This window comes from Hymenobacter gummosus, from assembly GCF_003970915.1.
Lineage (GTDB): Bacteria > Bacteroidota > Bacteroidia > Cytophagales > Hymenobacteraceae > Solirubrum > Solirubrum gummosum.
In genome coordinates, this window is record NZ_RXOF01000025.1 from 1 (window position 1) to 55,463 (window position 55,463).

General features: G+C 65.2%; 54 protein-coding genes. 34 read left to right on the forward strand and 20 right to left on the reverse strand.

Going from position 1 to position 55,463, the window contains the following annotated elements; genetic code table 11:
• The first annotated feature begins 184 nt into the window (after window positions 1-184).
• The 8 genes from EJV47_RS27300 (at window position 185) to EJV47_RS27335 (ending at window position 6,998) form a co-directional block, all read left to right on the forward strand.
• Window positions 185-1,159 carry a proline iminopeptidase-family hydrolase gene (locus EJV47_RS27300; RefSeq protein WP_126696392.1) on the forward strand — a complete coding sequence of 325 codons (975 nt, stop codon included), beginning with the start codon at window positions 185-187 and terminating at the stop codon, window positions 1,157-1,159.
• Window positions 1,160-1,189: 30 nt separating this feature from the next.
• Window positions 1,190-1,480, forward strand: a complete 291-nt coding sequence (locus EJV47_RS27305) for a putative quinol monooxygenase (RefSeq protein ID WP_126696393.1) — start codon at window positions 1,190-1,192, stop codon at window positions 1,478-1,480.
• A 117-nt stretch (window positions 1,481-1,597) separates the two neighbouring features.
• The gene (locus tag EJV47_RS27310) at window positions 1,598-1,888 is read left to right on the forward strand and encodes a GIY-YIG nuclease family protein (protein WP_126696394.1); all 291 of its coding nucleotides are present in this window, start codon (window positions 1,598-1,600) and stop codon (window positions 1,886-1,888) included.
• 206 nt (window positions 1,889-2,094) lie between these two features.
• Entirely contained in the window at window positions 2,095-3,906 is a 1,812-nt protein-coding gene (locus EJV47_RS27315) for an ABC transporter ATP-binding protein (RefSeq protein WP_126696395.1), read from the forward strand.
• Window positions 3,907-3,955: 49 nt separating this feature from the next.
• The gene (locus EJV47_RS27320; protein WP_126696396.1) at window positions 3,956-4,408 is read left to right on the forward strand and encodes a hypothetical protein; all 453 of its coding nucleotides are present in this window, start codon (window positions 3,956-3,958) and stop codon (window positions 4,406-4,408) included.
• Between the two features lie 428 nt (window positions 4,409-4,836).
• Window positions 4,837-5,523, forward strand: a complete 687-nt coding sequence (locus EJV47_RS27325) for a hypothetical protein (RefSeq protein ID WP_126696397.1) — start codon at window positions 4,837-4,839, stop codon at window positions 5,521-5,523.
• 451 nt (window positions 5,524-5,974) lie between these two features.
• Window positions 5,975-6,676: a peptidase associated/transthyretin-like domain-containing protein gene (locus EJV47_RS27330; protein ID WP_126696398.1), complete on the forward strand. Its 702-nt coding sequence runs from the start codon at window positions 5,975-5,977 to the stop codon at window positions 6,674-6,676.
• Between the two features lie 58 nt (window positions 6,677-6,734).
• Window positions 6,735-6,998 carry a barstar family protein gene (locus EJV47_RS27335; RefSeq protein ID WP_126696399.1) on the forward strand — a complete coding sequence of 88 codons (264 nt, stop codon included), beginning with the start codon at window positions 6,735-6,737 and terminating at the stop codon, window positions 6,996-6,998.
• Window positions 6,999-7,052: 54 nt separating this feature from the next.
• Here EJV47_RS27335 and EJV47_RS27340 read toward each other — a convergent pair whose 3' ends face one another.
• A complete protein-coding gene (locus EJV47_RS27340) occupies window positions 7,053-7,820 on the reverse strand; it encodes a creatininase family protein (RefSeq protein WP_126696400.1) in 768 nt (255 codons plus the stop codon).
• A gap of 290 nt (window positions 7,821-8,110) precedes the next feature.
• Between EJV47_RS27340 and EJV47_RS27345 the strand changes: the two genes are divergently transcribed.
• From EJV47_RS27345 to yiaA, 6 genes are all read left to right on the forward strand, one after another.
• Window positions 8,111-8,338: a hypothetical protein gene (locus EJV47_RS27345; RefSeq protein ID WP_126696401.1), complete on the forward strand. Its 228-nt coding sequence runs from the start codon at window positions 8,111-8,113 to the stop codon at window positions 8,336-8,338.
• Between the two features lie 158 nt (window positions 8,339-8,496).
• Window positions 8,497-9,513: a hypothetical protein gene (locus tag EJV47_RS27350; protein ID WP_126696402.1), complete on the forward strand. Its 1,017-nt coding sequence runs from the start codon at window positions 8,497-8,499 to the stop codon at window positions 9,511-9,513.
• A 15-nt stretch (window positions 9,514-9,528) separates the two neighbouring features.
• On the forward strand, window positions 9,529-10,143 hold the full coding sequence (locus tag EJV47_RS27355; protein WP_126696403.1) for a hypothetical protein: 615 nt from the start codon (window positions 9,529-9,531) through the stop codon (window positions 10,141-10,143).
• Between the two features lie 106 nt (window positions 10,144-10,249).
• Entirely contained in the window at window positions 10,250-11,059 is an 810-nt protein-coding gene (locus tag EJV47_RS27360) for an SDR family NAD(P)-dependent oxidoreductase (protein WP_126696404.1), read from the forward strand.
• A gap of 180 nt (window positions 11,060-11,239) precedes the next feature.
• Entirely contained in the window at window positions 11,240-11,641 is a 402-nt protein-coding gene (locus EJV47_RS27365) for a DUF1801 domain-containing protein (protein WP_126696405.1), read from the forward strand.
• A gap of 248 nt (window positions 11,642-11,889) precedes the next feature.
• Window positions 11,890-12,342 (forward strand): inner membrane protein YiaA, encoded by a 453-nt coding sequence (gene yiaA / locus EJV47_RS27370; RefSeq protein ID WP_126696406.1) that lies wholly within the window; start codon window positions 11,890-11,892, stop codon window positions 12,340-12,342.
• A gap of 74 nt (window positions 12,343-12,416) precedes the next feature.
• On the opposite strand, the gene EJV47_RS27375 is transcribed toward yiaA, so the two are convergent.
• The 3 genes from EJV47_RS27375 to EJV47_RS27385 form a co-directional block, all read right to left on the reverse strand.
• The gene (locus EJV47_RS27375; protein ID WP_126696407.1) at window positions 12,417-14,537 is read right to left on the reverse strand and encodes a carboxy terminal-processing peptidase; all 2,121 of its coding nucleotides are present in this window, start codon (window positions 14,535-14,537) and stop codon (window positions 12,417-12,419) included.
• Between the two features lie 369 nt (window positions 14,538-14,906).
• Window positions 14,907-15,833: an NAD(+)/NADH kinase gene (locus tag EJV47_RS27380; RefSeq protein ID WP_126696408.1), complete on the reverse strand. Its 927-nt coding sequence runs from the start codon at window positions 15,831-15,833 to the stop codon at window positions 14,907-14,909.
• Between the two features lie 307 nt (window positions 15,834-16,140).
• Window positions 16,141-17,277, reverse strand: coding sequence for an SPFH domain-containing protein (locus EJV47_RS27385; protein WP_243651335.1), 1,137 nt, complete (start codon window positions 17,275-17,277; stop codon window positions 16,141-16,143).
• Between the two features lie 38 nt (window positions 17,278-17,315).
• Here EJV47_RS27385 and EJV47_RS27390 point away from each other — a divergent pair, with 38 nt between their 5' ends.
• From EJV47_RS27390 to EJV47_RS27440, 11 genes are all read left to right on the forward strand, one after another.
• Window positions 17,316-17,990 (forward strand): hypothetical protein, encoded by a 675-nt coding sequence (locus EJV47_RS27390; protein WP_126696409.1) that lies wholly within the window; start codon window positions 17,316-17,318, stop codon window positions 17,988-17,990.
• A gap of 16 nt (window positions 17,991-18,006) precedes the next feature.
• On the forward strand, window positions 18,007-18,693 hold the full coding sequence (locus tag EJV47_RS27395; RefSeq protein ID WP_126696410.1) for a zinc-ribbon domain containing protein: 687 nt from the start codon (window positions 18,007-18,009) through the stop codon (window positions 18,691-18,693).
• 8 nt (window positions 18,694-18,701) lie between these two features.
• A complete protein-coding gene (locus EJV47_RS27400; protein ID WP_126696411.1) occupies window positions 18,702-19,385 on the forward strand; it encodes a metallophosphoesterase in 684 nt (227 codons plus the stop codon).
• 332 nt (window positions 19,386-19,717) lie between these two features.
• Window positions 19,718-20,071: an MmcQ/YjbR family DNA-binding protein gene (locus EJV47_RS27405; RefSeq protein WP_126696412.1), complete on the forward strand. Its 354-nt coding sequence runs from the start codon at window positions 19,718-19,720 to the stop codon at window positions 20,069-20,071.
• Window positions 20,072-20,150: 79 nt separating this feature from the next.
• Entirely contained in the window at window positions 20,151-20,438 is a 288-nt protein-coding gene (locus tag EJV47_RS27410) for a hypothetical protein (protein WP_126696413.1), read from the forward strand.
• Between the two features lie 41 nt (window positions 20,439-20,479).
• A complete protein-coding gene (locus EJV47_RS27415; RefSeq protein WP_126696414.1) occupies window positions 20,480-21,409 on the forward strand; it encodes a carboxypeptidase-like regulatory domain-containing protein in 930 nt (309 codons plus the stop codon).
• Window position 21,410: 1 nt separating this feature from the next.
• On the forward strand, window positions 21,411-21,629 hold the full coding sequence (locus tag EJV47_RS27420; protein ID WP_126696415.1) for a carboxypeptidase-like regulatory domain-containing protein: 219 nt from the start codon (window positions 21,411-21,413) through the stop codon (window positions 21,627-21,629).
• 99 nt (window positions 21,630-21,728) lie between these two features.
• Window positions 21,729-22,316 carry a hypothetical protein gene (locus EJV47_RS27425; protein ID WP_126696416.1) on the forward strand — a complete coding sequence of 196 codons (588 nt, stop codon included), beginning with the start codon at window positions 21,729-21,731 and terminating at the stop codon, window positions 22,314-22,316.
• A 65-nt stretch (window positions 22,317-22,381) separates the two neighbouring features.
• A complete protein-coding gene (locus EJV47_RS27430) occupies window positions 22,382-23,290 on the forward strand; it encodes a carboxypeptidase-like regulatory domain-containing protein (RefSeq protein ID WP_126696417.1) in 909 nt (302 codons plus the stop codon).
• Between the two features lie 38 nt (window positions 23,291-23,328).
• Entirely contained in the window at window positions 23,329-25,005 is a 1,677-nt protein-coding gene (locus tag EJV47_RS27435) for an FAD-binding dehydrogenase (RefSeq protein ID WP_126696418.1), read from the forward strand.
• A 620-nt stretch (window positions 25,006-25,625) separates the two neighbouring features.
• Window positions 25,626-30,179, forward strand: coding sequence for a fibronectin type III domain-containing protein (locus EJV47_RS27440; RefSeq protein ID WP_126696419.1), 4,554 nt, complete (start codon window positions 25,626-25,628; stop codon window positions 30,177-30,179).
• Between the two features lie 127 nt (window positions 30,180-30,306).
• Here the strand turns inward: EJV47_RS27440 and EJV47_RS27445 are convergent, their stop codons facing one another.
• The 3 genes from EJV47_RS27445 to EJV47_RS27455 all read right to left on the reverse strand — a co-directional run bounded on the left by EJV47_RS27445 (window position 30,307) and on the right by EJV47_RS27455 (window position 34,122).
• Window positions 30,307-30,792: a hypothetical protein gene (locus EJV47_RS27445; RefSeq protein WP_126696420.1), complete on the reverse strand. Its 486-nt coding sequence runs from the start codon at window positions 30,790-30,792 to the stop codon at window positions 30,307-30,309.
• Window positions 30,789-31,895, reverse strand: coding sequence for a radical SAM family protein (locus EJV47_RS27450; protein WP_126696421.1), 1,107 nt, complete (start codon window positions 31,893-31,895; stop codon window positions 30,789-30,791). Before EJV47_RS27450 ends, EJV47_RS27445 begins: the two co-directional genes overlap by 4 nt.
• A gap of 133 nt (window positions 31,896-32,028) precedes the next feature.
• Entirely contained in the window at window positions 32,029-34,122 is a 2,094-nt protein-coding gene (locus tag EJV47_RS27455; RefSeq protein ID WP_126696422.1) for an ATP-binding protein, read from the reverse strand.
• Between the two features lie 129 nt (window positions 34,123-34,251).
• On the opposite strand from EJV47_RS27455, the gene EJV47_RS27460 reads away from it, so the two are divergent.
• Together EJV47_RS27460 and EJV47_RS27465 are read left to right on the forward strand one after the other, a co-directional pair.
• Window positions 34,252-35,190: a D-2-hydroxyacid dehydrogenase gene (locus EJV47_RS27460; RefSeq protein ID WP_126696423.1), complete on the forward strand. Its 939-nt coding sequence runs from the start codon at window positions 34,252-34,254 to the stop codon at window positions 35,188-35,190.
• A 27-nt stretch (window positions 35,191-35,217) separates the two neighbouring features.
• The gene (locus EJV47_RS27465; protein WP_126696424.1) at window positions 35,218-35,712 is read left to right on the forward strand and encodes a hypothetical protein; all 495 of its coding nucleotides are present in this window, start codon (window positions 35,218-35,220) and stop codon (window positions 35,710-35,712) included.
• Between the two features lie 28 nt (window positions 35,713-35,740).
• Here EJV47_RS27465 and EJV47_RS27470 read toward each other — a convergent pair whose 3' ends face one another.
• Window positions 35,741-36,541: an arylamine N-acetyltransferase family protein gene (locus EJV47_RS27470; protein ID WP_126696425.1), complete on the reverse strand. Its 801-nt coding sequence runs from the start codon at window positions 36,539-36,541 to the stop codon at window positions 35,741-35,743.
• A gap of 205 nt (window positions 36,542-36,746) precedes the next feature.
• Between EJV47_RS27470 and EJV47_RS27475 the strand changes: the two genes are divergently transcribed.
• Window positions 36,747-37,010, forward strand: a complete 264-nt coding sequence (locus tag EJV47_RS27475) for a Kazal-type serine protease inhibitor family protein (RefSeq protein ID WP_243651336.1) — start codon at window positions 36,747-36,749, stop codon at window positions 37,008-37,010.
• Window positions 37,011-37,092: 82 nt separating this feature from the next.
• Here EJV47_RS27475 and EJV47_RS27480 read toward each other — a convergent pair whose 3' ends face one another.
• The 8 genes from EJV47_RS27480 to EJV47_RS27515 form a co-directional block, all read right to left on the reverse strand.
• Window positions 37,093-37,923 (reverse strand): enoyl-ACP reductase FabI, encoded by an 831-nt coding sequence (locus tag EJV47_RS27480; protein WP_126696426.1) that lies wholly within the window; start codon window positions 37,921-37,923, stop codon window positions 37,093-37,095.
• A gap of 165 nt (window positions 37,924-38,088) precedes the next feature.
• On the reverse strand, window positions 38,089-38,394 hold the full coding sequence (locus EJV47_RS27485) for a GIY-YIG nuclease family protein (protein ID WP_126696427.1): 306 nt from the start codon (window positions 38,392-38,394) through the stop codon (window positions 38,089-38,091).
• A gap of 127 nt (window positions 38,395-38,521) precedes the next feature.
• A complete protein-coding gene (recN, locus tag EJV47_RS27490; RefSeq protein WP_126696428.1) occupies window positions 38,522-40,201 on the reverse strand; it encodes a DNA repair protein RecN in 1,680 nt (559 codons plus the stop codon).
• 324 nt (window positions 40,202-40,525) lie between these two features.
• The gene (porD, locus tag EJV47_RS27495; protein WP_126696429.1) at window positions 40,526-41,458 is read right to left on the reverse strand and encodes a type IX secretion system protein PorD; all 933 of its coding nucleotides are present in this window, start codon (window positions 41,456-41,458) and stop codon (window positions 40,526-40,528) included.
• Window positions 41,448-42,107: a phosphopantothenoylcysteine decarboxylase domain-containing protein gene (locus EJV47_RS27500; protein ID WP_126696430.1), complete on the reverse strand. Its 660-nt coding sequence runs from the start codon at window positions 42,105-42,107 to the stop codon at window positions 41,448-41,450. Before EJV47_RS27500 ends, porD begins: the two co-directional genes overlap by 11 nt.
• Window positions 42,108-42,268: 161 nt before the next feature.
• Window positions 42,269-42,835 carry a flavoprotein gene (locus EJV47_RS27505; RefSeq protein WP_126696431.1) on the reverse strand — a complete coding sequence of 189 codons (567 nt, stop codon included), beginning with the start codon at window positions 42,833-42,835 and terminating at the stop codon, window positions 42,269-42,271.
• A 22-nt stretch (window positions 42,836-42,857) separates the two neighbouring features.
• A complete protein-coding gene (locus tag EJV47_RS27510; RefSeq protein WP_126696432.1) occupies window positions 42,858-43,199 on the reverse strand; it encodes a DNA-directed RNA polymerase subunit omega in 342 nt (113 codons plus the stop codon).
• A gap of 108 nt (window positions 43,200-43,307) precedes the next feature.
• On the reverse strand, window positions 43,308-44,162 hold the full coding sequence (locus EJV47_RS27515; protein WP_126696433.1) for an outer membrane protein assembly factor BamD: 855 nt from the start codon (window positions 44,160-44,162) through the stop codon (window positions 43,308-43,310).
• 380 nt (window positions 44,163-44,542) lie between these two features.
• Here EJV47_RS27515 and EJV47_RS27520 point away from each other — a divergent pair, with 380 nt between their 5' ends.
• Window positions 44,543-45,463 (forward strand): DUF5694 domain-containing protein, encoded by a 921-nt coding sequence (locus EJV47_RS27520; RefSeq protein WP_243651337.1) that lies wholly within the window; start codon window positions 44,543-44,545, stop codon window positions 45,461-45,463.
• A 31-nt stretch (window positions 45,464-45,494) separates the two neighbouring features.
• Here the strand turns inward: EJV47_RS27520 and EJV47_RS27525 are convergent, their stop codons facing one another.
• Complete coding sequence (locus EJV47_RS27525) at window positions 45,495-47,222, reverse strand: OstA-like protein (protein WP_126696434.1); 1,728 nt, start codon at window positions 47,220-47,222, stop codon at window positions 45,495-45,497.
• A gap of 28 nt (window positions 47,223-47,250) precedes the next feature.
• Complete coding sequence (locus tag EJV47_RS27530) at window positions 47,251-48,186, reverse strand: glycerophosphodiester phosphodiesterase (protein ID WP_126696435.1); 936 nt, start codon at window positions 48,184-48,186, stop codon at window positions 47,251-47,253.
• Between the two features lie 368 nt (window positions 48,187-48,554).
• Here EJV47_RS27530 and tilS point away from each other — a divergent pair, with 368 nt between their 5' ends.
• The 5 genes from tilS (at window position 48,555) to EJV47_RS27560 (ending at window position 53,487) form a co-directional block, all read left to right on the forward strand.
• Window positions 48,555-49,889, forward strand: coding sequence for a tRNA lysidine(34) synthetase TilS (tilS, locus tag EJV47_RS27535; protein WP_126696436.1), 1,335 nt, complete (start codon window positions 48,555-48,557; stop codon window positions 49,887-49,889).
• A 463-nt stretch (window positions 49,890-50,352) separates the two neighbouring features.
• Window positions 50,353-51,303 carry a malate dehydrogenase gene (mdh, locus tag EJV47_RS27545; protein WP_126696437.1) on the forward strand — a complete coding sequence of 317 codons (951 nt, stop codon included), beginning with the start codon at window positions 50,353-50,355 and terminating at the stop codon, window positions 51,301-51,303.
• Window positions 51,304-51,429: 126 nt separating this feature from the next.
• Window positions 51,430-52,029 (forward strand): Uma2 family endonuclease, encoded by a 600-nt coding sequence (locus EJV47_RS27550; protein WP_126696438.1) that lies wholly within the window; start codon window positions 51,430-51,432, stop codon window positions 52,027-52,029.
• Between the two features lie 109 nt (window positions 52,030-52,138).
• Window positions 52,139-52,771: a macro domain-containing protein gene (locus EJV47_RS27555; protein WP_126696439.1), complete on the forward strand. Its 633-nt coding sequence runs from the start codon at window positions 52,139-52,141 to the stop codon at window positions 52,769-52,771.
• 2 nt (window positions 52,772-52,773) lie between these two features.
• Window positions 52,774-53,487, forward strand: coding sequence for a DNA alkylation repair protein (locus tag EJV47_RS27560; protein ID WP_126696440.1), 714 nt, complete (start codon window positions 52,774-52,776; stop codon window positions 53,485-53,487).
• Between the two features lie 48 nt (window positions 53,488-53,535).
• On the opposite strand, the gene EJV47_RS27565 is transcribed toward EJV47_RS27560, so the two are convergent.
• Window positions 53,536-54,432: a rhomboid family intramembrane serine protease gene (locus EJV47_RS27565; protein WP_126696441.1), complete on the reverse strand. Its 897-nt coding sequence runs from the start codon at window positions 54,430-54,432 to the stop codon at window positions 53,536-53,538.
• Window positions 54,433-54,447: 15 nt separating this feature from the next.
• The gene (locus EJV47_RS27570; RefSeq protein WP_126696442.1) at window positions 54,448-55,254 is read right to left on the reverse strand and encodes a rhomboid family intramembrane serine protease; all 807 of its coding nucleotides are present in this window, start codon (window positions 55,252-55,254) and stop codon (window positions 54,448-54,450) included.
• Window positions 55,255-55,463: the final 209 nt, after the last annotated feature.

Here is a 55,463-nt window from a genome sequence, read left to right on the forward strand (position 1 = left end):
TACGGCCGGTGCCGCCCGCCGTACCCGCTTTGCCCAGCACATGCGGTTGAATCAGTTTCCACTCACGATCAGTAAGTTCATGACGACGCATCCGGCAAAGCTACGACTGACTGTCCACGGGCTCTAGCAGAATTTCCGCATCTTCAGGCCCTTCTTCGGTGTTCTGCTTCCGCTTATTCTTCCCGTGCTGTTTCGCTGGCTCCTCTCCGCTTCGCTGCTATTCGTTTCGCTCCTGGCCGCCGCTCAGTCGCCGGCGCCGGATAGCTCTTACCAGGCCAAGATGCGCGCCCCGGGCGTGCGCATGATTACCATCGACGGCAAGTACCGGGTGTGGACGCAGAAGGTGGGCGCGGGCAAAATCAAGCTGCTGGTGCTGCACGGCGGCCCCGGCAACACCCACGAGTACTTCGAGAACTTCCCCGCGCACCTGGCCCCGGAGGGCGTGGAGCTGTACTACTACGACCAGCTCAACTCCTACCACTCCGACAAAACCGACGACAAGAGCGTGTGGACCATTCCGCGCTTCGTAGAGGAAGTGGAGCAGGTACGCCAGGGCCTGGGCCTCGACCACTTTTACCTGCTGGGCCACTCCTGGGGCGGTATGCTGGCCCTGGAGTACGCCGCGAAGTACCCGCAGCACCTGAAAGGGCTGATTACTTCCAACATCGGCTACAAGGCCACCGTGTTCAACCAGCACCGCTACGCCCTGTACGCCGATATCATCCGCCGCCACCAGGCCAGGGAGGGCAAAACCGTGGCCGGCCTCGACACGATGGGGCTGCGGACCCTGTCGGCCTACATCACGCCGGCGGTGCAGACGGAGTTTCGGCAGCTGCACATGATGCGCCTGCAGCCGGAGCCGCCCGTGTTTACCCGCAGCCAGGCGCACATTACCCGCAAGTACGCGGCCGTGATACTGCCCACCATGATTGCCTGGGACTTCCAGGACCAGCTAGCCAGCATTCAGCCGCCCACGCTGGTCATCGGCTCGAAGTACGACTTCGTGCCCGTGGCCGACATCGGCTACATGCAGCGCCACATTCCGAACTGCCGGCAGTACATCTGCCCGGCCGGTTCGCACTACGCCATGTGGGACGACCCGCAGCATTATTTCCCGGCCCTGATCAAGTTTCTGCGCCGGACGGAGCGGAAAAGCTAACTTCCCGGCGCACCCTTTCCTCCTGGCGCCATGATAGTTGAATACATCCGCTACCGCATCAGCGCCGAGCAGCAGCCGGCCTTTCTCGAAGCCATCCGCGCCGCCAACGCCATGCTGGCCGCCGCGCCCGACTGCCTGCGCTACGAGCTGACGCACTGCGAGGAAGATGCCACGCGCTTCGTCTGGCGCTTCGAGTGGACGTCGGTGGAGCGGCACCTGCAGGGCTTCCGCAAAAGCCCGGAGTTCGGGGCGTTTTTTCAGCTGGTGAAGCCGTTTTACGCCGGCATCGAGGAAATGCAGCACTACGCGGTGGTGGAGTAGACCGTCATGCAGAGCGCAGCGAAGCATCTCGCGTGCTGATGCCAGATAGAAATTACTATCGAGCGAGATGCTTCGCTACGCACTGCATGACGGTCTTATACTTATCCACATAGGCTCATGTATATCTACCTGCTTACCAACCCTGCCCGCACGGTCTTATACACTGGCGTCACCAATAATCTGGAGCGGCAGCTTTACGAGCATAGCCAGAATTTGGGCTTCGCTGGTCGTTTCACCGGCCGCTATCAGTGCAACTTATTGGTCTACTTCGAAATTTGTCCTGATGCTACTCAAGCAATCATTCAGGAGAAGGAAATCAAAGGCTGGAGTCGGGCCAAGAAAGAGGCGCTGATTGCGTCGTTGAACCCAGATTGGGTACCCATCGACGTGCGCACTTGCGCTGGTTGAACGTCATGCAGAGGCGCAGCCGAACCGAAGGTCGACGTAGTCAAGAATCTCGCCCGATAGTAATTTAATCGTTGAACGTACAAGGCACTATCTCACATCAGCACGCGAGATGCTTCGCTGCGCTCTGCATGACGTTCAAAGACGCCAACAAATAACCCCACCCCCGCCCCGCTCGTCTAACCCGGCTACCACCTACTGCCTAGCCGATGAGCCTCTGGGAAATTATTCAGCGCCTGTTTCCGTACGTGCGGCCCTACCGCGGGCTGATTATTGCCACCCTGCTGCTCACGCTGGTGGGCTCCTTGGCGGCGCAGGTGAACCCCTTCGTGCTGCGCTACACGGTGGATACGGTGCAGGGGCTTTTGAACCGCAACGCCACGCTGGCCCAGGGCATGCCCATGCTGCTGGCGGTGAGCGGGCTGCTGCTGGGCAAGGAAATCATCAACACCTTCATCCAGTTCGGGCAGAAGTTTTACGGCGAGAAAATCCGCATCAACGTGTCGAGCACGCTGATGCACGACGCGGTGCAGCGGGTGGTGAACTACCAGCTCGGCTTCTACGCCGACACCGGCAACCAGACCGGCAAGCTGCAGACGCGCATCGACCGGGGCGTGGAAAGCCTGATGAAACTGGTGCAGAACTTCTTCATCGACATTCTGCCGTTGTTTGCCAATTCCATCGTGGCGCTGGTGGTCATGTTCACGGCCAACGTGTACGTGGGGCTGGTGGCCGTGGCGGTGCTGCCGGTGTACTTCTGGCTGAGCTACCGGCAGGCCGACCGCCTCAACGGCACCCGCCGGGCCCTGCGCGGCCTGCGCGAGGCCCGCAGCCAGGGCCTGGTCAACCTCATCGACTCGGCCGTGGTCATCAAGAGCTTCGTGCGCGAGGACTACGAGGCCCAAAAGCAGAACCGGCAGCAGGACGCCTTGCAGGAAGCCCAGCTGCAGACGCGCAAAACCAACTTCCTCTACGACGGGCTCAAAACCTTCACCGAGCAGATCGGCGTGGTGCTCATCATCATCCTGACGGCCTATTTGGTGCTCGACCGGCAGATCAGCATCGGGGCCATCATGTTCCACATCCTGCTGTTCAACAACGTGTCGGCCCCGATCCGGCAGCTGCACCGCATCTACGACGAGATGAACGACGCGCTGACCTACTCCGAGGGCTTCTTCGATATCCTCGACGCCCAGGACGCGCGCGAGCCCAGCGGCGCGCTCCGGCCCCCGCACCTGCAGGGCAACTTCGATTTGCAGCACGTGGATTTCAGCTACCCCAGCGGCACCCAGGCCCTGCACGACGTGAGCCTGCGCATCGAGGCGGGCAAAACCACCGCGCTGGTGGGCCTGAGCGGGGCCGGCAAGAGCACCATCATCAACCTGCTCTGCAAGTTCTACGCGCCCCAACGCGGTCAGCTGCTGCTCGACGGCCAGCCCCTCAGTGACTACGACACCCACGCCCTGCGCCAGCAAATCGGGCTGGTGCTGCAGAAAAACCACATTTTCAAGGGTACCATCGAGGAAAACATCCGCTACGGGCTGATGGACGCCACCCCGGCCCAAATCGAGCAGGCGGCCCGGCAGGCGTACTTGCACGAGCAGATTATGCAGCTGCCCAAGGGCTACCAGTCGGACGCCCAGCAGCTTTCGGGCGGGCAGCAGCAGCGCATTGCCATTGCCCGGCTGTTCCTGAAGAACCCACCCATCATCTTCCTCGACGAGCCCACCGCCTCACTCGACGCCATTGCCACCGAGCAAATCAAAAACTCGCTCGATGCCATCAAGCAGGGCCGCACCGTGGTCATCATTTCCCACTCCCTGGCCCAGATTGTCGATTCCGACGTCATCTACGTGATGAAGCAGGGCCGCATGGTGGAAAGCGGCACCCACGAGCAGCTCTACGACCTGCGCGGCACTTACCGCGAGATATTCGACGCCTCGGCGCGGAGTCTGAACATCGAGAAGCTGGCCCGGGTGCTGGTGGATGACGGGGACGAGGTGGAGGATACGGCGGCGTGAGGTACAGGCGTTTACATTGGAGCGAGTTTCTCGTATTTGATCTGCTCCGATGAATCTGTATCAATACTTCTGCTTTTCCTCTTTCCTACTTATATCACTGGCGAGCAATGCTCAGAAGCAAACCAAATGCAGCTATGGGATTGACGAGTATGTGATACTAACTGACAGAAATCTGGACAACTTTATTCAAAAGCTTAAAACCGATTCTTTCACCATTCATACCGATAAGAAAGAAATTCCTAAGCCGGTTTTGCGCCAACTAATATGCTTGAATGATAATGACAAGCACTTTATTGCTAATCCCGATGAATATTATCAAAAAACTGACATAAAAATCAGACGAATATCCCCCACTCGCCAGCTCATATATCTAGCAAAGAGCAACGACATGATTGTTATGACTTACAAACGAGGTGGCTGGGGCGGCCCTAATACCTATTTATCTTATTTAACAAAGATGGGATTATCGATTTATGGTCTGGGTTTGGGCAAGGCCCATTAAACTCAAATACTGAAATAATCAATTCAATTCAGCAGTTGCGAAGTAAGCATTGGGGCTTACATACGAACATGGTGAATTTCTAAATCGCATCGCACTAGCGGCAAGCCAGTAGCATACCGGGCGGGCACTTTGCCCGGCCGTTCCGCGTATCTTCTCCCGCACTCGCTCGGCTGTGCCGAGTGAGGCCTACGTGGCTCGGCTGCGCCGAGCACCCGTCCGCGCCGCGTGAACGATACCCATATGGCGCGCTGCCGCGCTCGGCATAGCCGAGCTACGTAGTCGTCACGCGGCATAGCCGCGCGACTGCGGCACCCCCGAAAAATATTCCCCGCCGCCCTGCTTGCCCAAGCTCAGCCATTCAATACCTTACGCCCGGTCCGGCCCTAGCCGGGTCGGGCTATTTTTCTCCACAACCAACCCCTATTTCCATGTCCGCTTACCAGAGTTATTTCGACAATTTTTTCGCCACGCTGCCCATGTCGCGGGTGAATTTTAAGCAGCTGGGCGCCGACACGCTCACGACGTTGCGCGCGGCCAAGCTGGGCACCGAGTTTGCCGCGCACGAAGCGGCCCTGCAATCCGCCCTCGACGGCTTCGACGAGAACCTGACCGATGCCGACGAATCCACCTCGGGGGATACGGCCGCGTTCAAAGCGGCGCGCAAGCAGTGGCTCACGTTCGTGGACGATACCATGAAGGACTACGTGACGCCGAAGCTGCGCAAGCTGCCGGTGTACGCCGATTTTAAGCAGTACCAGAAAGGCAAGCTCGGCCAGCTGGGCCACGCCCGGCTGCTGCAGGACTCCAAGCAGCTGCTGGGGCTGTACCAGCAGCACGCGGCCGCCATGAAGTACGCCGACCTGCCCACCGACGCCCAGGCCCTCTACGACCAGCTGAGCCAGACCCACGAGGAGCGCGGCACCAACGAGGCCAGCATCGGGAAAGCGCGGGTGGCGCTGGCGGCCGACTGGCTGGCGCTGGCCCAGGTGCTGCGCCGCGTGAAGGCCCAGCTGGAGCTGCGCTTCGCGGAGCCGGCGGAGGTGTACCGGTTCTTTGATTTTGGGGCCACCCGCGTAGCCAAGCGCAACACCAAGCCAGCCGTCAACGCCGTGTAAACCGGGGCAGGCGGTCCGGGACAAGTCCTGACCGGGCTCTACAACGGCCGAAGGCCCCTGGGACTTGTTCCGGGGGCCTTCCGTGCTTTTAGCAGTGGCCCGTAACAAGTCCCGGACGTATCCCCGAGCTTTAGCAGCCCATCGGAACTTGTTCCGGGCCATTGCTAAAGCGTTAGCAGCCCGCCCGTACAAGTTCCGATGGGCTGCTAAACACCTGCAAGCCCCCGGGACTTGTGCGGGCGGGCTGCTAACTTGTTTTTCGGCTGCCGGGACTTGAGCGGGCGGCGCGCCGCCTGCCGGGGCAGGTTGGCCGCGGGGTTCGGGCGCCGCCGCTGCCCGCCCGACGCGGGCTTACCGGCCCGGCTGCTTATCTTGAGCCGCGGGCTGATCCGCCCCCGGCGTGGGGCCGTTTGGCCTGGTCGATTTTTTCCGTTACCCTTTGCTATTCGTCATGAAACGTTATCTACTCCTGGCCCTGCCCGCGCTGGCGGCCTTGGCCGCAGCCTGCCAGAAGGAGGCCCCGATGCCGGTATGCACCAACGACTGCACCACGCTCAGCGGCCGGCTGGTAACGGCCGGCGGGCAGGCGCCCATCGAGGGGGCCGCGGTGGTGGTGAAATGGCACTACGGCTCCGCGTCCTGGCCCAAAGCCCGGGTGAAGACCCGCGGCAAAACCGACGGCAACGGCCGCTACAGCCTCTCCTTCCGCATCGACGACCCGGAGCTGCACGAGGGCTACTTCACGGTGGGTTACGAGGTCGACCAGCAGCGCTACTACAGCATCGGGGAAAACCAGGTAGCCTTCCGTGACTTGCCCCGCGACACGGCCATTACCACCCGCGACTACCTGATTCCGCGCCTGGCCTGGGCCCGGCTGGTGTTCATGAATCAGCCCCGGCTGCAGGCCGATGGCGGCTCGTTTTTCACCGAGTTCGGCTCCTGCTACGGCTTCAACACCACGTTCCGGCGCGACATCCTGGGCGGCGGCTCGGTCTTGTTCTGGTACGGCACGGGCAGCCCCGAGCGCACCCTGCCCATTCCCGCCGACCAGCCCCTGATGCTGCGCATCTCCCGCAACAGCGCCGGCCGCGCCACGGCCGACTCGGTGTTTGTGCCCGCCGGCACCACGCGCACGTTTCCGCTGGTGTACTGAGCCGGGTAGCGCGGCGGCGGCCGCACCAGTGGTAACCAACTCCGCCCAACTCCTGCTTATGACGCTCGACCTGACCGGCATCACCACCAAAGCGGCCCTGCACCAGCTCTTCAAGGAGCAGCTGGGCTTCGAAGACTGGTACGGTCCGAGCTGGGACGCTTTCTGGGACTCCGTGGTGGCCATCGTGGAAATGCCCCCCGTGCTGACGCTGACCAACTGGGCGGAGTTTGCCCGCTGCTGCCCCCGCGACATGCGGATTCTGCGGCAGATCATCGAGGATTACGCGCAGGAAATGGCGCCGAAGCGGATTGTGCTGGCCTGACCAGGCGCGCCCGCGCCACAGGCCGCCCGCCGCTCACCAGCGGCGGGGCCGGGCCTACTCGTACAAATCCTGCACGTCGGCGGCGGCCAGCTCCACCAGGTACTCGCCGATGTTGGCGGTGGCCGCGTCGAGGAAGGCGCGGCCTTTGTCGGCGGTGGCTTCGGCCGGGTCGCCCACGCCGGTATCGGCCGATACCTGGCTCCACTCGCGCTGGGCCCAGGCCCAGGGCTGGCGCAGGCCCTTGAGCTTGAACTGCCGGGCGGCGCCGTTGCCGGCTTCCGAGAGCGGGCTCACCAGCTCGGGGGCAATGTGGAGCATGGCGCTGGTTTCGAGGGCGTCGGCATGGTCGCCGGGGGCCTGGAAGAACTGGCGGCGGTCGGCAGCCAAATACCAGGTGACGACGCTCAGGAACACCGTCGGGAATTCGGCCTGGAGCTGGCGCAGCATCTGGCGGAAGTCGTTGCCGCCGTGGCCGTTCAGCACCACCAGCTTCGGAATGCCCTGGCGGGCGAGGGTCTGCACCACGTCGCGCAGGATGTGGAGCTGGGTGCTCGGGTTTAGGTTCATGTCCAGCGTGATGTCGAGCTGGCCGGTATTGACGCCGAACGGGATGCAGGGCAGCACCGTCACGCGGGCGCCCTGCGCCCAGGCCTTGCGGGCGGCTTCGGCGGCCACGTAGTCGCACTGGTAGTTGTCGGTGGCGTAGGGCAGGTGGTAGTTGTGGGCCTCGGTGGCGCCCCAGGGCAGCACCACCACTTCGTAGCGGGCGTCGCGGACGGTTTTCCAGGTGTTTTCGGCCAGGATGTAAGGACGGGGAGCCATAGGCGGGTGGGGAAAGTGGAGGATTGGGGAAAGAACGGGCCGGCGAGGAACCCAAACGGGTACCGAAAGTAAAACGCCGGGTGCAAAGTGCCGGGCGGCCACCCGTATCTTGGCGCTTCACTCCTGCCCTGCTGCCATGCTTCTGCGCCTTCGCCCGCTGCTGCTCACCGGCCGCCGCCTGCTCGATTACGTGCTGCGTCCCCTGGCCGCCGGGCTGCTGGGGCTGCTCGTGCTGCTGCTACCCCTCGACGCTTACCTGTTCTGGCAGGACCCCCACGGATTACATCGGGGTGCATCACCTCGATACCAGCGCCCCGTACTGGCAGTGGCAGTATCTGCGCGGCACACTGGCCCTGACCCTGGGCGCGGCGGCGGGCCTAGCCGTGCTGGCGGCGGCCTGGTGGCGGCCCGGGGCACGGTGGCTGCGCCCAGCGGCCCGGCTGTGCGCCCTGGGCGTAGCCGCCACGGTCATCAAGAGCTTTTCCGACTGGGCCGCCACCGGCTTCGACCACTTGTAGCCCCGGGTCCGCATAGCCTCCCCGGCCTTTCGTGACGCCCGCAAGGTTGTTGAGCGAAACCCGGCTGCCGGACGCATCGGCAAGCGCCTTTCCGTGTCCATCTTTGCCCCGCCCGCGGCTCCGGCGCCGCTTTTCCCTTCCTCCGACATCCTTCGCGCATGCGCCTGTTTTCCCGCTTCGTCTGCCTGCTCCTGCTGCTGCTCCCCGCGGCGGCCGTCCACGCCCAGAAGGGACCGTTTGCCCTCAAGACCCTGAAGCTGCCGGCCGAGCTGACCGAGCGCAGCCAGCAGTTTTCGGGCCTGTGCCTGCGCGGCTCCCAGCTGCTGCTGCTGGGCGAGAGTCGGCTGCAGGAGCGCATGGAACCCAAGGTGTACGCTCTCGATTTGCCCAGCGTGGATGCCCAGCTGGCCGGCAAGCCCGGGGAGCTGACCTACAAGAAGTACCGCATCCAGGGCCTGGAGGGCATCCGCGCCCGCATCGACAGCCTGTGCCAGGTGTACGAGGGCCTGGAGGGCCTCACGCTGGTGGGCGACGAGGCGTATATGAGCATTGAGACGACCACGCCCTCGGCCTACTGCTACCTCATCCGCGGCACCTTCCACGACGCCACGGCCACCATCACCCTCGATGCCAAGTACCTGGTGCCCCTGCCCAAGCCGGCGCTGCTGAACGGCACCCACGTCCACAACGCGGGTTTCGAGTCCCTGACCAACTACCACCAGCGCCTGCTGGCGTTGTTTGAGTACAACTACTTCCCGCAGGACAACTACGCCTACGAGCTGCCCACCACCGCCGGGGCCGAGCTGCCGCGCTTCGTGCCGGTGGACCGCCTGCCCTTTCGGGTGACGGATATGGTGTACGAGGGCGAGAACCGCTTCACGGCCATCAACTACTTCTTCCGCGGCGACGAGGACGCTGTGTACCGCCCCGCTCCCACCGACCCGAACGCCCGCTTTATCCAGGACGGCGCGGGCTTCAAAAACTACTGCCGGCTGATTCGCATCAGCTACAAGGGCAAAAAAGTGAGCTGGAAGCCCCTGTACGAGCTGCCCGCCGAGTACATGACCTACAACTGGGAGGGCCTGGCGGCCTACCACGGCGGCTACTTCCTCATCAACGACAAGTACGGCCCCTCGAACCAGTCGACGCTGCTGTACCTGCAGAAGACTAAGTAGCGCGCTACGCCTGCTATGCCTGAGCTACACCGCCTGCAGCTTCGCCTGCCCGTGCCCGACGACGGCTTCGAGCCGGTACTGACGCGCTTTGCCGGCGTGCTGCGCGGGCTGGGCATCTGGCCGGCGGAGGTGCAGCAGGCCTTTGCCGGTTTCCATCTCCGGCCCGCCGCCGACGGCTGCATCTATTCCACCGCGGCGGGGCTGGATTACTACTTTTCACCGCTTTTTCCGGCCCCGCTGCGGCCGCACGTGTGGGTGTGGAACGCGGCCGTGGTGCCGGAGCTGCCGGGCATCGAGCTGGACCTGGCGCTGCTGGTGGAAACTGCGGCCCTAACGCTCATCGAACACGACCGGTACCACTACCGCCCGGGCGTGCAAGCGGCCGCGCAGGCCCTGGCCCGGCGCCTGCACGCGGCTTTTCCGCAGGCCGGCATCTATTTCACCGACGAAGCCCAGGCCGGCGTGGATTTCGACGGCCTGCGGTACGACGACCCGGCGCAGCTCTGGCAATTCGACTACGCCCTGCTGCCCCCGGCCGTGGCCGCCCGTTACCCCGCGCCGCCCCCCACGCACCGCCTCGACGCGGGGCCGGCTTACGCGGAAGCCTGGTACGCCGCACGGTGGGCCTGAGCGCGGCCGTGGCCTACCCGCTGCGGCCCCGATAAGCCCGACCGTAACCGCGGCGGAGCCGGGTGCGTTAGGCTTTAGCTACAACCATACCGCACCCAAACTTATCATGGCAACCACCCAAACGGCCCTTATTACGGGCGGCACCAGCGGCATCGGCCGCGAACTGGCCAACTGTTTCGCCCAGGACAAATACAACCTCATCCTCGTAGCCCGCGACGAGCACGAGCTGGCCCAAACGGCCCAGCAGATTCAGCAGCAGTACGGCGTGCAAGTCACCACCATTGCCAAGGACCTGTTCCGCCGCGAGGCGCCCTTTGAAGTCTACCAGGAAGTAAAGGCCAGCGGCACCCAGGTCGACGTGCTGGTGAACGACGCCGGCCAGGGCCAGTACGGCACCTTCGACACCACCGACGTGGAGCGGGAGCTGGACATCATTCAGCTCAACTGCGGCGCCTACGTGGTGTTTACCAAGCTCTACCTGCAGGAAATGCTGGCCCGCAACGAGGGCAAGATTCTGCTGGTGGGCAGCATTGCCGGGCAGCTGCCCGGGCCGCTGCAGGCCGTGTACCACGCCACCAAGGCCTTCGTCAACTCCTTTGCCACCTCCATCCAGGAAGAGAATAAGGACAGCAACGTGACCATCACCAACCTGCTGCCCGGCCTGACGGACACCGACTTCTTCGAAAAGGCCGACATGACCCGCGCCCAGAACGTGGCCGAGAAAAAAGGCATGATGGAGCCCGCCGACGTGGCCAAGGACGGCTACAAGGCCCTGATGGCCGGCCAGAACCGCGTTATTTCGGGCGTGATGAACAAGGTGCAGGTAACGGCCAGCAACGTCATTCCCGACGAGCTGGTGGCCGCTAAGATTCACAGCGAGAGTAAGCCCGTCGACGGCGACGAAAGCGCGAAGTAGCGCGGTCCTGCCCGTTGCTCTGGTGTAAGCCCGGTTGCCTGTGCAGCCGGGCTTTTTCGTGCCCGGCGCCGCGGGCCCGGCCACTAATGCCGCAGTTGCCCCGCTACATTGGCGGCGTTGGCCCCCCGGGGCTACCGCCGCCGTGCGCACCTTGCCGCCGCCAGCTAAACCATTTCCACCATGCCCACCTCTACCCTCGACGAGTACCTGCACCAGCTCGAGCCAGCGCTGCGCGCCACCGTGGAAGCACTGCGCCGCATCATTCTCAGCACCCACGCGGCCATTGGCGAGCAGGTGAAGTGGAACTCGCCCAGCTTCTACTACCGCGGCGCGCTGCCCGCCTCCGCCGACCCCAAGCAATACCCGTGCGACATCGTGGTACTGAACCTGCACCGCGGCTACCCGCTGCTGGTATTTCCCACCGGCGCCCGCATTCCCGATGCCGCGGGCGTGCTGGAAGGCAGCTACCCGGATGGCCGCCGCCTGCTGCCCATCCGCGACGCCGCCGAGGCCGAAGCCAAAGCTGAAACCCTGCAACACCTGCTGCGGCAGTGGCTGGCCACGGTATTCGACCAGGCCTGACAAAGTAATTTACGCAGTTTCTGACGTCAGATTCACTATTGATTCTATCCCAACTACAAAAGGCAATAATGGCCATTATACACCATTAAGCGGCTCTTTTGCACTGCCCAAGCGTGAGAGAATGACGCAAACTTAAAGTCAGACCAAAAACGCTTTTGGTGTTACCATCAAGCCTCCAATGCCCGTACATTAGCACTACCTAATACACCAGAAGCCGCCGCCCGGCGGGCTCGTCACACCCAGCAACCATGAACCAGCAACAACCTTCCACCGCGTTTATCGGCGCCTCCTGGGCCGCCCTGCTCATCGGCATCCTGGCCTACAACATCGGCCTGTGGAACGCCCAGATGGCCCTGAACGAGAAAGGCTACTACTTCACCATCCTCATGTTCGGCCTGTTCGCCGCCATTTCGGTGCAAAAGAGCGTGCGCGACCGGCAGGAAGGCATTCCCGTCACCAATATCTACTATGGTCTGAGCTGGATCTGCACGCTGATGGCCGTGGTGCTGCTCATCGTGGGCCTGTGGCACGCCACGCTCACACTTAGCGAAAAAGGCTTTTACGCCATGTCGTTTACCCTGAGTTTGTTCGCCGCCATTGCCGTGCAGAAGAACACCCGCGACAACCAGCGCCCCAACGAGCAGATTGGCACCCCGGCCCCGCGGGTAACCGAGCGGCAGCGCGTGGAGCAGGAGGCCTAAGATCCAACTTAGCAGCATGCAAAAGGCCCGCCGCGACGATTCGCGGCGGGCCTTTTGCATGCTGCTTTGGAGCCTTACAGTTCGTCCTTAATCACGGCTACGGCTTCGCGCAGGGTCAGGTCTTTGCGCAGGGGCTGCACGAAGCGCTGGGCGCGGCTGCTGTCGGTGGCGGCGGCCAGGGCGGTGACGCTGAGGGCGGTGGCCTGCTGCTGCACGCTCTTGAACTTCTCGTTCAGGGCGTGGGCTTCCTGCTGCTCGGCGCGGTAGCGCGTCAGGTTCAAGGACACCTGGGTTTCGTCGCGGCGCTTGAGCATGCCCTGCACGGCGTCGGTGAGCAGGCGGAAGGCGGGGTTGGCAGCCACGCGGGTGGCGCTGGCGGCTTTCAGCTTCTCCACGGGCGGGGCGGCGGCCCAGGGCTGGTACTTGGCCGGGGCAATTTCGTCCCAGGGCAGCGGGTAGTCGGTATCCTGCTCGCCGTCGGCCAGGGCGCTGTAGCCGTCGGGCACGGGAATATCGGGCGTCACGCCGCGGAACTGCGGGCTGGAGCCGCTCACGCGGTAGTACTTCTGGATGGTCATCTTCAGCGAGCCGAAGGGCTTGAGCGCGGCCAGCTCGGGGTTCATCAGCTCGTCCAACTCAAACATACGCTGCACCGTGGCCTTGCCGTAGGTGGTGTTGCCCATGATGACGCCGCGCTTGTAGTCCTGGATGGCCCCGGCCAGGATTTCGGAGGCCGAGGCGCTGTAGCGGTTCACCAGTACCACCAGCGGGCCGTCGTACTGCACCTTGGGGTCGGGGTCGGCCACGACTTCGGCGGCGCGCTGCCGGCTTTTCACCTGCACCATGGGGCCGCTGGGCACGAAGAGGCCCGCCATTTCGGCCGCGTCCTGCAGGGAGCCGCCGCCGTTGAAGCGCAAATCGAGCACCACGCCCTGCACGTTCTGGGCCTTGAGCTTTTCGAGCTCGGCGCGCACGTCCTCGGCCGAGTTACGGCCGCCGTTGTGGTTGAAGTCGGCGTAGAAGCTGGGCAGCAGGATGTAGCCTACTTTCTTGCCGCCCTCCTCGATGACGGCCGACTGGGCGTAGGTTTCCTCGATGACGACGATGTCGCGGATAATCGGAATGACCTTGGTGCTGCCGTCGGGCTTTTTCACCGTCAGGCGCACTTCCGTGCCCTTCTTGCCGCGGATAAGCTGCACCACCTTGTCGGAGCGCATACCCGTGACGGACACCGGCTCGGCGGCGCCCTGGCCCACGCGCAGGATAATGTCGCCGGCTTTCAGCTCGCCCTGCCGGTGCGAGGCCGAGCCGGGCACGATGTACGTCACCGTCACCTGCCCGTCTTTCTCACCAATCTGGGCGCCGGTGCCTTCGAGGCGGCCGGTGAGGGCAATGTCGAAGTTGGTTTTGTCCTTGGGCGCAAAATACTCCGAGTGCGGGTCGAAGGTGTTGGCAATGGTGTTGGCAAACTCGGCCAGGCGGTCGGCCTCGTCGGTCTGCGCCAGGTCGTTGAAGTAGTCGTCGTAGTACTTCAGCACCTGCTTGCGGGCGTCGGCCTCCAGCTCGGCGGGCGTGCGCACCGGGGCCGAGATGGTGGCATCGGAGGGCTTGGCTTTGGCGGCGGCCAGAGCCTTGGTTTTTTGCCGGTCCTGCTCGTCCATCAGCTCCGAGAGGCGCGTCATGGTCTGGTACTTGAGCAGGCGGCGCCAATAGTCGCGGCGGGCGGCGGCATCGGCCGGGAAGCCGAGCTTGTCGGGCTCCGTTTCGAAGGTTTCGTTGGCCGTGAAGTCGAAAGGCTGGCCGAGCAGCTCCTTGTACAGCTGCTGCACCTCCTGCTGGCGCTGGTTGATAAGCTTGGTGCTCAGATCGAGAAACTCGCTTTTGCCCTGCTTGATTTCGTTGTCGATGCTGGTTTCGTAGCGCTGCAGCTGCTTCACGTCGGGCTGCAGCAGGAACTTCTTCCCGCCGTCGAGGTGCTTGAGGTACAGCGCGTACACCCGCTTGGAGAAGTTGTCGTCGATCTGCTCGGGCTGCACGTGGGCCATGGCCAGGCCCTGCGTCACGGTCCCCAGTAGTACCTGCTTTTTCTGCGGCGGCAGGTCGTCGCGCAGGGTGGCGTGGGAGCCGGGAATGAAGAGGAACAGGCCCGGCAGCAGGGCCGAGAAGAAGCCGAGGGAAGAGCGGAAAGACGCCATGCGGGTGGGCGGAAGAAGCGAGAAACGATGGTTCGGGGCGGGAAGCAAATCAGCGCGGCTTCGGGCGGGGCCGCCGGGGCGCAACTGACCTCCAAGATAAGCTACTTCATTCAGACACACGCGGCGCGGGCAAGTTGCACCGCTCGCATGATGATGTGAGGCCGAGGCGCGCTGGCGCCGGTTTAGCTCCGCAGGAGCGTAACCGGTGCCGAAAATCAGGCAGGCTTTCAGCCTGCGGGCGGCGCCCGGACGAGCTGAGCAGCCAGGTGTAGCAACGTTCCACGCAGGTTGGAAACCTGCTTTATTGTGGGCACCGGTTACACTCGCTTTGCTCGCTAAACCGGCGCCAGCCCCCCCAGGTACCCGTTTTCAGGGCACAACCAGCCGCACCTGCTCCGGGGCCGGGCCGATGGTGGCAATGGCGCCGGCGTTGAAGCGCAGAAAGTCCGCCTCGACGCCGTCGGAGAAGATGACGCCGCCGCTGGGCATCAGGGACTCCACCACCAGCGGCGTGGCGGCGTCGACCCAGCCGGCCACCAGCGCGCACTGCGTCCGGCGCGAGCGAAACGGTTCCCGCACCACGAACAGCAGCTGGCCCTCGGTGGGCTGCGGGTACTGGTCGGGGCGGCCGGGGCCGCCGGCGAAGTCCTCCACCCCGGCCGTCATGTTGAACACCGAGCTGAGCCAGCCGGTGCTGCCCGCGGGTGTGCTCACGATGATGCCCGACGAGGAATGCTCCTCCGCGTCGTCGTCGTGGCTGATTTTGTAGCGGGCCGACACGTGGGAGGCCGCGCCGATAAACAAATCGTTGAAGGCCAGCAGGCGCTGCCCGTCCTGCAGCCGCGCCTCGGCCAGGCCCACGGTGCGCACGTTGGCCTTCCCGGCTATTACCTGCCGCACGGCCCGCTGGCAGTCGGCGGGACGGAACGGGAGCAGCTGCCCGTCGTAGCGGTCCGGGTCGGGGTTGACGGCCACGATGGGCCGCTGGCCCACGTACTTGGCGGCGTTGGCCACGAGGCCGTCCTGGCCCACCACGACCACCACCTGGTTGTCGGCGAAGATGAAGGCGGGCAGGAAGCTACGCTCCACCACTTTGTTCTTGATGAAGCCCGCCAGCTGCCGCTGCACCAAGGACAACGCCGCCTGGAACCGCTCGTGCTCCTGCTCGTACTCGGCGAAGTCGCCGCCGGCCCGCTCGATGTAGAAGCGCGCCTGCGCGGCCGTGTTGAACCGCTCAATCAGCGCCTCCAGCCGGGTTTTGTTTTTGACGACGATGGCGTACTCGATGGGGGGCATTTTGTAGCTGGGGAAGAAAACAGCACGTCATCCTGAGGCGTAGCCGAAGGACCTTCCTCCAACCCCGCACCGCCGCTAATGACAATGTGCAGAGGCAAACCACCAGCGCGGCAGCTCAACGCGCAAACGAAACCGTTACCAAGTGAGGTCGGTGACTGCGCATAGCCGTTGGTGCAGGGTTTGAGGAAGGTCCTTCGCTGCGCTCAGGATGACAGATGATTACTTTATTATCACTGATTACTATCTGGCATCAGCACGCGAGATGTCTCGACTTCGCTCGACATGACGTTCTAATCTTAAACCCTGCTCAACGCCCACCTTTCTGATTGCCGCGGGGCGGGGTGCTGTCGGGAGTGCTGCGGGTTTCGCGGGTTTCCGGGCCGCCCAGGATGCTGTCGAGCAGCTCGGGGCTGATGTTGAGCGTGCCGATTTTGCCGGCGTTTTCGGCCAGCTCGCGGAAGGCCAGGGCGATGTTGAAGCGCGGGTCGGGGTTGTTGTTGAGGGCGACGAGGGTGCGCCAGTCCAGGTCGCGGTAGGGGCGCAGGGTGGTATCGAGCACGTAGCCCTGGGCGTCGGCCTGCTGCCGCTCGTTGGCGGTTTGCTGCTCCAGCAGCTGGGCGCGCTGGGTTTCCACCGCAATGTCGGCCTGCACCTGCAGCTCGCGCAGCTGCCGCTCGTTGGCGGCGCGCTGCAGCTGGGCTTCCATGCGCTTCTCGTCGATCTGCTTGTGCTTTTCTTCCACCGCAATTTCCGTGTTCAGCTCGCTTTCCTTGATGCGGCGCTCCTGCTCCACGGCGAAGTTGCGCCGCTCGTACACGGCTTGGTCGGCGTCCTGCTGCAGCCGCTCCCGCGTCTCGGCTTCCAGGGCGCGCTCCATCTCGGGGTTGGCCCTGATGGCGAGGATGTTGACGCCCAGCACCTCGATGCCCAGCAACGCCACCGCGGGCGAGGCCTGCAATCCGGCCGTAATGCGCGCCTCCACGGCCTTGTTGGAGCGAATGGCCTCTTTCAGCCCCAGCTCGTGCACGAAGGCCGAGGTGGCGGCCTGCGCCTCGTTGACCAGGCGCTGGTTCAGCTTCTCGATGTCGTTTTTCTTGTAGACGCCGGCCGAATTCACCGTGAAGTCGAGCAGTTCGGCCAGCTGCTTGGGGTTGCTGATTTTGTAGGTAATCTGCCCCTGAATGGTGACGCTCTGGTAGTCGTTGGTGGTGTCGTTGAATATGAAGGGCAAATCGTTGCTGCCGATGGGAATGGCGACGATGGAGCTGTTGAGCGTGTTGTAGAAGAAGGACAGGCCCCGGCCTTCCTGGGCAATGCGGCCGTTTTTGTAGCGGATGACGTAGGTCATCGAGTCAAACTTGCTGTAGCTGAGTCCGAACATGGCGGCGGTGGAGCGGATGGTGGCGGCGGCAATTTGGCAGAAATGGCCGAAACGGCGCGGCAAACGGCTATGTTCGGGCCGGCCGTTATCTGCCGTCCGCTATGAAATGGATTCTGTTCTGCTTGTCCTTCCTGCTTATGCTGGCCGGCTGCCGGGATAAGCCCACGGCCGAAGCCCAGGATGCCTTTTTGGCCAATACCCGGCCGGATTCGGTGGTGCTGGAAAACGGGCTGGGCACGGTGTATCTGCGGGTGCCGCGGACGTATGACACGCTGTTTGCTTGGACAAGTTATAGTGACTGTGATGGGTGCGACGACATTCGCTACCGGTTTCAATCCCGCAAGCTACCGGTGTACCGGGAAAGCGGATTTGTCCACCGATTCCCAATTGATTCCGTCAATCAGCTGACTATTATCCACAATACATTCTTCAAAACTGGTATTCAATCAACCAAGCCTCACACGACGCGGCTGCATGATTCGCTGCTGAACCGATGGCATCAAGAGGTTACAAAGGAAAAAGCGGCCAAAAAGACCGATTTGCTCTTTGGTTCCTTTGACACCTTGGAACACATCAACGGCCGGGATTTCGGCATCAAAGCATTTTGGCGGTTCGACAGCTTGAGGTTGCTGCATATCAATGATTTTGAAGCCTCAACTGACAAACTACGGTTTGTCTATACGTTGCGTACCCGCCAGAACGACTCCACCGCCCGCCACTTCCAGCGCGACGCCCTGCGCCTGCTGCGCACCATCCGCATCCGCCCCGGCCGCTAACCCTACTCTCCCCGCCATGCCCACCATTGCCGGCCAGTACGTTTCGCCTGCCGACTGCATGCTGCGCTGCCCCTGCTGCCAGCGGCTGCGCGACATCGACGAGTACCAGACGTTTCTACGGCAGATCAATGCCTTGCCGCCCCAGAGCAATGTGGGGCGGCAACGGGGCCGCCTGCTGACCAACTACTACTGGGACGCCGCTCGGCACCAGCCCGGCACCCTGCACTGGGCCTGCGACCAGTGCCTGGAAGCCGGCCGGGCCAGCCTTGGCGACGTAAGCCGGCAGCACGAGCACTGCTTCGCGTTGCCCCATTTTGCTTACTACGACCAGGAAAAAACCTGCCGGGACTGCGGCCGGGCCTTCGTGTTCAGCCGCGGGGAGCAGCAGCACTGGTACGAAGAGCTGCAATTCTGGGTGGAGGCCACGCGGGTACGCTGCCCGGCCTGCTCCCGGCGCAAACACGAGCGGGACCGGCTTTCCCGGCTGCTCGCCGCCCCCGACTACACCGACCTGGCCCGCACCCGGGAAATTCTGCAGCTGCTGCTCAGCTTCGGCAACTACGCGCGGGCCCGGCTCTACCTGGCCCAGAGTCGGAAATTATTCGCCCACGGCAGCCCCGAGTACCACTGGCTGCAGGCCTGGCGGGCCGACATCAACGCGCGGGAACAGGCCGGCCCCGACGCCCCGCCCGCTGCCCCGTAAAAGGCGCCATGGAAACCTACGTCATCGGCGACATTCACGGGGCGGCCCGGGCCCTGGAGCAGGTGCTGGCGCGCAGCCCCTTCCGCCCCGGCATCGACCGGCTCATCCAGCTCGGCGACGTGGCCGACGGCTGGCCCGAGACGCCCGCCTGCGTGGAGCGGCTGCTGGGCATTCCGAACAGCATCTGGCTGATGGGCAACCACGACTGGTGGACGGGGCGCTGGCTGGCGGGCCGCCGCAGCAAGCGCCCCGTCAACAACCTGGAATGGCTGAAACAAGGTGGGCAGGCTACCTGCAACGCCTACCAGCCCCTGCCCGAAGCCCAGCACCGCCACTTCACCGAGTTTTTCAGCCAGCAGCAGCTTTATTACGAGGACGAGCTAGGCAACCTGTACGTGCACGCCGGTTACGACCCCAGCCAGCCCATTGCCGGGCAGGATGCCTCAGAGCTGCTGTGGACGCGCAGCCTGTGGCGGCAGCAGCAGCGGGCCGCGGCCTACCACGAGTGCTTTATCGGCTACACCCCCACCTGGCCGGCCCACCCCGCCCCCGAACAGCGCCGGAACGTGTGGAATGTGGACCAGGGCGCCGGCTGGGGCGGGCGGCTGACCATGCTCAACGTGCGCACCAAGGCGTACGTGCAGAGCGACCCGGTGCCCGAGCTATACCCCGGCGTAACGGGTCGGGGCTAGTAACAGCGCCGTCCGGGCCCTGAGCGTCGTGGCGCGGGTGGCTCCACTGGCCGTTTTTGCTCTTATCAGCCCCACCATGCCCCACGCGCGCTACCCCACCCTCAATGAGTACGTGCCCCAGCTACTGCTTAACTGCAACTGCCGTAGCGGCCAGTTTACCAGCACCGGCTTCCCCGCGGCAGCCGCGCGGCCTTCGTGGGCTGGCCGGTCGGATGCCTCGCTTTCGCCAATAGGCCCGCCCGCGCCCCGGCCGAGGGGACAACCAGATCCTGACGCGGCCGCGGGAATTGGCGGGCGGGCAGTAGCTTCGGGGCCCGTTTTGCCCCCGCGCCATGACCACGACCATCGAAGATCTGCAGACCATCTGCCACCGGCTGCCCGCCACCACCGAAGACATCAAGTGGGACGTGCACCTGTGCTTCAACGTGGGCGGCAAGATGTTTCTCCTCACCACGCCCGACGACGTGCCGCCCACGGCTACCTTCAAAGTCACGCCCGAGCAGTTTGAGCAGCTCATCGGCCAGCCGGGCTTCCGGCCGGCCTCCCACCTGGCCCGCTACTACTGGGTGCACATCGACGACGTGGGGCGGCTGAGCGTGGCCCGCTGGGAGCAGCTCATCCGCGAGTCGTACCGACTGGTGGCCGAAAAGCTGCCGCTCAAGGCGCGCCGCGTGCTGGGCGTGTAGCGCATTCGCCCCGGCCGCGGGGCAGGACCCGGTCATTGAGGCGGCTTTGCAGCAGTTCCAAGCGCCCAAATAGACTTCGATGGAGCCGCTACGCCAGATTCTTTGGCACCTGGAGCACCGGCGCGGCCTGTACATGCCCGACCTCGGCTACGCTTCCCTGGCCGCCTTTCTGACCGGTTACCTGCTGTGCTGGCGCGACACCCGGCAGGACGACGTGTACCAACAGTTTCAGACCTGGCTGCAGGTTCGGGAGGGGCGGCATTTTGCCCTTGGCTGGCCCTACCACATCCTACAGCACCTGGCCGGCAACGACGAGGAGCGGGCCACGCAGCAGTTATTTCAGCTGTGGCGGGAGTTTCTGGCCTGAGCCGGGCGCCGCGTGTGCAATTGGGGCGGTGGGCGCATCCAATGGCCAAACTCCTTTCGATGCTGCCCAGACTACTGCTCGTGTGTATCCTGGCGCTGCTGCTGGTGCCGGCGCTGGCCCAAACGACCATCATCGGGCGGGTGTTCGACCGGGCTACCGGGCTGGGCCTGCCGGGCGCCACCGTGCGGCTGGCCGATACCGACCAGGGCACCTCTACCGACGCCCGCGGCCGCTTTATCCTGCCGCAGCCGGCGCCCGGGGGCTGGCCGCAGCTGCTGCGCATCAGCAGCCTCGGCTACGAGCCGGCCGTGCTGCGCGTCGCCGGCCCGGATTCCGTGCGCATCGGCCTGCGTCTCGATACCACCATCGTCGACCACGTTCCTGCGACCTGTCAGCTGACCGTTAAGTCCGTCGCCCAGCTGGAAATCCGCAGCGGCCTGCGCTATGCGCCCCTGGGCCTGCTGGCGACTTTCTCCAACCAGCGCTACCTGCGGCTGCCGCTGGCGCTTACGCTGGGCTACCAAACCAACCTGCGCTGCAACCAGCAGGTGCTCGGCAGCTTGGGCTGGACGGAAGACCTGCACCTCGCTTCGCGCTGGCGGCTGGGCCTGGCCCTGCACTACCAGGCCATTCGGGTAGTGCCGCTGGGGTTTCAGTTTGAGAATTACCGCCTCGTGGGCTACCTCCGGCCTTCGCACCGGCAGCGGCTGGGCCTGTGGCTGGGCACCGGCTACGCCCGCCGCCGCACCGAAGGCGCCAGCCGGGGCGGCGCGGGGCTGGAGGCCGGCCTGAGTCATACGTTCTGGGCGGGTCGGCTACAAGCGCGGGCCGGCGCGGCGCGCTGGCCCGGTGCCTGGCAGCTGACCGGCGAAACCCGCTACTATTTTCGGCGCCTGTACGCAGGGCTGCAAGTCCAGCACCTGGGCCGCTACTCCGAGCTGCACCTGTTCACGGGCATTATCCTGTACTGATATGAGGAAGCTATTACTAGCCTGGTTTGCCCTGCTGCTGAGCCTATCCGCGCTGGCGCAGACCACCATCCGAGGCCGGGTAATCAGCAAAGCGGACAAAAGCGGCGTGCCGGGGGCTACCATCGCCCGACCAGGCACCCCTATCGGCGTATTAACTGAGGCTGACGGCAGTTTCTCCCTGACGCTATCGGCCACTGACACGCTGCCGGTGCGGCTGTAGGTATGGACTCTCGGCTACGAGAGTCAGGAGGTGCTGCACCACGGGCCCGATTTACGAATAGTGCTGGTGCCTCCCCCGCCCGAGCCGTGCGTAGGCGGCATGTTCAGCGTTCGGAAGTCCTTGGGGCTGCGCCTGTGGAGCGGGCTCCGGCACACCCCGGTAGGTGCCAGAGCCGAGCTGTTTCGCTGGGGAAGGTGGGGGCCGACGGCCCTGGGGCTGGGTTACCAGACGAATTTTCGCGGCAACCAGCAGCTGGCGGCCCGCGTCAGCTACACCAACCCCTGTTACGGCACCACCGACCACCGCACGGCCTTCCAAAGCGCCGAGCTCCTGTACAGCCGCATCCACCTGCGCCCCGCGGGGTTTTATTTCAGCAGTTACACCCTGCAAGGCGACTTTGGCCGCTTCCGAAAACACCAGGGCCCCGCGCTGCTACTGGGAGCGGGCTACGCGGAGCGGCGGCAGGAAAACACCCGCCGCCCGGGCCCGGGCGGGCTGCTGGGACTCAGCGCCGGCCTGCCCAAGCTGAAACTCCACCTCACCGCCACCGTGGCGCGCTGGCCGGGCGCCTGGCAGTGGCGGGCCGAGGCAGGCCGCAGCTTCCGCCGGCTCGACACCGCCCTGCAGCTGAACAGCCTCGGCCGCTACCGGGAGCTGAACCTGAGCCTGGGCTACACCATTTACTGACGGGCCGCCGCAGAATTACCGGCTTCGCTTAGCCGGCCTGATAGCCCTTTTATTCTTCCCCGTTCGTGAAAACGCTCCTTACTCTTGCCTGGCTGCTGCTTCCGCTGCCCTTATGGGCGCAGGTTACCGTTTCGGGCCGGGTGCTCGATGCCCGGACGCACAAGCCCTTGGCCGGAGCCGCAGTAAGCGTCAAGGGCACTACGCTGGGTGCCTCCACCTACTCCGATGGCTCTTTTACGCTGACCATTCCGCCGGCCGACAGCGTCTCCTTTCACGTGTACTGCTTGGGCTGCTACCGTTACCCGCGCCTGAGCATTGCGCGTACGGTGCGGCGGCGGGTTTCCGATACGCTGACCATCTACCTGACCAGCCAGATTGACCCCAATCCGGGCTGCTGCCCAACGCCCGAGCCCTACCTGACGGTGGGCGCCCGCAGCGGCGTGCTTCATACCCCTTTTGGTCTATCCTTGCAGTTGCCTACCTGGCACCGAACGGTTTCGCCCGCAGCCTGGCTCAGCGCCGCTTTCCAAACCGACGCCCGCGGCACGGCTTGGGGCACGGCTACCTGGCTGATTGGCCGGCATCCATTCTGGTACACCCGCCCCCTGCGCCTCGGTGCGCAGTACCAGCTGCTGCGCCGGCCCGGGGGCACCGCCCGGCGTTTCGACAGCGGCGCGGTAGTGGGCTTGTGGCGGGGCGAGTGGGAACTGCCCTGGCCCACGCTTCGGGCCACGGCCGGCTACGCCCGGCGCAGCAGCTTCGAGACGCAGTACAGCGGACTTGGGGGTGGCCTAGGCTTGAGCGGAAGCCTGAAAAAGCTGAGCTACGCCGGACAAGCAACCTATTGGCCCGGCGGCTGGCAATGGCAGGCCCGCCTGAGCCGCCCGGTGGGCAAGCTGGAATGCGCCGTGGAATACCTGCGCCTGCCGGGGTTCGAGGAAGTCACGTTGGGGCTGGCCTTGCCGCTGTATTGAGTAAGTTGGAGCTTCCACTCCACTCCTACCGCATTCCCATGACCTCTCCCACTTCCCCTGTCCTGGCGGCCGACGTGCTCATCATTGGGGCGGGGCTGGCCGGGCTGGTGGCCGCCTGCGAGCTGGCCGAGGCCGGCCGGCGCGTGCTGCTGCTCGACCAGGAGCCCGCACAAAACCTGGGCGGGCAAGCCTTCTGGTCGTTCGGCGGCCTGTTCCTGGTCGATTCGCCCGAGCAGCGCCGCCTGGGCATCCGCGACTCCTACGAGCTGGCTTGGCAGGACTGGCTGCACACCGCCGGCTTCGACCGCGCGGAGGACCACTGGCCGCGGCGCTGGGCCGAGGCCTACGTGCAGTTTGCGGCCGGCGAAAAGCGCAGCTGGCTGCGCCAGCGCGGTATTGGCTTTTTCCCGGTGGTGGGCTGGGCCGAGCGCGGCGGGGCCGGCAGCGCCGGCCCCGGCAACTCGGTACCCCGCTTCCACGTGACCTGGGGCACCGGGCCGGCCGTGGTGGCGCCCTTCGCCCAACGGGTGCGCGAGGCGGCCAGCCGGGGCCTGATTCAGCTCAAATTCCGCCACCGCGTGAGCGAATTATTGGTGCAGGGCGGGGCGGTGGTGGGCGCCACCGGCGAAGTGCTGGCCGACAGCGCGGCGGAGCGCGGCCAAAGCAGCTCCCGCGAAGTCGTGGGCTCGTTCTCCTGCCGGGCCCAGGCGGTGATTGTGACGGCCGGCGGCATCGGGGCCAACCACGAGTTGGTGCGCCAAAACTGGCCCGCCCGCCTCGGGGCGCCGCCGCGGCACATGCTTTCGGGCGTGCCCGAGCACGTCGACGGGCGCATGCTGGGCATCAGCGAGCGGGCCGGCGGCCGCATCATCAACCCCGACCGGATGTGGCACTACACCGAAGGCATCGAGAACTGGGCGCCCATCTGGCCCGGGCACGGCATCCGCATTCTGCCGGGGCCTTCGTCGCTGTGGCTGGATGCGCGGGGCCGGCGCCTGCCCGCGCCGCTGTTTCCGGGCTTCGATACGCTGGGCACACTGGCCTACCTGCGCCAGACCGGCTACGACTACTCCTGGTTTGTGCTGACGCAGAAGATTATCGAGAAGGAATTTGCCCTGTCGGGCTCGGAGCAGAACCCCGACCTGACGGGCAAGAGCGTACGGCAGACGCTGGGCCGGGTGCGCGGCGGGGCGCCCCGGCCGGTGGCCGCTTTCATGCAGAATGGCGCCGATTTCGTGGTGCGCCGCACCCTGCCCGAGCTGGTGCAGGGCATGAACGAGCTGACCGGCGGCGAACCGCTCATCGACGCGGCGGCGCTGGCGACGGAAATCCAGCTGCGCGACCTGCAGCTGACCAACCCCTACGGCAAGGACGCCCAGCTGACGGCCATCCGCGGGGCCCGGGCCTACCTCGGCGACCGGCTCATCCGCACCGCCAAGCCCCACCGCCTGCTCGACGCCGCGGCCGGTCCGCTCATTGCCGTGCGCCTGCACGTTCTCACCCGCAAAACCCTGGGCGGCCTGCACACCGACTTGCAGGCCCGCGTGCTCGGCGCCGACGGGCAGCCGGTGCCGGGCCTCTACGCCGCCGGCGAGGTGGCGGGCTTCGGCGGGGGCGGCATGCACGGCTACCGGGCGCTGGAAGGCACGTTTCTGGGCGGCTGCATCTTCTCGGGGCGCACGGCCGGCCGGGCCGCCGCCGCGGCCGTGGGCTGATTTGCCGTTGACCCGGCGCCGCCGCAGCCCCTTGTTACGCCTCTCTTTTTCCGCTCTTGTGCCCATTACTAATCGTGCCGCCTGTTTGCGGCTGACTGCGGCGCTGGCCCGCGGCATTGGCCGGCGGCCGCAAGGACAATCCGGCGGCGCCCTCCAAGCTGGGCGTCTTCGCCAACGGCCCCGAAAGCCGGGACGAAGCCGTCGAGCAGCGGCGGGCCGGGCCGCTGCTGCCCGCTGACCGGGGCCCCGGCCGTGCCCCGGCCCGACGACGTGGGGCGCTTCCTCACGCCCGCCAGGCTCGCATTTGGCAGCAGCGCCACGTACGCAACCACGGGCCCGCCGGCGTGCCCGGCAAGCCTTTGCCAAAAAAAGATAAGTCGGTCTTTCATCGTTCAGCCGCCCTCGCCGGGGCGGCTGAATTGCATTCTGGCGGCGCCGTAGGCTGATTTCAGGCCGACTTTTTTTTGCGGGGTTGATGCAACGACTCAGGCCTTTCGCCGGTCATGCGTCGAAATTGAATACTAGGATAACTACGTATAATTTTTACATTGTCCATCGGACATAGCTCCGTCCGCAGTCACCCAACTGTCCACACCTCCCCCAACCTTTTTTCACCTTCTATGCATCCACCTCTACCATTTGCGCAGCTGCTCCCCGAGTGGCGGCGCCTCACCGCGCATTGTCGCACGGCGGGCCGGGCGGCCTTGCTGCTGGCGGCCCTGTGGCTGACGGGCTTCGCGGCCCGGGCCCAGGCTCCGGCCAACGACAACCCCTGCGGCGCCGTGCAGCTGTCGTTGAACGGCAACCTGTGCACCGCGCCCACCGTGGGCACCAACGTCGGGGCCACCACCACTACCGTCAACGGGACGGTGGCCAACACCTGCGGAGCGTTCAACAACACCGCGCCCAAGGACGTGTGGTACCGCTTCACCACCGACGCCACGGGCGCGGGCAGTGCCGGGGCCACCATCACCGTGACGGGCAACCCGGCCGGTTTGATTCGCCTGTTCTCGGCGCCTTCGTGCACGGGCACCTTCACCCAGATCAGCTGCTCGGCCTCGAACGCGGCCAACACCGCCGCCCCGCGCCTGGTAACCGGGGCGCTGCAGCCCAGCACCACCTACTACATCCAGGTGGCCGGCTACACGTCCACCGACCAGCAGGGCCAGTTCACCATCTGCCTCACCGACCCGCCGGTGTGCGGGGCCCCGGCCGTGCTGGGCGTCACCTTCCCCTCGGCCACCTCGGCCTCGGTAACCTTCACGCCCGGTCCCGGCAACACCACCTTCACGGCCGTGCTGCAGGGCGGCCCCGGCGGGCAGCAGACGGTCAACAACGTCAACTCGCCGGTGCTGTTTTCGAACCTGACGCCGGGCACCACCTACTTCGTGAGCATCCGCACCGAGTGCAACGGCGGCACGCTGCAGTCGCCCTTCTTCAGCTTCACCGTGCCGCTGCTGAACGATGACCCCTGCGGCGCCGTGTCGCTGCCGATTTCGACGGCCTGCTCGCCCACTACCGGCACCACCTTCGGGGCCAGCACCACCGTGCCCAACGGCTACACCAACCCTGGCTGCGGCACCGACCCCAGCCCGCTGGACGTGTGGTACCAGTTTACGACCTCGGCCACCGGCGGGGCCAGCACCAGCGCCACCATCACCGTGACGGGCAACGCCGCCGGGCAGGTGCGCCTGTTCTCGGGCGCTTCGTGCTCGGGGGCGCTGACGCAGATTAGCTGCTCGCAGAGCCCCAACGGCCCGGCCGGGCCGCTCAGCTCCACCTCGCTCACGCCCAACACCACCTACTACGTTCAGGTAGCCGGCTACTCCGACGCCAGCATCCGCGGCCAGTTTACCATCTGCGTGACGGGCGCCTCGGCCTGCCCCGACCCCACCAACATTGCCATTACCCCGCTGTCGGGCACCTCGGCCAGCCTCTCGTTTACGCCCGGCGGCAACGCCACCAGCTACAACGTCACCTACACCCCGCAGCCCGGCGGCCAGGTTACCACCGTCACGCCGGCACCCACCAACTCGCCGGTGACGCTGACGGGCCTCACGCCCGGCACCAGCTACACCGTAACGCTACAGGCGGTGTGCCCCGCCGGCCTGGGCTCCATCCTGACGCGCACCTACACGGCTACCTCCGGGGCGCCCTCCAACGATGAGTGCAACAACGCCACGCCGATTACCAGCATCGGCATCGGCACTTGCGGCACGCCCGTTACGGCCACTATTACCGGCTCTACGCTTTCGACGGGCGTACTCGCGCAGAGCTGCGCCGGCACCGTAGCCCGCGACGTGTGGTTCTCGGTGGTGGTACCCTCCAACGGCATTCTGCAGCTGGAAACCGGGCTGGCTCCCACCGGCAACATCAACGACACGGGCATGGAGCTGTACTCGGGCAGCTGCGGCAACCTCACGCTGATTGAGTGCGACGACGACGACTCGCCCAACGGCAACTTCTCGCTGATTCGCCGCACCGGCCTCACGCCCGGCGCTACGCTGTACGTGCGCGTGTGGCGCTTCGGCACGGCCCCGAACGGCGAGTTTACCGTGTGCGCCCAGACCGACCTGCCCTGCCCGAACGTGACCAACCTGGCCGTCGGCAGCATCGGCAGCACCACCGCTTCGCTCACGTTTACGGCTCCAGCTGGCGCCACCAGCTACACCGTGACTTACACCCCGGTGGGCGGCACGGTGGGCATTGTGCTGCCGGCCCCGACGGCTTCGCCCGTCAACCTCACCGGCCTCACGCCCAACACCAATTACACCGTCACCATCCAGTCGAACTGCGCGGCTGGTCCCGGCCTGCCGCTGGCCCTCACGTTTACGACCCTGCCGCCCGGCCCGGCCAACGACGACTGCGCGGGCGCCACGGCCCTGACGGTGGGCACCAGCTGCGCCAACACCACGGTGAGCGTGGTGGGCGCTACGGTTTCCCCGGCCTCGGTGCCGGCCCCGGGCTGCTTCACCGGTGCCGTGAATGACGTGTGGTACACCCTGACGGTGCCCGCCAACGGCATCGTGCAGGTGAATACCAGCGCCGCCTCGGGCAGCGGCGTGACGGATACCGGCTTGGCCCTGTATTCGGGCAGCTGCGGCGCGCTGACGGCCATCGGCTGCAACGACAACGCGGGCGCCAACAACTTCTCGCAGGTGCGCGCCACCGGCCTCACCCCGGGCGCCACGGTGTACGTGCGGGCCTGGCAGGTGGGCGGCACGCCCGGCACCTTCAGCATCTGCGCCACCACCGACCCGCCCTGCCCGGCGCCGAGCAACCTGGCCATTTCGGCCGTGTCGACGACCTCGGCCACCTTCAGCTTTACGCCGCCGGCCAGCGGCACCAGCTACACGGTGACGTACACGGCAGCCGGCGGCCAGCCCGTAACGGTAACGCCCACGCCCACCGCCTCGCCGGTGCAGCTGACCGGCCTCACGCCCGGCACTGCCTACACGGTGAGCATCATTAGCAACTGCGGCAGCAGCCAGACCTCGACGGCGGCTACCATCAGCTTTACCACCACCAGCTGCATTCCGCCCGTCAACCTGACGGTGAGCGGCATCACCACCACGGCGGCCACGGTGGCCTTCGGAATTGGCAACGGCGCCAGCTACACCTTCACCTACACCGCGCAGGGCGGCTCGCCGGTGACGGTGACGCCCAACCCGACCGGCTCGCCGGTGCAGCTCAGCGGCCTCACGCCCGGCACCCAATACACGGTGAGCATCGTGTCGAACTGCGGGCCGGGGCAGACGTCCATTCCGGCGACGACCACCTTTACCACGCAAGCCCTGTCCTGTAACCCCGTGACGAGCCTGGCGGCCGCTTCGGTGACGACGACTTCGGCCAGCATCACCTTCACCCCGGCCAGCACCAGCACCAGCTACACGGTGACGTACACGGCTGCCGGGGGCCAGCCCGTGACGGTAACGCCCACGCCCACCGCCTCGCCGGTGCAGCTGACGGGCCTGACGCCCGGCACCACCTACACAGTGAACGTGATTAGCAGTTGCGGCGCCGGACAGACCTCGACCACGGCCACGACTACCTTCACCACCACGGCCCTGCCCACCTGTAACCCGGTGACGGCCCTCACGGCCACGGCCATAACCACGACCTCGGCCAACCTGACCTTTACGCCGGCCGCGGCGGGCACCAGCTACACGGTGACGTACACGGCCGCCGGCGGCCAGCCCCAGACGGTGACGCCCGCGCCGACGTCGTCGCCGGTGACGCTGACGAGCCTGACGCCGGGTACGACTTACACCGTATCGGTGGTGAGCAACTGCGGCGCGGGCCAGACCTCGACGGCCGCCACCACTACCTTCACCACGCAGGCGGCCCCGACCTGTCCGCCCGTTACCAACGTGGCTGTGGGCAGCCTCACCAGCACCGGCGCCAGCGTGAGCTTCGTGCCGGGCGCGGGCAACACCACCTACGCGGTGACCTACACGGCCCAGGGCGGCCAGCCCGTCACGGTGACGCCGGCGCCCCTCACGTCGCCGGTGACGCTGACCGGCCTCACGCCCAGCACTCAGTACACGGTGTGCGTGACGGGCAGCTGCGGCCTGCAAACCACCGCGCCGGTATGCGTGACGTTTACCACCCCGGCCCCGCCGACGGTGTGCGCCCCGGTAACCGGCCTGACCGTCGGCTCGGTAACCAGCACCACGGCGACGCTGAGCTTCACGCCCAGCACCACGGCCACCAACTACACGGTGACGTACACGGCCGCCGGGGGCCAGGCCCAAACGGTAACGCCCAACCCGACCACTTCGCCCTACGTGCTGGCCAACCTGCAGCCAAACACCGCCTACACGGTGAGCGTGGTGAGCAACTGCGCCGGCGGCACTACCTCGACGGCCAGCACGGCCACCTTTACCACGCTGGTGACGGCCACCCGCGACGCGGCCCTGGCCGCCCGCGTGGGCCTGTACCCCAACCCCACGCAGCGCACGTTCTGGCTGGAAGTACCCGCCGAACTGGCCCGCAAGGCCATGACGGTGACCCTGCACAACACCCTGGGCCAGCAAGTGCAGGTGCGCAGCCTGCCCGCCGCCGGAGCCGCGGTGAAAGCCTCGTTCGACGTGTCGGCCCTGCCCCGCGGCGTGTACCTGCTGCACCTGACCACCAACGAGGGTAGCCTGGTGAAGCGCTTGGTGGTAGAATAACCCCCGGCCGTACCGCTGCTCTCTAACTGAAAAAGCCCCAACGCCGCTGCGTTGGGGCTTTTTTGTTGCCAGTACCGAGCCTTTTGGACTCCAGCCCTGGGCTGACCCCGCCGCGGCCCGGGCGGGGTCAGAAAAGTGCCGGCTGCCACTGCCGTAACCAGCGCAGCACCGCCTGGTCGCTGGGTCGGTTGGCCAAGGCCTTGTGGTGGAGAAGGTCGGTGGGCGGCAGCAGGGGCAGGCCCTGGTGCCAGCGGCAGTGGGCCTGGAAGACGGGCCAGCTCCAGAAGTCGTTTTCGTAGGCGCAGTCGAGTACGGCCCCGGACTGGTGGGCCCGGAAGTAGTACTTACCCGGCAGGTCGGCGGCCGGCAGGGGTAGCGGCAAGGGCTGCTGCCAGAGGGTCAGCTGCCAGCCCCCGCCATCCAGCAGTTGCGCCGCGCGGTTCAGCACCTCGGTGTCCGGCGGCAGCTGCAGGTCGCAGTCGGCCACCAGACGACGCGGCAGGGCGGGGCACTGCAGGCGCAGGGCAAAGGTGCCCAGCCCCACGAAGGGAATACCGACGGCCACTAGCTGGCGCAGGGTGGCGAGGTAAAGCTGCTCGTGGGCGCGCGTCATGGCTGGGTGGCCGCGGGCTGGGGCTGGGCCCGACTGAGCACCCGGCTGTCGGGGTCCCAGTCGCCGGCCAGCGTGCCATCGGAGTGCAGGATGAGCTTCTGCAGCACGTTGGTGGCGTTGGCGGCCTGCAGGGCCGGGTAGCTGGAGGTTTCGAAGATGACCTCCAGCTGCTGGTAGCGGTAATGCTCGTTGTAGTAATAGTAGCCGAACGTGCTGCCCGCGTACTTCCAGCCGGGCCGCGGGGCGTCGAGCGTGGGCGCCACGGCACCCAGCAGCGGCTCGATGGGCACGCGCTGCTGCTCAATCCAGTCGGTAAACACGTTGGGCAGGTAGCTGCCTTCCAGCCGGCTCAGCTCCCGAAACACCACCTGCCGCACGCCCAGCCCGGCGGCCCAAGCGAGGTAGCGCTCCACGTCGGGCAGGGTGGCAATGCCCAGCCGCGTCAGGATGCAGGAGTTTTTCACCGCCAGGTGCCCGTGCAGCCAGCCGACGGTGTGGGCGTACACGGCGTTGTGGCGGATGGGCTGGTTGCGGTTGAAGCGCATAATCTGTTGGTTTACGCCCTCGTCGTCGTGGCAGCGCGAGAGTTCCAGCCGCGTCAGGCCGAAGTCCTGCAGGGCCAGGGCAAGGTCAGGGCTGGTGGCCAGGCCGCTGCCGTTGGTGTACAGCACTTTCTCGTCGAATACCACGCCCTCGGCTTCCAGGGCAGTGAGCGTGGCCAGCAGCTCGCGCAGCCAGCGGGGCTCGGCCGTGGCCTCCAGGCCCGACAAGCTCAGGCCCAGCGGCCAGTGCCGAAAGGGCCGCAGCACCTCGCGCAGGCGGGCGAAGTAGGCCGGGTAGTCGTCGATGAGGCGCCGGGCCGTGAGCTGGTGGCCGTCGTAGCGCTGCAGCTCCTCGGAGCAGAAGGCGCAGTGGGCCGTGCAGCGCACCGCGTTGGCAAACGGCGTGAACGTGAGGCCCGGCCGCAACCGCCAGTGCTGGCCAAACGCCGCCAGCTCCGTGGGCGGCGCCGGCTCGTACAGCCGCCAGGCCTGCTCCCGGAACCGGGCCAGCTCGGCCGCCGTGGCCGCCACGCGAAACTGATTGCGGGAAGGAAGCGTCATGCGAAAAAAATCGGGTGGCACCAGCTGCCCCGCGCGCACACGGCCGGGCAGCTCAGCGGTAGTTTACGCAGCCGGGGCCCGCACCGCCATATACCGCGCACCGGCCGCCACCTTTGGCTGCCGCAAGCCGCCGTCAGGGCAGCACCGGCGCGGCAACGGCTTCCGGCGCGGGCAGGGTGATGATGAATTCGGTGTAGGCGCCGGGCTCGGTTTGCACGGTGAGCGTACCGCCCAGGCCCTGCACGATGTCGCGGCTGAGGGCCAGGCCCAGCCCCAGGCCTTCGTCGGCGGGCTTGGTGCTGAAAAACCGCTCGAACACGTGCGCCTGGGCCGATTCGGGAATGCCCAGACCGTTGTCGCGCACCCGAATCTGCACCTGCTCGGGGCTGGTGCGCTCGGTGGTCAGCGTTACCTGGGGCACATAGTCAGGCTGCTCGTCGGTATCGGGGCTGAGGCGGCGGCGCTCCTGCACGGCGTAAAAGGCGTTGGCAAACAGGCTGATGAGCACCCGCCCGAGGTCGTGACGGACGACTTCTACGGTACCCATGGCGGCATCGAGGCGCGGGAGCAGGGCGGCGTGGAAGTGGCGGTGCTTGGCGCGCACGTCGTGGTAGGTCAGGCGCAGGTAGTCCTCGGCCAGGGCGTTGAGGTCGGTGACCTGCCGGGCGCCGGGCTGGGTGCCGCTGTACTCCAGCATTCCGCGCACGATGGAGCCGGCCCGCTGGCTGTGCTGCCCGATTTTGGTCTGGTAGCGGGCCAGGTTGAGCAGCATCTCGTCGAGCATTTCCAAATCGGTAGGCGCAAACTCGCCCTTGAGCACCTCGGCGCGCAGCTCCTGGCACAGCTGCTCGCTCACCCCGGCCAAGTTGCGAATGGCCTGGGCCGGCTGCTGAATCTCGTGGGCCACGCCGGCCATCAGCTCGCCCAGAGAGGCCATTTTCTCGCGCAGCACCAGCTGGTGCTGGGCCGTGCGCAGCTCCTGCAGCATGTGGGCCAGCCGGTCGCGCTGGGTGGTCAGCTCCTGCCGGTGCTGGTTGACCTCCCCGTTGAGGCGCTGCAGCTCGGCGTTGGCGCGGCGCTGCCGGCGGTTGAAGTAGCTCAGCACCAACGCCGCCAGCGCCCCCAGCCCCGACCACAGCAGGTAGCTGCGCAGGCGGGCGCGGTACTCGGTGCGCTCCTGCTCCAGCTCCTGCAGGCGCTGCTGCTCCCCGAACCCGATGGCGTCGAGCTGCTTGATGCGCTGGGGGTTGTAGAGGCTATCCTGGGCGGTTTGCTGAATGAGCAGGTATTTCAGGGTGCTATCGGGCTGGCCCAACCGGCGAAACGCATCGGTCAGCAGGTCGCTGGTACGCACCACGCCCACTACGTAGGGCAGCGTCTGGCCCACCACCAGGGCGCGGCGGGCGTAGTACACGCTCGAATCGGCGCGGCCCTGCCGGTGGTAAAGCTCGGCCAGGTACTGAAAGGCCCGGCAGGCGCTGCGCCGGTCGTTTTCGGGGAAGGCGGCCTGGGCGCTGCGGTGGTAGTAGGCTATGGCCTCGGCGGTGCGCCCCTGGGCGGCGGCCAGCAGGCCCGTTTCGCGTAGCAGGTAGGGCAAGGGGTTGCCCCAGGGGCTGCGGGCGATGTTGCCGGAGCGGGTGGTCAACTCGTAGGCCCGGCGCAGGAAAAATTCGGCCGAATCGAGCTGGCGGCGGCCCACGTAGGTCGAGCCCAGGTTGGTCAGCACGCTCACCAGCTGCGAGTCGTCATCGATGCGCGCCTGCTCGTAGAGGGCCTTGGCGCGGTAGTAGTAGGCCAGGGCCGGGCGGTAGTCGTCGAGGGCCTGGTAGAGCAGGCCGGTCTGATTGAGCGTGCGGGCCGTGCCCTCCGCGTCGTGGCCCGCCTGGTGCAGGCGCAGGGCCTGCAAATCGGTGCGCAGGGCCTGGGGCAGGTTGCCGCGCTCGGCCTGCAGCAGCCCCAGGCGCGAGAGGCAGCGTCCTTCGCCCTTGGCGTAGCCGATGCGGCGGGCCAAATCCAGTCCGCGCCGGGCGTAGTGCTGCACCGAGTCGAAGTCGGAATAGCGGTAAGTGGCGCTCAGGTCGGCCAGCAGCAGCACCCGGCTGGTATCGGCCGTGGCGCGGGCCAGGGCCTGGCGCAGGGCCGGCGTCTGCGGGCTTTGGGCCCCGCAGAACGTACTTATTCCGCCCCAGAGCAGGGCACCGGCAACCAGCCCGCGGCTATACTTCATGCGTGGAAATTAGGCAATAGCAAGCACTCTATAACGCAGTTTTAATATTGGTCGCGCCAGAGTGCCCGCGGGCAGCAGCAAACCACCCGGCCCCCGCCTGCGTTGTGCAGTGTTTCCTCGCTGCTGCTCATGCACCTATTCGTCTATACCGCCCTCGATGCGCCCGCCCGGGCCCGCCTGCAAGCCGGCCTGCCGCCCGACGTTACGCCCGTTTTCCGTACCGATTTGCCCGACGAGGCCGCCCAGCGCGCTGCCTTCGGGCAGGCGGCCCTGCTGCTGGGCAACCCGCCGCCCGCCTGGCTGGCCGAGGGCCCGCCGCCCGGCCTGCAGTTCTGGCAAATCGACTCGGCCGGTTTCGAGCGGTACGGGCAGCTGCAGCTTGAGGTGCCGGTGGCCAACGTCGGCGACTTTTTCGCCTGGCCCTGCGCCGAAACCATCGTAGGTGGCATCCTGGCCCACTACCGCCACCTCGACGAGCTGGCCGTGCTCCAGAGCCGGCGCGAGTGGGTGGGCGCCCCCATTCGCCGGCAGCTGCGGCTGCTGCGCGGGCAGCACGTCATCGTGCTTGGCGCCGGGGCCATCGGGCAGGCCGTTCGCGCGCAGCTCGGCGGTTTTCAGTGCCAGGTGCAGCTGCTGGCCCGCACCGATCCGCAGGCCCAGCTGCACTCCAAAGAAGAGCTGCGGGCCGCCCTGCCCACCACCGATTTGGTGGTGAACTGCCTGCCCGGCAGCGCCGAGGGCTTTTTCTCCGCCGCGCTGATTCGGGCCATGCGCCCCGGCAGCGTGTACGCCAGCGTGGGCCGCGGCAACACCACCGACGAGCCAGCCCTGATTGAGGCCCTGCAGTCCGGCCACCTCGGCGGCGCCGTGCTCGACGTAACCGCCCAGGAGCCCCTGCCCGCCGACCACCCGCTCTGGCTTCTGCCCAACGTACTGCTCACCCAGCACACCGCCGGCGGCCAGCCCCACGAGGACGAGGGCAAGGTGGATATCTTCCTCGCCAACCTGCAGCGCCTGCGCCGCGGGGAACTGCCCGAGAACCTGGTGGAGCTGCGGCGGGGGTATTAATTTGCGCACCTCCTCTTCTCCCTCATCATGGCTACTCTGCGTCAGGATATTCACCAACAGGCCGCGTGGCTCGTGCGTGCTTTTCAGGCCGATGGGCGCCAGCTTGATTTTTCCTTGGGCAGCTTTCAGCAGCTCGATGACTTCTTCGATGAGCACTCCGCGCCCGCTCAGGCCAAGCCCGGCGGCCGCTTAGCCACTAACCTGGGCCAGGTGCTGTTTGCCATCGGTGCGTACGTCGGCGAAACCATCATTCGCAGTATCCCCGGCGCCGACTGGCAACTGGACAAAACCGACCCACAGGGCGAAATCAACGCGGAAGTGCATCTGCCGGGCGGCTCGGTTATCTGGCCGATGCAACGCGTACTGAAGCGTTTTCAGCACGGCGCGGAAGATGGGCTGCTGATTTATGGTCGGGCCCTGGAGCCGCCAGCTACGACTGCGTCGCCAAACAGTGCCTCGACGGCTACGTCTTCGGCACCGGTTAGCCGCCCCGCAGCCAAGCCCTGGTATAAATTCTGGTAGGAGTCGTCGTTATCGAGCCTTTACGCAGCTACTCCGCCAGCACCAACCGCGGCCGCAGTTGCTCGGCCGCGCTCAGCCCAATGCCGAACTGCTGCCGTAGCAGCCGGCGGTATTCGTCCTCGTCGGCCACGCGGTGAGTGGTGGCCACGCCCTGCCGGATGACTTTGAATTCCTCGTTGGTCAGCAGACGCCGCTCGGCCCGGGTGGGCAGGGCCACGATGCGGTTCTGGTTGAACACGGACTCGGCGCAGTGCGCGTGGTAGAAGTTCAGAATGCTGATATCCACCGGGTAGCAGGGCGACTCATCGAACCAGTACAGCGACTTCCATCCTTCCCCGGTTTGCATCAGCAGCTCCCAGCCGCCCGTGGCGGCCTCATCGAGCCGGTACACCTCGCCGCCCGCCGCCTGCGGCACCCCGGGCACGAAGGGCACCGGCTCGATGAGGCCGTAACCGCCGAAGCCCACGTCGGCCAGCCAGCGGCGGCCGTCCAGCTCGGCCAGCACGGCCAGGTGCCCGCGCGGCCGCGGCACCTTCGCCCCGAACGTGACGCGCCCCAGCACCAGCTTGGTGCGAAAGCCCAGCTCCGTCAGCGCGGCCGCCAGCAGCGCGTTCTGCTCGAAGCAGTAGCCCCCGCGCCGCCGCCGCACCAGCTTGTCGAAAATGACGTCGAGGTCGTTGCTGATGGGCCGGCCCAGGTGAATGTCCAGGTTTTCGAACGGGATGCTGCCCGCGTGCGCGGCGTGCACGGCCCGCAGCGCAGCCTCACTTGCGCCGCTCGGCGGGGCCGGCAGGCCAATACGCTCCAGGTATTCGGTCAGAATTATCATCGGAGGAAAATACGCAGTTTCGGCGGCCTGCCAAACCGGTTTATCCAGTCCTTTGCGGGTTTCTGCCCTGTCCAGCCGCTCCGCCAAACCAAGCCAATTGCTGCGCCCGGAAGCTCGTCAGTGCGTCGGAGCTGGGCTTGTGACTTTGTTTTTTCCTATTACCTTGCTCGCGTCACATTTTTCACCAACCCCCAACCAAAACCCTATGAAAACGCTGAAAACCCTCTCCTTTATGGCGCTGCTGGCGCTGGCTTCGGCCTGCGGCAAGCACGAAAACGCCCCGGCCCCCAAGCTGGAAGCCGCCTCAACCAGCGACGTGAAAAGCGGCCCGGGCTACGAGTGTCTGGACGTGTACGACCCCGTTTGCGGCAGCGACGGCAAGACGTACAGCAACGCCTGCTACGCCCGGCGGGCCGGCGTGACGACCTACACCCGCGGCGCCTGCGACGGCAGCGGCGGCCCCATCTAGTTCCCGCTCTGCCCCTCCTATTGCAACCAAAAAACGCCCGGCCTTGCGGCCGGGCGTCTTACTTTTCGGGAGCCGCCGAAGCTTACGCCTCCTTGCTGGTGGCCTGCGTCAGCAGGTCGACCATGGCTTCCGAGATGCCCGTGGTGCTGAAGCCGCCGTCGTGCATCAGGTTCTGCATGGTCACGTAGCGCGTCAGGTCTGAGAACAGGCTCACGCAGTAGTCGGCGCAGGCTTCGGCCGGGGCGTTGCCCAGGGGCGAAAGGCGGTCGGCGTACTCGTAGAAGGCGTCGAAGCCGCTGATGCCGGTGCCGGCCGTGGTCTTGGTCGGCGACTGGCTGACGGTATTCACGCGCACTTTCTTCAGCTGGCCCAGGCGCTGGCCGTAGCTGCGGGCAATGCTTTCGAGCACGGCCTTGGCCTGCGACATGTCGGTGTAATCGAGGAAGGCGCGCTGGGCGGCAATGTACGAGAGGCCCACCACCGAGCCCCACTCGGCCAGCGCGTCCTGCTTCTCGGCTACGTGCAGCATCTTGTGGAACGACAGGGCCGAAATGTCCAGGGTTTTCTGGAACCAGTCGTAGTTCAGCTCGCCGTAGTGCTTGCCCTTGCGGATGTTCGGGCTCATGCCAATCGAGTGCAGCACGAAGTCAATCTTGCCACCGAGCTGCTCCACCGCGCCGCTGAACACCTTCTCCAGATCCTCCACTACCGTGGCGTCGGCCGGAATGATGGGCGCCGAGCACTCTTCGGCCAGCTTGTTGATTTCGCCCATGCGCATGGCCAGCGGGGCGTTGCTGAGCACGAAGGTGGCTCCTTCCTGGTGGCAGCGCTGGGCCACTTTCCAGGCAATGGATTGCTCGTTGAGGGCGCCGAAGATGATGCCGCGCTTGCCGGCGAGTAGGTTGTTGGCCATAAAAGCAGTGTTAGTCGAAGTCCGGGAAAAGGAACGGGCAAAAATAGGGGTTCGGGCTAGATTGTCGCGCCGCGCCAATTGTCATGTCGAGCGCAGCGAGACATCTGGGTTAGCTTCGTCCAACGACTTGCACCCAGATGTCTCGCTGCGCTCGACATGACAGCCTCAGAAGCCCCCAACTTCCTGATTCAACTCCCGCCATTCCGGGTTCTGCGCCGCAATCAGGGCCTCTTTCTTGGCCCGGCTCCAACCCTTTAACTCTTTTTCCCGCGCAATTGCCTGGTGTACATCGGCAAATAACTCCCAATACATCAGCAGATGACACCAGTAACGGCCCGCGAAAGTGTGCGGCCTCCCGGCATTGTTTAAATGCTCATCCAGCCGGCGCACCAAATCATTCGTCACGCCGATGTATAGCACCGTTTTCTTAGGATTCGTCACGATGTAAACGTAGTAGTTGTGGTATTTCATAGCTCATAATCCAACGGCAATTGTCATGTCGAGCGCAGCGAGACATCTCGGTCAACGTCGTCCAACGTCTTCACCCAGATGTCTCGCTGCGCTCGACATGACAGAAGTTTTCAACGTCTGCTCACTCTTACGCCGCCACCAAATCACTTTCCCCGCGCAGGGCCAGCAGCTCCCGGGCGCTCTGCACGGCGTTTTCGCTGACGCGGGCCCCCGAAATCATCTGGGCAATTTCGCGGATGCGCTCCTCTTCCGACAGGCGGCGGATGCGGCTCACGGTGCGGTCGGGGCGGTCCTCCTTGTACACGAAAAAGTGGGCGTCGCCGGCGGCGGCCATCTGCGGCAGGTGCGAGATGGTGACGAGCTGGTGCTTCTTGGCCATCTGCTGCATCATGCGGCCCACTTTCACCGCAATTTCGCCGCTGATGCCGGTATCGATTTCGTCGAAAACTATCGTGGGCAGGGCGGTTTTGTCGGCCAGCAGGTATTTTACGCACAGCATCAGGCGCGAGAATTCACCGCCCGAGGCGGCCTTGCTCAGCGTCTGCGGGTTGGCGCCGCGGTTGGCCGTAAACAGCAGGCTGATAACGTCGGTGCCGGAGACGGTGGGCTGCCCGGTGCTGTGCTGCACCAACAGGCGGGCGTTGGGCATGCCCAGGTCGCCCAGCAGCTCGGCCAGTTCCTTTTCGAACTGCGGAAAGGCCCGGCGGCGCTGCTCCGACAGGTGGGCGGCGCGCTTGTTCACCGTGTTCAGGGCGCCCTCGGCATCGCGGCGCAGGCGGCTGATTTCCTTGTCGAGGTTGAGCACCGAGCCTACTCGGCGCTGGAGCTCGTCGCGCACTGCCAGCAGGGCGGGCAGGTCACGGGCCTGGTGCTTGCGCAGCAGGTTGTAGAGCAGGGTCAGGCGCTGCTGCAGCTCCTGCTGGCGCAGCGGGTCGGCCTCGGTGCACTGCTCGGCCTGCTCGGCTTCGTCGGCCACGTCGCGCAGCTCAATCAGGCAGCTGTCGACGCGCTCCTTAAGCTGCCGGGCCGCCTCGGAGTAGCCCGCCACCTGCCCCAGCATGATGCTGGCTTCCTTCAGCGAGGAAGTGGCGCAGTACTCGCCTTCGGACAGGCTCTGCAGGGCGTAGCGCAGCTTGAGGCGGATTTCCTCGGCGTGCTCCAGCTCCTTCAGCTCCTGCTCCAGGCCTTCCTGGTCCTCGCCGTCGAGGCGGGCCTCGTCCAGCTCACCCAGCAGAAAGCTGTGGTAGTCCAGCTCCTTGTTGGCCTGGGCCACCTGGTCTTCCAGGCTCCGCAGGTCGGCCGCCAGCTTGCGGTACTGACGGAAGGCGGCGGCGTACTGGGTGCGCGTGGGCACCAGCCCGGCGTACAGGTCGATGAGGTTGAGCTGAAACACCGCGTCCCCGAGCAGCAACGTATCGTGCTGGGAGTGGATGTCCATCAGGTTTGCCCCGATTTTGCGCAGCGTCTCCACCGTCACCGGCGTGTCGTTGACGAAGGCGCGGGACTTGCCGGTGGGCGCAATTTCGCGGCGCAGGATGCACTGCGCGTCGTAGTCGATGTCCTCGGCCTCGAAGATGTCCTGCAGCTGGTAGCCCGAAATGTCGAACTGCCCCTCAATCACGCACTTCTTGGCCGTGTCGAAGAGCAGCTTGGAATCGGCCCGGTTGCCCAGCAGCAGCCCGATGGCGCCCAGCATAATGGACTTGCCGGCGCCGGTTTCGCCCGTGATGATGTTGAGCCGGCCCGAGGGCCGCAGCTCCAGGGACTCAATCAGGGCGTAGTTTTGAATACGAAGGTCAACCAGCATAAAAAGCCTTGGTTGCGTGAGACTTATACAAAGCCTAATACACACACAACCAGGGGTGGCGCGGATTGGGCTGTCTGCAAACCTACTAAATCATTTAGCAGACCTGCAAGCCCGCAACCAACGTCTTTAGCTGTTTGCTAAGCAAATCCCCCTTCCCGCTTCGCCCGAGCGGATAAATTATTTTGGCGGCTCGGCCCGGGTAGCCGGCCGCCCGCAGGCGTAGCGGCCGGGCTGGCCCGCCTTTGGTGCCGGCCGCCCAAAAATAGCAGTGCCACGGCCTTGAGCCGTGGCACCACTCGTCCGTTCATCCATCAAATCCGAGGCTTAGCGGCTCTGCAGAATTGCCTGGTATTTGGCCGAGTTGGTCGGGTCGACTTCCTGCAGCAGGGCTACCACGCCCTGCTTCTGCTCGGCGGAGGAGCTGCCGCGGTATAGGTTGGCAATTTCGTCGGCTTTGGCTTCGAAGAAGGCCTTGATAAGCGTGGAGCCGGGGCGGCGCTGGGCGGCCTGCTGCACGCCCTGCAGGGCCGTGTAGATGCCGGTGCGCGCATCATCGGGCTTCTGAATGAAGATGTCGAGGCCCTGGCGGTAGTAGGCGTAGGTGGCCGAGCGCAGGGCTTCCAGCTGCGGGTCCTGCAGGCCCGCCAGCAGCCAGTAGCGGCTGCGCTGGTCGCGCTTGCCGCTTTCCTTCCAGCCCTCGTCGCCGTCCTGATTCTGGGCGGCGTTCTGCATGATGTTGCGGGCCCGGTCGAAGATGCGCGAACCGCCCAGCGGGGCGAAGCTGTCCTGGTCCATGCCGATGATGGTGAGGGCGTAGAAGCTCAGCAGGGACGAGAGGTTGTTGACGTAGCTGTTCTCGGAGAAGTCGAGCGGCTGGCCGGGCAGGTAGGTGAACTTCCAGGTTTCGGCATAGTTCATCAGCGTGGTTTCGTAGCTGGTGCCGTACACCGGGCGTTTGCTGAAAATACGGGCCGTGGCCTGGTATTGCCCGTTCTGCGGAATGGCCGTGATGCCGATGAAGATGGTGCACCGGATGCGCTCCTCCGCCTTATACACATCGTTGGTCCACTGGCGGTTATTGAGAAACTGCTGGATTTCGTTTCTCATCTGCGTCAGCAGCTGCTGGTCTGTGATGGTCACGTTCAGGGCCTTCACGTCCACTTCGGCCAACAGTTCCTGGGCGGCGGCGCGGCGGCCGGACAGTAGCAGCACGGCCAGCAGCAGGCCAAGACAGTAGGTGGAGTATTTACGCAACATGGGGCTGGAGGCGGGCAAGAATGGCAGAAACGATGTCGCGGGCCACGTCGGCTTTGGGCTTCAACTCAAAGGTAGTCACGCCGGAGGCTTCCACGAGGGTAATCTTGTTGGTGTCGTGGCGGAAGCCGGCCCCGGCGTCGCGCAGGGAATTCAGCACCACCAGGTCGAAGCCCTTGCGCTGCAGCTTGCGCTGGGCGTTCGGCAGTTCGTCCTGGGTTTCCAACGCAAAACCCACGGAAAATTGTTCAGCCCGCTTGGTTTGGCCCAGCGTGGCGGCAATGTCCACGTTCTTCACCAGCTCAATGGTCAGCGTCTCGTCGGTACCGTCGTCGCGCTTCTTGATTTTCTCCGCGGCCACGGTGCGCGGGCGGTAATCGGCCACGGCGGCGGCAAACACCCACACGTCGGCCGCCGGGGCTACGGCGGCGGCGGCCTCATACATCTGCTGGGCCGTTTGCACCGGCACCACCGTCACCAGCGGGTGCGTGATGGTCTGCGCGGTCGGGCCGCTCACCAGCGTCACCTGCCAGCCCTGCTGGGCAAACTCGGCCGCCAGGGCGTAGCCCATTTTGCCGGTGGAGTGGTTGCCGATGAAGCGTACCGGGTCGATGGGCTCGTAGGTGGGGCCGGCAGTGAGCAGGACGTGCATTCTTTCGGAAAGGAAGAAGGAGGAATGAGGAGGGACGACCCAAGAACGTCATGTCGAGCGAAACCGAGACATCTCGCGTGCTGAGGCCCGATAGTAACTTAATCGTCCAACGAAGGAATTACTACCCGAGCGAGATGTCTCGGCTTCGCTCGACATGACGTTCAACGGGGCGGCAGTGGCTTATCGGCAAAAAACTGCTCCAATACCCCCACGATGTCCTCGGGCTCCAGCATGCGGCCGGGGCCGGTGAGGCCGCTGGCCAGCTCGCCGGCGGGCGAGTCGAGCACCCGCACGCCGTCGTGGCGCAGCTGCTGCAGGTTGCGCTGGGTGGCCGGGTGCTGGTACATGTCGAGGTCCATGGCCGGGGCTACCAGCGTGGGGCAGCGGGCCGAGAGGTACACGGCCGTGAGCAGGTTCGGGCACAGCCCCTGGGCCAGGGCGGCGAGGGTGTTGGCGCTGGCCGGGGCAATCAGCAGGGCATCGGCCCAGAGGCCCAGGTCGACGTGGTTGTGCCACACGCCGCCGGCTTCGTCCTTGATGAAGCCCTGCAGCACGGGCCGCTTGGCGAGGGTGGCCAGGGTCAGGGGAGTCACAAAAGCCGAAGCCGAGGGCGTCAGGATAACCTGCACCTCGGCTTCGGCTTTGATGAGCAGCCGCACCAGGGCGGCCGATTTGTAGGCGGCAATGCTGCCGCTTACCCCCAGCACAATGCGGCGAGTGGCCAGCATGGTCGGCGGGCTAACGAGTTGACTACTCGGCTTTCTCGGCCGTGGGCTCCTCCGCCTCGGGCGTGCGGAAGGTCACTTTGCCTTCCAAGAACTCCTCAATGGCCAGGTTGGTGGGCTTGGGCAGCCGCTCGTAGTGCTTGCTGATTTCGATTTGCTCACGGTTTTCAAACACCTCTTCGAGGTTGTCGACCGTGGTGGCGAATTCCGACAGCTTGCCGTTCAGCTCTTCCTTGAGCTTCACCGAAATCTGGTTGGCGCGCTTCGAAATGATGGCAATCGACTCGTACACGTTGCCGGTGTCCTTCACGAAATCCGACAGGTTGCGCGTAACGATGGAAGCAGGAACGTTGCTCGGTACTTTCATGGGCGGTTGAATTGTCAAATGGCTGAATGGCTAAATTGTTGAATTGTCGGGTGCTAAGTCAGAACGACCAGCCATTTAACCATTCAGCAATTTAGCCATTTAAAAGATTTAATTGGCGGGCGGCGTGCCCACGGCGGGCGTGCCTACGGCCGGGGCGGCCGGGTGGTCTTTCAGGTAGCGCTGGGCCGCATCGTAGTACTGCTCGGCGTCGCGCAGGTTTTTGCTCTGCGGGAAGGCGTCGATAAACGACTGGTAGTTGGCCACGGTGGCTTCGTACCGCTCGCGCTGCTTTTCCTCCACGCTTTCCTTGGCCAGCTCGTGCTGGGCGGCCACTTTCAGGTAGGCCGCCTGCTCGCCGTACACCGACGCGGGGTACTGCTGCTGGAAGGTGGTCAGGGCCACCACGGCCGACTGGTAGTAGCGCAGGGAGTAGTAGAGCTTGGCGCCTTCGAAGGCTTTCACCTCCATCTTCTTCTGCAGCTCGTTCGACATGTTCTCGGCCTCCTGGCGGAACTTGCTTTCGGGGCGGCGGTTCAGAAAATCCTGGATGGCGGCCACGGCCTGCACGGTGTTGGTCTGGTCCAGCTCAAACTCCGGGGAGTCGCGGAACAGCGACTTGGCGTGCATAAACTCGGCTTCCTCGGCGAAGGGCGACGTGGGGTACACGGCCGCAAACTGGTCGAAGTAGTAAGCGGCCAGGGTGTAGTTGCGCTGGCTGAAGTTGGTGTGGGCGAAGTAGAATTCGGCCTTTTCCGCCTCGGGGCGGCCTTTCAGCAGCGGAATCAGCGGCTCCAGGAGAGTGCCGGCCTTGTAGTAGTCGTGCTTGTTCTCGTAGTAGTCGAGGGCCGCGGTGTAGCGCTTGTTCACGTCGGTGCTCTTCAGCAGCTTCTGGAAAGGACTGCAGGCCCCGAGCAGCGAAAGGCTCAGAAGCAAGGCAGCGACGCGGAGACGGTTTACGGGCATAAGGGGGGCAAAGGTAAGAATTTGGCGCGGGCGGCGCAAAGCCGCTCACCGTCAGGAGGCCGGGGCAACGGGAAAGGTTGCGCTGCTAACACCACCGCTTGCGGTTTAGTGCGTCGATTTCAGCCGGGCGGCCGCCGACCAACGGCAAATTTACCGCCCGCATTGCGTTCGGTTCCAACTATTCGGGGTGCCTCCGGCCGCTGGGCTTCTTCCCCAGCTTATTCGCCGGCACCGGTAAGGGCTTACGGTCAGCCCATTCGCCGGGCTACCCCAAATTTCAGCCGCCGTGGCCGCCGACAATCAACCCCCAGTTTATTACGTTTGGCCTTGTCCCGGCCAGCCCTGCCCGCTTCCGCTATCTTCTGCCCGCTTTATTTCTGATGCTTGCCCGCCCCGATTTCTTCGCCGCCCGTTGCCTGCGGCTACTGCTCGTGCTCATGCTGCTAATCGGTATCCGCAACAGCTGGGCCCAATCTGATAGCCGCACCGCCGTGATGGTGGTCGGCTTCGACCACCTGAGCCAGCTCTACAACAAGCAGCCGCAATCCGACGTGCTCGGCGCCAAAAAGCAGGCCGAGCTGGCCAAGCTGCGCCAGCAGCTGCGGCGCTTCCGGCCCGAGGCCATTATGGTGGAGGTGACGCCCGCCGAGCAGGGCCGGCTCGACAGTCTGTACGCCCTCTACCGGGCTAATCGGCTGGATTTGGCCGCGCTGCCCGGCGGGCGCAGCGAAACCTACCAGGTAGGCTTTGCGCTGGCCCGGGAACTGGGCCTGCCCGGCGTGCAGGCCGTGGATTATTACGCCTCCACCTCGCAGACCATCTTGCAGTCGGGCACTAACTACGACGCCTTCACCCGCGACCTGCGCCTGCTGCAAACCACCGCCCGGCCGCTGAAAGCCCTGGTGCAGCGCGACAGCCTGTCGGTGTACGACTACATTGCCCTGGCCAACCAGCCGGTCATGATCAGCCTAGCCCACCGGGCCATCTTCAATACCCCGGCTATGGTTACCAGCGGCACCTTCTCGCCAGCGGCCACCAATACCGTGAACCTCGGCCCGGTGGATACCGCTTACGCCGGGGCGCACTACATCAGCTTGTTCTACAACCGCAACCTGAAAATCTACTCCAACATCCTGCGCGCCCAGCGGCAACGCCCGGCCAAACGCGTGCTCGTCATGTTCGGCCTGACCCACGTCGGCGTGCTGCAGGAGCTGCTGGCGGCCAACCCAGCCTATCAGGTGGTGCCGGCCGCTACGTACCTCAACACCAAGGAGAAGAAACGCCTCAAGGCTATTCTGTAAGGTCCCCTGCAATGCCGCGGCCCGGCTAGGGCTACTTCGGGGCGCCGGCCACCGGTTTGGCGGCGGGCTTGGTCGGGGCCGGCTTTTTCGGCGCGGCTTTCTTGGGCGCGGGCTTGGTGGTTTTGGCCTTGGTAGCCTTGGTTTTCACCGGTTTCTTCTTCGGCTTGGCCTTGACGGGCGGGGCGAAATGCTTGCCGAGCACCTGCCGCTTGGTGGGCTTCTGTTCGATCAGCCACTGAAAGCCCTTGAGCTTTTCCTCCTCGGGCTTCAGCTCGTGGGGCGGGATGAAGCTGGCGTCGGGCTCGGTAAGGAAGCTGATGGTTTGCAGCTTGTTGTCGGCGAAGCGCAGCACCATGTTGGCCGACACGGCCTTGTTCAGACCGGTAGTAGCGGTGTCGTTTTCGAGGGCGTAGTAGAGGCTTTCGGCGTTGCCGAGTACGTTCACCTTGCGCAGCTTGCTGTCGACGAAGTAGCCCACCATGTTACGCCCTTTTACCTGGTTGAAGTTCAGCAAGGTGTCCTGGCCCACGATAAACGAGTTGGCGTACAGGCGCATCTGGTCAATCTTCTGCCGCCGCAGCCGGATTTCCATCGAATCGGCGGTCAGCTGGTTTTTCTCGTTCCAGAGCACCGGCTTGGTGTTCAGGTAGATGACCGAGTCGCGGCGGTTGTAGGTGAGCGAGTCGCAGCGGCCCTGCAGGTCGCCGCGCCAGATCTTCACCTTGCGGTAGGCGTACACGATGCCCGGGTCGGCTTCCGACTTACTCTCCACGTTTACCAGCGTATCGGCGGCCAGGTACATGGTGTCGCGGTCCGAGATGTTGCGCATCACCGGCGAGCCGTACACCTTGGCCCGCCCGGTGCCGCGCCAGTAGCGCCCCACGTCGCCGCGGATGACCACGTTGTCCTTCTTGGCCGTCATCGACACGTTGCCGGTGGCCACGCCGTACTGCCGCGTCTCGTCGTACACCAGCTTGTCGCCGCCGAGCAGGTAGTTGGGCGTCTCGATCTTGGCGTTGCGCTGGAAGTCCGACACCCGCGTCTTGGTGTTGTACACACCCTTCTCGGCGTAGATGTTGCCCTGCTTGCCCACGATGCGCGTGGGCCCGAAGAAGTAGGCCACCTTCGACTGCGTGTTGTACTGCAGCGTGTCGTTGGTGATGGTATAGTCCTTAGTTACCAGCTTCACGTTGGTGCGGAAGCTGAACACCTGCGTCTCCGTGTTGTAGTAGCCGCGCTGCGAGTCCAGCGTGTTTTCGGGGTCGGTGAGGTGGCCGCCGCTGCTGTAGAAGGCGGTTTTGCGGTTCAGGTCGTAGTCCAGCGCCTGCGTGGTCAGGGTCATGCGCGGGTCGCGCATCACCACGTTGCCGGTCATGCGGGCCGTGCGGGCGTCGCCGTCGTAGAAGCCCCGGTCGCCGGTGATGGTGATGGTGTCGTTCTGCACCACGCGCACGTTGCTGAAAGCCTCGATGGCGTTGCGGTCGACGTACTGGTAAGCCGAGTCGCAGTACAGAAAAGCGTCGCCCTGGCGGAAGCTCACGTTGCCCAGCAGCTTACGAATCTGCTGGCCGTTGAAGGAGCCACCCACCAGCACGCCGGCGCCAGGCAGCAGCTCGATGCGCGAGCCTTTAGCGGGCGGGTTCTGGCCGGGGCGCTGGCCGCGGGCGGGCGGCGTGGGCCGGCCCGTGGGGCGCTGGGCCTGCGCCAGGGGCGCGGCCAGCAGCAGCAAACAAAAGAAAACGAGGAAACGAAGGCGCATGCGGGGCAAAAGTACGGAACCCGCCGCCCTAACGCATACGCCCGCCGTTTGGTGCGCTACCGCCGGCCACCGGCACCGCAGCCGGACCGGGTGCGGGCTGCCCGAGCAGGCGCCGCATCAGCCGCACGTTATCCACTTCGATGGCGTCGGGGCGGCAGCCGAGCAGGCGCTGCACCGACTTGCGCGAACGGCCGCCGAATACCACTACCTGCAGCCCGCGGGCGTGCACCTGGGCCACCCGCTCGGGCGTGGTCAGGCGCTTCGGCAACACCACGGCCTCTACCCCACTGCGCTGGGCCAGCACCAGCCGCTCGTCGAACTGATCGGTAATTTCCAGGCCCAGGACGGCACCAGGCAGCTCCTGGCGCAGCCGGGCCAGTGAAGGCACGTGCTCGGTTAGCACTAACACGCGCTGGGGGGGCACCCGGTGGCGGCGCAGCACCTGGCCCAGGGCGCGCACCAGGGCCGGCGAGCGGACGTAGGGCGTGTGCACGGGCTGGGCCTCGTCGTTTTCGTGCAAATCCAGGTGCAGCACGGGGAAGGTCGGGCGCTGGCTCAGCTCGGTCAGCAGCTCGTCGAGGGTGGCTATCCGCTCGTGCTGAAACCAGTCGTAGGGCCAGCCGCCGGTATAGGCCATTTGGCGCAGCTCGGCGGCGGTATACTGGCTGATGTAGCCCCGGGCGGCCGTGCGGTGGGCCAGGTCCACGTCGTGAAACAGCATGGGCACGCTGTCCCGGCTCAGCTGCACGTCCACTTCGATGCCTTCGGCACCGCGGGCCAGCGCCTTGCGCACCGCCGCCAGGCTACTGGGCGGCAGGGGATTGAAGGGCGCTATCGGGGTAAAGAAGCCCGAGCCGGCGTGGCCAATAACCTGGGGCCGGGCGTTGGATGGCGCGGGCGGCCCGTCGGGCGGCGTCAGCAGCCCCAGGCCCCACATGATACTTCCGAGTAGACTTTTGAGCATGGCCCCGCAACGCTTGAAACCCCGTGAAACTGCCGTAGCTGCAGGCACAACCACCAGCGGGGTGTACTGGTTATCGGCGGCGCGGGTTTTGGGCGCCGCAGTGGGGTTGGCGCCGGTTTAACGAGCAAAGCGAGTGTAACCGGTGCCTACCATAAAGCAGGTTTCCAACCTGCGTGGGGCGTCCGGGCAGGTTGGCCGGACCAACGGAACAACGCTACACGCAGGCTGAAAGCCTGCCTTATAACAGGCACCGGTTACGCCGTCTTCGACGGCTAAACCGGCGCCAGCCACCTGCATCCGTTTCATTCAGGCGTGCATCCGTCCCCATCTGTGGTCTACCTTTGCCCCTTCGCAGCCCGCTGATTCCTATGCTTCCCGACCTCGTCCGCCGCTTTATCCTCGATAACCAGCTCTTCGACCCTGCCACCGACCGGGTGCTCGTCGCCGTCAGCGGCGGGCTCGATTCGGTAGTCTTGCTCGACGTGCTGCACCGGCTGGGCGTGCCGGTAGCCGTGGCGCACTGCCATTTTGGGCTGCGCGCCGAGGAAGCCGACGCCGACGAGGAGTTCGTGCGCAAGCTGGCCAAGAAGTACAACGCCCCCTACTTCGCCGAGTTTTTCGACACCAAGGGCTTTGCCCAGCAGGAAGGGCTGTCGACGCAGATGGCCGCCCGGGTGCTGCGCTACCAGTGGTTTGAGCAGCTGCTGCGCACCCAGGGCCTCGACTACGTGGCCACCGCCCACCACCAGCGCGACGCGGCCGAAACCATGCTGCTCAACCTCACCCACGGCACCGGCCTCTCGGGGCTGCACGGCATTCCGGCGCGGCTGGGCCGGGTGGTGCGCCCCCTGCTCGGCGCGGCCAAGGACGATTTGTTCGACTACGTGGTCGAGCAGCACCTCGTCTGGCGCGAAGACTCCAGCAACGACAGCACCCTCTACCAGCGCAACCGCCTGCGCCACGACGTGCTGCCGGTGCTGCGCGAGCTGAACCCCGCCCTCGACCAGACCCTGCAAAGCACCGCCGAGCGGGTGCGCGGCGCCGAGCTGCTGGTGCAGCACCTGGTGGATCAGACCGCCCAGCAGGCCCGCCGCGACGAGGCCGGGGCCACGTATATCAACATCGGTGTGCTGCAGGCCACTCCGGCTACGGCCGTGATGCTGCACGAGCTGCTGCGGCCCTTCCACTTCGCCTGGCCCGTCACCAAGGAAATCGTGGAGTCGTTCCGGGCCGTGTCGGGCAAGCAGTTCGACTCGCCCACCCACCGGCTGGTGAAGGACCGCGACCAGCTGGTCATCACGCCCAAAAACCTGGGCGGCTTCGGCACCTACCAGTGGCCCGAGGGGCAGGCCGAGCTGGTGGTCGATTCGCTGCGGCTCACGGCCCGGGAGCACGCCGCCGAGGGCTACCCGGTGCCCAAAGCCAAGGACGTAGCGGCCCTCGACCTCGACAAGCTCAAGTTCCCCCTGACGCTGCGGCGCTGGCGCGAGGGCGACTGGTTTATGCCCATCGGCCTGAAGGGCAAGAAGAAAATCAGCGACTTCCTCATCGACCAGAAAGTACCCCTGAACCTCAAGGACCAGGTGCTGCTGCTCACCTCGGCCGACGGTAAGGTGGTGTGGGTGGTGGGCATGCGCCCCGACGACCGGTTTAAGGTGACCGAGGAAACCCAGCGGGTGCTGGAGCTGCGCCGGCAGAAATAGCCCGCCTGGTGAGGCCACGGCTCCGAAAGGTCGTGTTGCCAGCAGCTTTATGCCGCGCGCCTGCTTGTCGGACTGCGGCGCGGGCATGTTGCCGGCCCCACGCGGGACGCTGTAGCCCGTGCGCCTCGCGTTGTGGCTTGTATTCGGCGCGTCGTCGCAGCGGCCCGGCGCGTTGCTGGCCGTGCGGCTGGCCTTGCCAGGGGTACTGGCCGCATTGTCAGGCGCACGCCAGGCGTTGTGGGCCGTGCGGCTGGGCTTGAGGTGGCTGCGCGGCGCATTGTCAGGCCCAACCGGCCATTGTGAGGGGTAACCGGCCATTGTCACGCAAACCAAACGTGGTGCAGCCAAGCGGCCCGCCGCTCTCGGCCGGCCGGTAAAAACTCAGCATTAAGCACCACGCGCTAAGCACTTGCTGCTTACCTTGCAGGCCAGAACCCCATCATAATTCCCAACTGACCACCCCATGAAAGTAACCGTAGTAGGGGCCGGTAACGTGGGCGCCACTTGCGCCGACGTACTCGCCACCCGCGAAATTGCCAACGAAGTAGTCCTGGTTGACATCAAGGAGAACTTTGCTAAAGGCAAAGCCCTCGACATCTGGCAGAAGGCCCCAATCATCGGCTACGACACGCGCACGGTGGGCGTCACGAACGACTACGCCCGCACCGCCGGCTCCGACGTGGTAGTTATTACCTCCGGGATGCCCCGCAAGCCTGGCATGACCCGTGATGATCTGATTTCGATCAATGCCGGTATTGTGAAGACGGTAACGGAAAATGTGCTGGAACACTCGCCCAACGCCATCATCATCATCGTGTCGAACCCGCTCGACGTGATGACCTACCAGGCACACCTTACCTCGAAGCTGCCCCGCGAGAAGGTATTCGGTATGGCCGGCATCCTCGACACGGCCCGCTACCGCGCCTTCCTGGCCGAGGCCCTGAACGTGAGCCCGAAAGACATCCAAGCTGTTCTAATGGGTGGCCACGGCAACACGATGGTACCGCTGCCCCGCTACACTACTGTGGGTGGCATCCCCGTCACGGAGCTAATTGGCAAAGAAGAATTGGCTGCCATCGTTGACCGTACCATCAATGGTGGCGGCGAACTGGTGAATCTGATAGGCACCTCGGCCTGGTACGCCCCCGGCGCCGCTGCCGCCCAGATGGTAGAGGCCATCGTGCGCGACCAGCGCCGCGTGTTCCCCGTCTGCGTGGAGCTGAAAGGCGAGTACGGCATCGACGGCGTGTACCTGGGCGCCCCGGTTATCCTGGGCAAAAACGGCATTGAGCGCATCATCGAGCTGCAGCTTAACGACGAGGAAAAGGCCCTGCTGGAAACCTCGCGCGGCCACGTGAAAGAGGTGATGGACGCCCTCGACAAGATGAGCAAAGAGCAGCCGGCCAACGCCTAAGCCTCTTTGGCACCTGCCGGCTACCGGGCCGCTCCGCACTGCGCGGGGCGGCCCGGTTTGTTTTTCCGTCGGTCGACTTGGCCGGCGGAATGCCGTATTTTCGTGGAGTACCTGCCTGCTTCCGCCATGCCCACTACCATCACCAGTATTTCCCAGCTCGACCTGAACGGCACCTACACTTACGCCGATTACCTGACCTGGCGGCTGGATGAATGGGTGGAACTGATCAAGGGACGCGTTCAGCTAATGAGTCCGGCGCCGCGGCGGGCTCACCAGACGGTATCCACTCGCTTAACGAGTGTTGTTGAAAACCATTTATTCGGGCACCCTTGCGAAGTTTACGCGGCCCCTTTCGACGTGCGTCTGACTACCAGCAATGCCAACGGCGACGCGCAGATTACCACCGTCGTGCAGCCCGACATCTGTGTCGTCTGTGACCCGCAGAAGCTGGATGAGCGCGGCTGCCTGGGCGCCCCGGACTGGGTTATTGAGGTAGTATCGCCGCGTACGGCTTCCTACGATACACGCACCAAGTTCGAGTTGTATCAGGAAGCCGGCGTGACGGAATACTGGATTGCGTTTCCGGGCGAGAAAAGCATCGATGCCTATGTGCTGGACGACGGCCACTACCAGCTGCGCGGCACCTACGACGGGCCCGGCCCCATGCCTTCCCACACCCTGCCGGAACTGACGCTGACCTGGGAACGGGTGTTTACTGGTTTGTAATCCGGCGTTCAGGCTTATGCCTACCGGGCCGCTCCGCACCTGCGCGGGGCGGCCCGGTTTGTTTTTGGCTTGAACTGAAAGACAGTACCTTGCCGGCGAAACCCATTTCATGCACTTAACCTTAATCGACACCAACCCCGAGGTGGTGGCCGCCTGGCAACGCGTGTTTGCCAATGTGCCGCAGGTCACGATTTGCCACGCCTCTATCTTCGACCACCCGGCCGACGCCCTCGTCAGCCCCGTCAATAGCTTCGGCTTCATGAACGGCGGCATCGACTTCGCCATTTCCAAAAACCTGGGCTGGCACCTGGAAAAAGACCTACAGCGCGTCATTCGCGAGAAACACTACGGGGAGCTGCTGGTGGGGCAGGCCGAAATCATCGAAACCAGCAGCACGCTGTTTCCCTACCTAATTTCGGCCCCCACCATGCGCACGCCCATGACCATTACGCGCGGGCCCAATGTGTATCTGGCCATGAAAGCCATCCTGCTGCTGCTGCGCCGCGGCCGCCTGAGCACCGGCGAAGCGGTAGCCGACAAGGTGCGGACGGTGGCCATTCCGGGCCTGGGCACCGGCGTGGGGCAGGTGCCGCCGCTGGTGTGCGCCCGGCAGATGCGCCTGGCCTGGGAAGACGTGACGCGGGAGCAGTACGCCAGCAAGCAGGGCTGGGAAGAGCTGCGCTCCAACTACGCCTACTTCTACACCCACGACCCCAAGCACATTACCTACGACATTCCCTAGCCATGCCCGCCGCCTCATCCGCCGCCGACCTTGTGGCCCGCATCCACGCCCTGGCCGACCCCGCGCGGGCCGTGCTGGTGGCGCGCTTCTTCAAAACCGGCCCCGGCGAGTACGGCGCGGGTGACCAGTTTCTGGGCCTGCCCATGCCCCTGCAGCGGCAGCTGGCCCGCGAGTTCCGGCACCTGCCCCTCGATGAAGTGGAGCAGCAGCTGGTGCGCAGCCCCTGGCACGACTGCCGCTCCATCGGCCTGATCATCTGGACGCTGCAGTTTGCCAAAGCCGGGCCGGCCAGGCAGCAGGAACTGTATGAGCGGTACCTGCTGAACCGCGCCCACGTCAACAACTGGGACCTGGTGGACGTGACCTGCCCGACCATCCTCGGCGGCTACCTGCTGCGCCGCGACCGGGCCCCGCTCTACGAGCTGGCCGCCGAGCCGCATCTGTGGAGCCAGCGCATGAGCATCGTGAGTACCCTGACGTTCATTCGCAAGGGGCAGTTTGCCGACACCTTCGCCCTGGCCGAGCAGCTCCTCCCCCACCGCCACGACCTGATCCACAAGGCGGTGGGCTGGATGCTGCGCGAAGTGGGTAAGCGCAACGAGGAAGCCCTGGAAGAGTTTCTGGCCGACCACGCCCGGCAAATGCCCCGCACCATGCTGCGCTACGCCATCGAGCGGCTGCCCCCGGCCCGGCGGCAGCAGCACCTGCAGAAATAACAACGGCCCGCCGGATTGCTCCGGCGGGCCGTTGCGCCTGCCTTGCGCCTACTGCTGGCTGGCTTTGAAGAGTTTCTGCTTTTCGTCCTTGGAAAGGCTTTCGTAGCCCGAGCGCGAAATCTTTTCCAGAATCCGGTTGATTTCCTCCTCGGCCGGCTGGGCAATGCCGCCGCGCTTGGCTCCCGCCGCGGCCTGCTGCGGGCTGCGGTGCGACACGCGCAACCGGGGCCGGCCGTGCAGCAGGGCGCCAATCCACTCCCCGGCCACGATGATGGGTCGGCCCAGGTCGCGGCCGCGGTTGAGCATGCGGATGTAGAAGTAGCCCATCAGTGCCCCGCCCAGGTGCGAAATCTGCCCGCCGGTGTTGCTGCCGCTGATGCCGACAATGGAAATGACGATGAGGCCGGCGGCAATGTACTTGATGCGCACCGGCCCGATGAACAGCAGGTGCATGGAATAATCGGCGGGCAGCAGCGTGGCGGCGGCCACCAGAATGGCCATGACGCTGGCCGAGGCCCCGTGCAGGGTGGTGCCCAGCTGCAGACGCAGCGTGGGCAGCAGGTTGAAGCACAGCAAAAACAGTCCGGCCCCGGCCAGCGCGCCCAGCACGTACAGGCTAATCAGGCGCCGGGCGCCCAGGTACTCGCTGATGAGGGCGCCAAACCAGTAGAGCGTGAGCATATTGAAGAGGATATGCCCGAACTCGTACTGGGTGAAGGCGTAGGTGAGCAGCGTCCAGGGCCGCAGCAGCAGCTCGGGCAGGTACGAGGGCACGGCCAGCCACTCCAGGGCCAGCAGGTGCCCGCCGCGGCTGCCGCTGCTCAGAAACACCACGGCCCGCAGCAGGTTCAGCGCCACAAAAACCAGGATGTTGATGACCAGCAGCTGGTTTAGGGCGTTGTCGCGCCGGCTGAAAGTGGCACGGATATCGGCTAAGATGCTCATTGCAAGGGGTGGGAATTAGTAGAAGCGCGAGCGGTCTTGCTCCCAGAACTTCAACAGGAGGAAGCCAAACAACATTCCGCCCAGATGGGCGAAGTGGGCCACGTTGTCGTTGGGCACTGGGTGAATGCCGGAGTACAGCTCCAGCATGCCGTACAGAAAAACAAAGTAAGCCGCTTTGATGGGGAAGGGGAACAGAAACGGCTGGAGGGGAGTGTGGGAGAAAAGGTAGCCAAAAGCCAGCAATACCCCGAATACCGCCCCCGATGCCCCCACCATGCCCGAGCCGTTGGGCGTGTTCAGGGTGGCATCGTACATATCGACGACGGTTTCCTTGGCGTTCTGCACCAGGGCCGCATCGTCCGGACGCTCCCGCAGCGCCTGCACCTTTTCGGCCACGGCCGGCGCGTAGGCGGGGGCATGGTCGCGGTAAAAGTCGGCGAAGTTGACGGCCGTGGGCTGGGCCACAAACCGGTCCCGCGCCTGGCGCATGCCCTCGGTTTCGTAGTGACGCACGCCCTGGTAAAGTACGCCCGCCCCGATGCCGCACGCCAGCCAGAACACCAAAAACCGCTGGCCACCCCAGTGGTTCTCCAGCTGCGGGCCAAAAATCAGCAGGGCCAGCATGTTGGAAAACAAGTGCCCCATGCCACCGTGCATGAACATGTAGGTGAAGTGCTGGAAGGGCTGAAACAGGTCCGACGTCCAGGGAAACAGCGCCAGCATCGGTGTCAGTCCGCCGAGGGCGCCCATGCTGGCCAGCAGGAACACGGCGGCGTTGACAAACAGCAGGTTGCGCACCATCGGGGTGAACTGTATCGTCATAAAAGCTGATTTGCGCTGGTTTCGGGGAATACGCTGAATTCGGCGCGGCTGGCTGGAATGGAAGCTGCTGCGGAGCCGGCAGCACCGGTTTCGCAACCAGCCCCGGCGGGTAGCAGCTGGGCCCCGGCCCCAGCCGCTACCCGCCCGATACGCGGCCACGAAGGTAAAAGCCGGGGTGTTATCAGCCGACGTTATCCGCTGCTGGTGCT

Excerpts from the sequence above, each read along its gene's own strand:
- EJV47_RS27305 (WP_126696393.1), top strand. The coding sequence starts at position 1,190 with ATGATAGTTGAATACATCCGCTACCGCATCAGCGCCGAGCAGCAGCCG.
- EJV47_RS27310 (WP_126696394.1), top strand. The coding sequence starts at position 1,598 with ATGTATATCTACCTGCTTACCAACCCTGCCCGCACGGTCTTATACACT.
- EJV47_RS27315 (WP_126696395.1), top strand. The coding sequence starts at position 2,095 with ATGAGCCTCTGGGAAATTATTCAGCGCCTGTTTCCGTACGTGCGGCCC.
- EJV47_RS27320 (WP_126696396.1), top strand. The coding sequence starts at position 3,956 with ATGAATCTGTATCAATACTTCTGCTTTTCCTCTTTCCTACTTATATCA.
- EJV47_RS27325 (WP_126696397.1), top strand. The coding sequence starts at position 4,837 with ATGTCCGCTTACCAGAGTTATTTCGACAATTTTTTCGCCACGCTGCCC.
- EJV47_RS27330 (WP_126696398.1), top strand. The coding sequence starts at position 5,975 with ATGAAACGTTATCTACTCCTGGCCCTGCCCGCGCTGGCGGCCTTGGCC.
- EJV47_RS27335 (WP_126696399.1), top strand. The coding sequence starts at position 6,735 with ATGACGCTCGACCTGACCGGCATCACCACCAAAGCGGCCCTGCACCAG.
- EJV47_RS27340 (WP_126696400.1), bottom strand. The coding sequence starts at position 7,820 with ATGGCTCCCCGTCCTTACATCCTGGCCGAAAACACCTGGAAAACCGTC.
- EJV47_RS27350 (WP_126696402.1), top strand. The coding sequence starts at position 8,497 with ATGCGCCTGTTTTCCCGCTTCGTCTGCCTGCTCCTGCTGCTGCTCCCC.
- EJV47_RS27355 (WP_126696403.1), top strand. The coding sequence starts at position 9,529 with ATGCCTGAGCTACACCGCCTGCAGCTTCGCCTGCCCGTGCCCGACGAC.
- EJV47_RS27360 (WP_126696404.1), top strand. The coding sequence starts at position 10,250 with ATGGCAACCACCCAAACGGCCCTTATTACGGGCGGCACCAGCGGCATC.
- EJV47_RS27365 (WP_126696405.1), top strand. The coding sequence starts at position 11,240 with ATGCCCACCTCTACCCTCGACGAGTACCTGCACCAGCTCGAGCCAGCG.
- yiaA (WP_126696406.1), top strand. The coding sequence starts at position 11,890 with ATGAACCAGCAACAACCTTCCACCGCGTTTATCGGCGCCTCCTGGGCC.
- EJV47_RS27375 (WP_126696407.1), bottom strand. The coding sequence starts at position 14,537 with ATGGCGTCTTTCCGCTCTTCCCTCGGCTTCTTCTCGGCCCTGCTGCCG.
- EJV47_RS27380 (WP_126696408.1), bottom strand. The coding sequence starts at position 15,833 with ATGCCCCCCATCGAGTACGCCATCGTCGTCAAAAACAAAACCCGGCTG.
- EJV47_RS27390 (WP_126696409.1), top strand. The coding sequence starts at position 17,316 with ATGAAATGGATTCTGTTCTGCTTGTCCTTCCTGCTTATGCTGGCCGGC.
- EJV47_RS27395 (WP_126696410.1), top strand. The coding sequence starts at position 18,007 with ATGCCCACCATTGCCGGCCAGTACGTTTCGCCTGCCGACTGCATGCTG.
- EJV47_RS27400 (WP_126696411.1), top strand. The coding sequence starts at position 18,702 with ATGGAAACCTACGTCATCGGCGACATTCACGGGGCGGCCCGGGCCCTG.
- EJV47_RS27405 (WP_126696412.1), top strand. The coding sequence starts at position 19,718 with ATGACCACGACCATCGAAGATCTGCAGACCATCTGCCACCGGCTGCCC.
- EJV47_RS27410 (WP_126696413.1), top strand. The coding sequence starts at position 20,151 with ATGGAGCCGCTACGCCAGATTCTTTGGCACCTGGAGCACCGGCGCGGC.
- EJV47_RS27415 (WP_126696414.1), top strand. The coding sequence starts at position 20,480 with ATGGCCAAACTCCTTTCGATGCTGCCCAGACTACTGCTCGTGTGTATC.
- EJV47_RS27420 (WP_126696415.1), top strand. The coding sequence starts at position 21,411 with ATGAGGAAGCTATTACTAGCCTGGTTTGCCCTGCTGCTGAGCCTATCC.
- EJV47_RS27425 (WP_126696416.1), top strand. The coding sequence starts at position 21,729 with ATGTTCAGCGTTCGGAAGTCCTTGGGGCTGCGCCTGTGGAGCGGGCTC.
- EJV47_RS27435 (WP_126696418.1), top strand. The coding sequence starts at position 23,329 with ATGACCTCTCCCACTTCCCCTGTCCTGGCGGCCGACGTGCTCATCATT.
- EJV47_RS27440 (WP_126696419.1), top strand. The coding sequence starts at position 25,626 with ATGCATCCACCTCTACCATTTGCGCAGCTGCTCCCCGAGTGGCGGCGC.
- EJV47_RS27445 (WP_126696420.1), bottom strand. The coding sequence starts at position 30,792 with ATGACGCGCGCCCACGAGCAGCTTTACCTCGCCACCCTGCGCCAGCTA.
- EJV47_RS27450 (WP_126696421.1), bottom strand. The coding sequence starts at position 31,895 with ATGACGCTTCCTTCCCGCAATCAGTTTCGCGTGGCGGCCACGGCGGCC.
- EJV47_RS27455 (WP_126696422.1), bottom strand. The coding sequence starts at position 34,122 with ATGAAGTATAGCCGCGGGCTGGTTGCCGGTGCCCTGCTCTGGGGCGGA.
- EJV47_RS27460 (WP_126696423.1), top strand. The coding sequence starts at position 34,252 with ATGCACCTATTCGTCTATACCGCCCTCGATGCGCCCGCCCGGGCCCGC.
- EJV47_RS27465 (WP_126696424.1), top strand. The coding sequence starts at position 35,218 with ATGGCTACTCTGCGTCAGGATATTCACCAACAGGCCGCGTGGCTCGTG.
- EJV47_RS27470 (WP_126696425.1), bottom strand. The coding sequence starts at position 36,541 with ATGATAATTCTGACCGAATACCTGGAGCGTATTGGCCTGCCGGCCCCG.
- EJV47_RS27475 (WP_243651336.1), top strand. The coding sequence starts at position 36,747 with ATGAAAACGCTGAAAACCCTCTCCTTTATGGCGCTGCTGGCGCTGGCT.
- EJV47_RS27480 (WP_126696426.1), bottom strand. The coding sequence starts at position 37,923 with ATGGCCAACAACCTACTCGCCGGCAAGCGCGGCATCATCTTCGGCGCC.
- EJV47_RS27485 (WP_126696427.1), bottom strand. The coding sequence starts at position 38,394 with ATGAAATACCACAACTACTACGTTTACATCGTGACGAATCCTAAGAAA.
- recN (WP_126696428.1), bottom strand. The coding sequence starts at position 40,201 with ATGCTGGTTGACCTTCGTATTCAAAACTACGCCCTGATTGAGTCCCTG.
- porD (WP_126696429.1), bottom strand. The coding sequence starts at position 41,458 with ATGTTGCGTAAATACTCCACCTACTGTCTTGGCCTGCTGCTGGCCGTG.
- EJV47_RS27500 (WP_126696430.1), bottom strand. The coding sequence starts at position 42,107 with ATGCACGTCCTGCTCACTGCCGGCCCCACCTACGAGCCCATCGACCCG.
- EJV47_RS27505 (WP_126696431.1), bottom strand. The coding sequence starts at position 42,835 with ATGCTGGCCACTCGCCGCATTGTGCTGGGGGTAAGCGGCAGCATTGCC.
- EJV47_RS27510 (WP_126696432.1), bottom strand. The coding sequence starts at position 43,199 with ATGAAAGTACCGAGCAACGTTCCTGCTTCCATCGTTACGCGCAACCTG.
- EJV47_RS27515 (WP_126696433.1), bottom strand. The coding sequence starts at position 44,162 with ATGCCCGTAAACCGTCTCCGCGTCGCTGCCTTGCTTCTGAGCCTTTCG.
- EJV47_RS27520 (WP_243651337.1), top strand. The coding sequence starts at position 44,543 with ATGCTTGCCCGCCCCGATTTCTTCGCCGCCCGTTGCCTGCGGCTACTG.
- EJV47_RS27525 (WP_126696434.1), bottom strand. The coding sequence starts at position 47,222 with ATGCGCCTTCGTTTCCTCGTTTTCTTTTGTTTGCTGCTGCTGGCCGCG.
- EJV47_RS27530 (WP_126696435.1), bottom strand. The coding sequence starts at position 48,186 with ATGCTCAAAAGTCTACTCGGAAGTATCATGTGGGGCCTGGGGCTGCTG.
- tilS (WP_126696436.1), top strand. The coding sequence starts at position 48,555 with ATGCTTCCCGACCTCGTCCGCCGCTTTATCCTCGATAACCAGCTCTTC.
- mdh (WP_126696437.1), top strand. The coding sequence starts at position 50,353 with ATGAAAGTAACCGTAGTAGGGGCCGGTAACGTGGGCGCCACTTGCGCC.
- EJV47_RS27550 (WP_126696438.1), top strand. The coding sequence starts at position 51,430 with ATGCCCACTACCATCACCAGTATTTCCCAGCTCGACCTGAACGGCACC.
- EJV47_RS27555 (WP_126696439.1), top strand. The coding sequence starts at position 52,139 with ATGCACTTAACCTTAATCGACACCAACCCCGAGGTGGTGGCCGCCTGG.
- EJV47_RS27560 (WP_126696440.1), top strand. The coding sequence starts at position 52,774 with ATGCCCGCCGCCTCATCCGCCGCCGACCTTGTGGCCCGCATCCACGCC.
- EJV47_RS27565 (WP_126696441.1), bottom strand. The coding sequence starts at position 54,432 with ATGAGCATCTTAGCCGATATCCGTGCCACTTTCAGCCGGCGCGACAAC.
- EJV47_RS27570 (WP_126696442.1), bottom strand. The coding sequence starts at position 55,254 with ATGACGATACAGTTCACCCCGATGGTGCGCAACCTGCTGTTTGTCAAC.